The following is a 53,765-nucleotide window of genomic DNA, read 5'->3' as shown; positions in this document are numbered from 1 at the left end:
ATTCGTAGTGCTGCGGCACCCCGACCCTGGTCGTGCCGAACACTTCGACGCCGCAGCCGAGTTCGAACGTCGACTGCACCGGCTGGACGAGAGCCACCACGCGATGCATGGCAAGAAAGTACCCTATGACGTCTTTCCTGACACTGTCCCGCGTTCGCCAGTGCGGTCAAGCTGGAACCCATGCACCCCGAAATCCTTGCCCAGCCGGGCTACACGTCGGTCCCGGTCGACGAAGCCCCGGTGAAGGACCTGTTCCCCGGCATCCGCCTCCGTCCGCTGTGGACCGGCGAAAACGGCGCGCACGCCAACGTGGTCGAATTCGACCCCGGCAGCACGTGGCCCGAACGCGACGTGCACGAGCCCGGGTCCGAAGAAGTCTTCGTCGTGTCCGGCGTCTTCAACGACGGCGCCCGCGACTACCCAGCCGGCACGTTCATCCACGCCCCGGCTGGCTCCTGGCACGTGCCCGCGACCGAGACTGGCTGCACCTTGTTCGTCTTCTATCCCGAGGGTTAGTCGTGAGCGCCTATCCCGGTTCTAACCGGGATTGCCACTCACGAGGCCCCTACGCACCCCGGTAACTCCCGACCGTCCAGGCGTTCCCCTCCGGATCGCGGACGGTGAACGTGTGCGAGCCGTAGTCGGTGTCGTGCAGCTCCATGCTGATTTCGGCACCGGCTTCGCGCACGCGGGCGTAGATCTCGTCTACGCGATCCGAGACCACGTACACGGCGCTGGTACCAGGTTTCATCTCGTCGTGCACGCCGTCGGCAGGGCCGCCGCAGCTGCCCAGCATCACGGCACCGCCTTCGGGCCAACGGAGTTCGGCATGCGCGACACCGTTCTCGCCGGGTACCACGAGGGTCTCTTCGAAGCCGAGAACGTCCGTGAGGAAACGGATCGCGCCGCGGGCGTCGTTGTAACGGAAGGCTGGCCAGACGGTCGGTTGTGGAGTCATACCACCGATTCTGCGGCGGCGGACTTCGTCTCGTCTTGGAGAAACGGGAGCTGGAGCGTTGAGAACGCGAGCCGCAGCGGTTCAGATGCGGATGCCTGCCCACCGGGCGAACCCGGCAAGCGATTCGGTGGCGCGGCGCTCGGACGCGACGAGCATCCGCACGGTCTCCGCGACTGAGGGATGGTGCCGGGTCGCGTTCGGTGCTGCCTCTTTCGCCGCGTTCAATTCGGTGAGGGTCCGCTCGCGGTCACCGTGAAGCATCCACGCGCGAGCCATGTCGATGTGGTGGTGCCCGACCCGCTCCGGACGATGCGGGTCGACCACCTCGACAGTGGAAGCGCGCCGGACAGCTTCGGTGCCGTTGTAGTTCTCGACCGGTGTCGCGCACCAGTGAACGACTATGTTCGTCGTGCTGGCATCCACTCCGTAGTAAGGAGCAGCCGGTGGCCGGAACTCGCTGGCATAAGAGCGCGCCTCGCCGACGTAGTCGTCAGCCTCGGTCGCGTCTCCGGCACGGGCAGCGAGGATCGCCGAGCGCAAGTCCAGCTGGATCGCCACAGCACGACCGTTCGTGCTGGTGCCGATGTGTTCGCGAGCGCGGTCGAGCAGGCGGAGACCGTTGCGGTAGTCGCCATGCTGCAGATAGCGCGTGCTGCGGTGGTACGCGCTGATGGCGATCCGCAGCGGGTCTCCGGTACGCGGGGCGAGCTGAACGTGCAGCTCGGACGCGATCGCGGCGAGATCGGCTTGCCGGAAGCGTCCGGCGACGGTCGCCGACATCCGATAGGCGTCGTGCAGCACGGCGCGGCCCAGCTCTCCGGCACGACCGGGCTCGTCGGCGAGAACGTATAGGTGGTGCAGGAGGTTCGGCAGCTCCGACAGCACGTCGGCGTGGTGAAGCGCCACTAGCTTGTCCGAAGCAGCGACAAGCCGGGCGGTGACGTCGTCGAGGGCGAGCGCGTCGCCTTCAGGACGTGGCTCGTCGTAAGCGTCGAGCGCGCTGCGCAGATCGGCGATGCCCGAGGATTGCTGACTCGGCTCGTCCAGCACCTCGTTCTCGCTCGTTCCGTAGAGCGTGGAGACCTTGATGCCGAGCGCACGTGCCGCGCCCGCGACAAAAGCGGCGCTAGGCGGTTTCACGCCCTGCTCCACCTTTTTGACCAGTGAGTACGAGAAGCTCATGCGCTGCGCCAGCTGACGCTGGTCGAGTCCCTTGAGCTTGCGGGCACGTTTGAGCCTCTCGGCAACACTGTCTCCGGGCTGCTCGGGGCCGTCCATGCGAGGCGCTCCTGCCGTGAGCCTGCGGTGTCCCTTTGGTGCTCCTCCAGCGTAGCAATCGCTCTTAGCCTCACGGTGGTGACTGTCAGCTACGAAGCCTGTCGGAAAGAGCACGGATGCCAGCGTTGATCTACGTCAGCCTTGACCACCTCCACCCGGTGATCGACGGGGTGTGGCACCGGGCCTGCTTTGTCACTTTCCCGGTGCCGGGTGAAGCAATCACCACCTTGTGCGGCGAAACCGCCGCGGTGTTATTCGAGCCGTCGAGCGAACGCCGCCAGTTCGGACCACCGGCTCAGTGCCCGTTCTGCGACGTGAACTACCGGCGGTCGCGCCAGATGACCATTCCGAAAGGACACCCTGGCTTGATTCCGCGCTAGCAGCTGCGCGCCACGCTCAAACGGAAACGTCATCGTCGGTCTGCTCACTCAGCGCCGGGAGTTCCTCCGCCATCCACGTCCGCGGCGAGCAACCCGCCAGCGCGCGCCACTCGTTCGAGAAGTGCGCCTGGTCGTAATACCCAGCGGCATAAGCAATCCCAGCCAGATCACGGTGCCCAGTACGCAGCAACCGAACCGCGCGCTCGAACCGCAGCACGCGCGCCGCCTGCTTCGGGGCCAGCCCCAGTTCGGCGCGGAACCGCTCCCCCAGGTGTCGACGACTCCAGCCGACCTCGTTCGCCAGATCGCCGACCCGCAGCTGCCCGCCGCTGCGGCGCAGCTCGTGCCAAGCGCGGTCCAGCTCCGGCGGCTGCTCGGCAGGCTCGACCGCCCGCGCGGCCAGTACCTCGTCGAGGATCGCGAACCGGGTGCGCCAATCCTCCGCCGAGGCCAGCCGGTCCGGCAGGCGGGCGAGGTCGCTGCCGAAGTCGGCCAGGTCGGTTACCCGGCCGGTCAGCTCGGCGGCGGTGACGCCCAGCAACGTCCGCGCCCCCAGCGGATCCAGCTCCAGCTGCACTCCTCGCTGCACCCGGTCCTGCGTGATCAGCGCGGGTTCGGTGTGCAGGCCGCCGACCACACTCTGCAGCGCTCCCGCGCCAGACAGCCCCGCGTACCGGATCGGCTCTTCAAGGCTGATCACGAGCGTGATGTGCCGCGAGGGCAGCCCGCGGTGCACTTCGAGGGTGACGTTCTCCTGCGCGTACCCGACATAGCGCGTGACCAGGCCCCGCAGCACCGGATGCGGCGGACGGGCGGCCCAGCTGTGACTCACGGGACCAGGCTAGCCCCGGGCACCGACGAATTCTGCTACCACGGGAGAGCGGTCCCCACGATGAGGAGAAGCCCGATGACGATCCAGGAACAGGCGCAGCAGCTCGAACTGCTGGCCGACCAGGTGCCGACCGGCATCGCCCTCGCCACCAAAGGCGAGTTGGAAGATCTGCAGGCGCAGGTGCTCGGCCTGCTCGGCGAAACCGGCACCGCGACCGCGGTCCAGGGTTCGGTGCAGATCGCGATCCGGCAGATCGACGAGGTCGCGGCCTCGCTGGAGAACGTGCGGATCCAGATCCGCGAAGCCGCGCAACACCACCTGCGCGGCTGACATGACCGCACTGCTGGCCGCACACGCCGGTGAGTTCGCGGAGATCGCGCTGACGAACATCGTGCGCGAGTATCCGCACTACGAGAGTCACTGGCGCACCGACGACACTCCCGTCCCGCCGATCCGCGAGCTGCACCCGTGCTTCTACGGCAGCTTCGACTGGCATTCGTGCGTGGAAATGTTCTGGGTGCTGGCACATCTCCTGCGCCGCTACCCGTCCCTCGTCCCCGCCGACGAGATCCGTGCCGTATTGAACGCGCACCTGACCGAACCCGCGTTGGCCACCGAAGCCGCGTACTTCGCGCCGGAGCACCACCGGACGACGCAGCGACCGTACGGCTGGTCGATCCTGCTGGCGTTGACGATGGAAACCGCCACCTGGGACGGCCCGGACGCCGCGCGCTGGTCCACGGCACTCCAGCCGTTGAGCAGGCTTTTCGTGACCCGCTTCCTCGACTGGCTGCCAAAGGTCACCTACCCGATCCGCTACGGGCTGCACGAGAACGGCGCTTTCGGGCTCGCTCGCGCACTGCCGTACGCCGACTACCTGGCGTCCCGCGGTGAACCGCAACTGCGGGAGGTGCTCACCGAAACGGCCTGGCGCTGGTTCGGCTCAGACCGCGATTACCCCGGTGCCTGGGAACCGTCCGGGGCCGACTTCCTCACCCCCGCACTGGCCGAGGCCGAGCTGATGAGCCGTCTGATGACCGCCGCCGATTTCGGTGCCTGGCTGGAGGCTTTCCTGCCCGGAATCGCCGACCGGAACCCGGCGGCGTTGTTCACTCCGGCGGTGGTGACCGATGCTTCCGACGGGTTGATCGCCCATCTGCACGGGCTCAACCTGCACCGCGCTTGGTGCTGGCGGCGGATCGCTGGGGCTTTGCCGAGTGGGGACGGCCGGGTTGCCGTGATCGACGCGAGTTCTCTGGAGCATGCGGAGGCCTCGCTGCCGCAGGTGACCGAGGGGCCGTATGCGGTGGAGCATTTCCTGGCCTACTACGCGCTTCTCCTGCTCAGCGACGCCGAATAGAGGCACAGTGTCGGACCCCTGGCTGCTCATCGAAGTGCTCGACGGAGAAGCCCCGGCGAGCGACTGGCGCCGCGCCTACTCCGACGCGTTGCTCAAAGCCGCGATCGCCGACCGCGCCGTGCGATGGTCGTGGCGGACGCACGAACGCGGCATCGCCTTCGAGATCGCCTTCAGGACCGAGGCCATCCGCGACGAATTCTGCGCCCAGCCTTCAGTGAAAGCGGCGCTCGAAGACGTGCCGGATCCGCGACACGGGCTCACCGTCACTCCCGGCGGTGGCGATTAGCTTTCCGGCAACGGCTCCCGATGCTCAGCCCGCAACCCGTCCAGCGAAACCAGCAGCAACCGGTTCCACATGTGCGGACGGCACTCGTCCGTGAACTGCGCCGCATACCCCAGAGAAATCAGCAGCAGCACCAAATCATCCGTAGTCACCCCAGGACGCAGCAACTCCGCCGCCCGAGCCCGCAGCTCCTCCAGAACCGCGCGCAGCTGCGGAATCCCCGTCGGATCGGGGTCCGTCCACGTCAGCGCGAAGCTCTCCATGATCGCCCGATGCCGAGCGCAGCCGGACAACGCCTGCCGATAGAAATCGGTCAGCGCCGCCCACGGGTCCTCCGCCTCGATGGCGGCCTGGCGCGCGGCTTCGGCCCACCGGGAGAAATCCTGGTCCAGGACCGTCCGGACTAGGTCTTCCTTCTTCGGAAAATGCCGGTACAGCGTGCCCATGCCGACCCCGCTGCGCCGGGCGATCTCCCGGACGTCGACGGCGGCTCCCTGCTCCGCCATCACCTCGGCGGCGGCTTCGACGATCGCCTCCCGGTTGCGGATGGCGTCCGCGCGCAGGGCGCGCCGGCGAGTGGGGGTGTGCGGTTCAGCCACGGCCATGCGCCGAGCATACTCGCTTACCCGGAGCACGTGCTCCACCTAGTGTGCTAGCTTGCGGAGCAAGTGCTCCGCCTAGTGAAGGAGATGTCGTGTCCACCCTCGATGACTGGAATGTCCGGATCCGCGCCGAATTCCGGGAGAACGCCGGATATGTCGCGTGGAGCAGTCCGGAAGAACTCGCGCAAGGCCGCCCGGTACCGCCGTATATGCCGGGATTTCCGGAAAAGGGGATGCCGCTGATTCTCGTGCACCACGTCGGAGCCAAGACCGGGAAAGCGCGGATCAGCCCGCTGTTCTACCAGCCGGTCGGCGACAACTGGGCCGTCTTCGGGACGCACGGCGGCAGTCCGCACGACCCCGCGTGGTACCGCAATCTCCGGGCCAATCCGCGGACCGTCGTCGAGGCGGGCGCGGGAGAAATCCCGGTCGAAGCACGGCTCGCCGCCGGGGAGGAACGCGCCAGGATCTGGGCGGCGCAGATCGCGCTGGTCCCGAAATTCGCCGAGTTCGAGGCCGCCTCCGGTCGGCAGATCCCCGTCGTTCTCCTGGAGCGAGTCTGACCCCGGAAAGCCGTGAAGGGCTCCTTGAGGGAATCTGATTCCCTCAAGGAGCCCTTCACGGACCGAAAACTCAGCCGACGGTGACGCTCGGCGCGCCCTCGCCGATCGACTCGCCGGATTCCTCGGCGATCCGCATGGCCTCTTCGATCAGGGTCTCCACGATCGCGTGCTCCGGCACGGTCTTGATGACCTCGCCCTTCACGAAGATCTGGCCCTTGCCGTTGCCGGACGCGACGCCGAGGTCGGCTTCGCGCGCCTCGCCCGGACCGTTCACGACGCAGCCCATCACCGCGACGCGCAGCGGGATCTCCATTCCCTCCAGCCCGGCGGTGACCTGGTCGGCGAGGGTGTAGACGTCCACCTGCGCCCGCCCGCACGACGGGCACGACACGATCTCCAGCTTCCGCTGCTTGAGGTTCAGCGACTGGAGGATCTGGATGCCGACCTTGACCTCCTCCACCGGCGGCGCGGACAGCGACACCCGGATGGTGTCGCCGATGCCCTGGCGCAGCAGCGCGCCGAACGCGACGGCGGACTTGATCGTGCCCTGGAACGCGGGCCCGGCCTCGGTGACGCCGAGGTGCAGCGGGTAGTCGCACTGCTCGGCGAGCAGTTCGTAAGCGCGCACCATCACGACCGGGTCGTTGTGCTTGACCGAGATCTTGATGTCGTGGAAATCGTGCTCGGCGAACAGCGACGCCTCCCACATCGCCGATTCGGCGAGCGCTTCCGGAGTGGCCTTGCCGTGCTTCTCGAGCAGCCGCTTGTCGAGCGACCCGGCGTTGACGCCGATCCGGATCGGCGTGCCGTGGTCCTTCGCGGCCTGCGCGATTTCCTTGACCTGGTCGTCGAACTTGCGGATGTTGCCCGGGTTCACCCGCACCGCGGCACAGCCTGCCTCGATCGCGGCGAACACGTACTTGGGCTGGAAATGGATGTCGGCGATCACCGGGATCTGCGACTTCTTCGCGATCGCGGGCAGCGCCTCGGCGTCGTCGGCCGACGGGCACGCCACGCGCACGATGTCGCAGCCGGCCGCGGTCAGTTCGGCGATCTGCTGCAGGGTGGCGTTGACGTCGGAGGTCAGCGTCGTGGTCATCGACTGCACCGAGATCGGGTGGTCGCTGCCGACACCCACCGACCCCACCATCAGCTGGCGGGTCTTGCGACGCTCGGCGAGGACGGGCGGGGGCAGAGCGGGCATACCTAACGCGACGGTCACGCTTCCAGCGTACCCACCCCACCCGGGCGCGTTTCAACGAAGTCAGCCGACGCGGTGAGCAGCGTTACCCCCGGTCGGGCGGCCGGGGACGCATGCGTGACCCGGCCGGTGCGCGCGGTTACTGCAGGCGGATCGGATTGACGATGTCGGCCGTCACCGTGAGCAGCGTGACGCCGCCGCCGATCACCACCAGCACCATCGTGATCGCGGACAGCTTCGTGTAGTCGACCGGGCCGCCCGCGGGTTTGCCGCGCAGTCCGCGCAGCCAGTCGCGGACGCGTTCGTACCAGACGATCGCGATGTGCCCGCCGTCCATCGGCAGCAGCGGCAGCAGGTTGAACACGCCGATGAAGAAGTTCAGGCTGGCCAGCAGCAGCAGGAAGACCTGCCACAGCCCGGCCTCGACCGCCTCGCCGCCGAGCCTGCTCGCGCCGACGACGCTGACCGGGGTGTCCGGGTCGCGCTCGCCGCCGAAGATCGAGTTGAAGACCGCCGGGATGCGCTTCGGGAAGGCCATCAGCCCGTCCTACGTGCGGGCGAACATGTCGCCGGTGAACGACGCCGCGCCGCCGAACGCGCCGAGCGGGCTGTACTGGATGCTCCGCGCGACGCCGACGCCGACCGCGCCCACCGATTCGGTGCCGCCGTTCGCCGCGGGCCGGGTCACCTTCGGCACGTCGACGACGAACGTCTCCTGCTTCCCGCCGCGCTCCACGACCACCGGGACCGGCCCGGAGACCGCCTTGACCTGGGTCACCATCTCGGTCCAGGTCGGGGTCGCCTTGCCCGCCACCGAGACCACGACGTCGCCGGGCAGCAGGCCCGCCTTCTTCGCCGGGGCCGGGTCGCCGGGCTGGCAGACCGGGTTGTTCACCTGGTCGACCGTGGTGCCGCCGCGCACGCAGTCGGAGATGGTCGAGACGATCGGCTTCTGGTCCACGTTCGGCAGGCCCATGGTCGCGGCCATGACGAACAGCACGATGAAGCCGAGCAGGAAGTGCGTGATGGAACCGGCCGACATCACGACGGTCCGCTTCCACGTCTTGAACCGCCACATCGCGCGCGGCGCCTCTTCCGGGGTGACCTCGTCGAGCGCGGTCATGCCGGCGATGTCGCAGAAGCCGCCGAGCGGGATCGCCTTGAGGCCGTACTCGGTCTCGCCGCGCCGGAAGGAGAACACCGTCGGCCCGAAGCCGACGAAGTACCGGCGGACCCGCATGCCGAACATCCGGGCGGTGACCATGTGGCCCGCTTCGTGCAAGGCGACCGAAACACAGATCGCGAGCGCGAAGAGCACCACGCCGATCACATAGGCAAGCACGGGCCCTGCACCTCACCCCTCAGCCGCGACCCGCGATGCGGTGGCGGCAGGTTTCGTCGTCTTCCACGGCTTCAGCTCAAGCGGTGAGACCACCCGACAAGTTACGGGTTCAAGTATCCGCCGCCAGCGTGAAACCAGTGTTGCATCGACCGAGGCGGCTTCGCGCACCGCGGTCCCGGCTCTTCAGGTCCGTGAGGGAAGGCGCTCACCCCAGCAGCTCGGCGGCCCGGACGCGGGCCCACTGCTCGGCGGCCAGCACGTCCGCGACGTCGCGGGGTTCGCGCCGCCAGTCGTCCGCGTCGGAGACCACCTGCGAGACGGTGTCCACAATCGACAGGAACCCGGCCTTGCCAGCCAGGAACGCGGCCACCGATTCCTCGTTCGCCGCGTTGAAAACCGCGGGCAGGCAGCCGCCCGCGGTACCCGCTTCGCGAGCCAGCTCGACGGCCGGGAACGCCTCGTTGTCGACCGGCTCGAAGGTCCAGCTCGCCGCGGTGTCCCAGGAGCACGCGGCGGCTGCGCCGGGCACGCGGTGCGGCCAGTTCAGCGCCAGCGCGATCGGCAGCCGCATGTCCGGCGGGCTCGCCTGGGCGATGGTGGAGCCGTCGGCGAAGGTGACCATCGAGTGCACGATCGACTGCGGGTGCACCGTCACGTCGATCCGCGCGGGTTCGATGCCGAACAGCAGAGACGCCTCGATCAGCTCCAGGCCCTTGTTCACGAGCGTGGCCGAGTTGATGGTGATCAGCCGCCCCATCGACCAGGTCGGATGCGCCATCGCCTGCTCGACGGTGACCTCGCCGAGGTCCGCGCGCTTCTTTCCCCGGAACGGGCCGCCGGACGCGGTGAGCACGAGCCGCGCGACTTCGTTGTCCTCGCCGGACCGCAGCGCCTGCGCCATCGCTGAATGCTCGGAGTCGACCGGCACCAGCTGTCCCGGCTTCGCCGCGGCGAGCACTAGCGGCCCGCCCGCGATGAGGGATTCCTTGTTGGCCAGCGCGAGCGTCGCGCCGGTGGCCAACGCGCGCAGCGTCGGGTCAAGGCCCTGCGAACCGGGCACCGCGTTGAGCACGACGTCGACCGGCACCGAATCGATCAGCTCGCCGACCGCGTCGGCGCCGGCGAGGATGCGCGGCAGGCGGAACTCGCCCTTGGCGTACCCCCTGCGCTGCGCCTCGGCGTACAGCGCGAGCTGCACGTCTTCGACCGCCGTGGGCTTCGTCACGGCGATGGCCGCTACTTCGTGCGCGATCGCTTGCTCGGCGAGCATCGCCGGATCGGAACCGCCGGCGGCGAGGCCGGCGATCGTGAACAAATGCGGGTTACGTGCGGCGACGTCGAGCGCCTGGGTCCCGACCGACCCGGTGGAGCCCAGCACGAGGACGCTTCGCGAAGTAGTCATCAGCAAGCATTATGGCCCGGGTCGTGTCCGCGCGGCGGCCAGCGGTGTGGGATCATGCGAGCGCACAATGTCAGGCGGTTTGAAGGAGTGGTCGTGGCAGGCAAGGCGGTCGAGAAGCGCCCCGAGGTCGACCCGCGCGACGAGCCGTCGGCGGAGTGGGGCTGGCACGGCTCGTTCCCGAAGGCCACCCGCATCGCGGGCTGGCTGTCCGCGGTCATCCTGCTGCTGATGATCAAGGGCAACCACGAGAACAACACCGAGAACGTGTGGCTCGTCGGACTGGCCGCGTTCATCGTCCTGCTCCTGCTGCTCGACCTGCGCAAGAGCCGCACCGCCTGGCGCAAGTAAGTCCTCGCGGGCCTGGCGCCGGAGACGTCGGATTCGCTAGTTTCCGGGCCCATGAAGCCACGCTGGGCCGCGCTCGCGGCCGCCGTCATCGCCGGTCTTTCCCTGTGCACCGCGGCCCCCGCCAGCGCTGCCCCCGCGGTGAAGCCGCCGGTAGTGAAATGCACCTTCACGCCGACGCCGGAGAACCCGGCGGCGCGTCCCGTGCTGCGCCCGCTGCCGTTCGCGCTCACCCGCGGGACGATCGACGTCACCTTCCACTACAACTACGGCCCGGTCACCGTCCGCCTCAACGCCGGCGGAGCGGCCCCGTGCGCCGTCGCGAACATGGCGAGCCTGGTGCTGCAGCACTTCTACGACCGCTCGCAGTGCTGGCGGCTGACGAACTCCGCGCGCCTCGGCGTCCTGCAGTGCGGCGACCTCTACGAGGTCGAAAAGGGCGGCCCCGGCTACAAGTTCCCGGACGAGGTCACCGGGGCGGAGACCTACGAGCGCGGCACCGTCGCGATGGGCAACCAGGGTCCGGGGACGAACGGGTCGGAGTTCTTCATCGTGCACTCGTTCGCGCACATCCCGGCGAACTACTCGGTGCTGGGGCACGTCGTGCGCGGCATGGACGTACTGGACCGGATCGTGGCGGCTGGGATCATCCCTAGCGAACGCGGCCCCCTCGACGGTCTCCCGGCCAAGCCGGTCAAGATCGAACGAGTCACGTTCGGGGTTTGAGCGTTCTTTGGCGGACTTTGTTCGCCGAGTAGCCGGAACGACGGTACGGATGATTTCTGCGTACCGCCGTTCCGCTGTTTCGCTGTTTCGACGCCGGTCAGCCGTTCGCGCGCCTCGCCAGAACCCGCCTCGCGATCTCGCGGACACGCTCCCTGTCGTCGTCCCGCACCGACTCGATCACCCGCCACGCCGCGTCGTCATCGATCGCCAGAAGCACGTCGAGCGCCTTGAACGCAAGGTCATGAAATTCGTCCCAGTCCTGCCGCCAGTGCAACGCCCGTTCGACCGCGGGCACCGACGAAGGATCCTTGATGTCACGCAGGTACTCGAGCACGTCCTCCGGATGGACACCCCCGTCACGCAGATCCAACGCCTCGGCGAACACCGGCACATACTGGGTCGAGGGGCATTGTCCGGCCAGGAAAAGATAGGTCTGGAACCACCACCAGTCGGAGCGGGCCAGATTTTCCCGCAACCCGCGAGTGATCAGCTCCTCGACGCGGGGAGTTTCCGCCAGGAAACTGAGGTCGCTCCGGCGTCCGGGATCAGTCGCGCGCACGAATTCGTCGAACTTCGTGAAATCCTGGTTCATGGCAATGCGTCCCCCTCGTTCCGCGGTCTGTCTATCGGTGAAGATCCGCTCGGTCAGCTTCGGCTGGTGACCCCGGGCGCGTAAGCGCGCAGGAACACGCCGACGCCGGACCGGATCACGGTTTCCCAGTCCTCCCCCGGTTCGGCCGCGGCGGCGCTGCCCGCGGTGAGCTGCACGAGGTGCACCGCGGCCAGCGAAGGGTCTTCCAGCTCGAAGTGGCCCTCCGCGGCGAGCCTGCGCAGATGCCCGGCCAGTGCCTGCCGCACGCGCGTCGGGCCGCGGTCCTTCCACGCCGCGACCGTTTCCGGGTCGATGTGGTCCAGGTCGGCCTGGATCTGCCGCACCAGCGCCCAGTGCGGTTCGGTCTCCGGGTCGCGTTTCGCCCACTGGAGGCCGAACTCGACGAGGTCGGCCTCCAGGTCGGCGATCCGGCCGAGCAGCTTGTCGGCGACCGCGATCTGGCGTTCGGCCACACGGTCTGAGCTGTCCAGGATCACCGCGCGGAAGAGTCCCGCCTTGTCGCCGTAGTGGTTGTAGATCGTCCGCGACGAGACTCCGGCCTCCGCCGCGAGCACGTCGATGCTGGCGCGCGAGTAGCCGTCCCGGGCGAAAACCCGCAGGGCGCCGTCGAGCAGAGCACGTTGTTTGTCCGTCCGCACCGGTTCAGTATGCCGAAGTACAACGGTCGTTGCAAAAACTACAACGACCGTTGTACCTTCGGGGCATGACTTCTTCGCTTCGCATCGCCGTCATCTCCGGCAGCACCCGCCCCGGCCGCCGGGCGACCCAGGTCGCCGAATGGACCCGCGCCCGCGCCGCCGCCTTCCTTGGCGACCGGGCCGAGGTGCGGGTGCTCGACCTCGCCGAGATCGACCTGCCGTTCCTGGACGAGCCGATGCCCGCCGCGATCGGCGGCTACCGCAACGACCACACCCAGCGCTGGGCCGAGCTGATCGACGGCTTCGACGGCTTCGTTTTCGTGACCCCCGAGTACAACCACTCCATGCCCGCGGCGCTCAAGAACGCCATCGACTTCCTGTTTTCCGAGTGGACCGACAAAGCCGCCGGTTTCGTCAGCTACGGAACCAACGGCGGCACGCGCGCGGTGGAACACCTGCGGCTCACGCTCGCCGAGGTGAAAATCGCCTGCGTGCGCTCGCAGGTCGCACTGGGATTGTTCACCGACTTCGTCATCCCGGACATGGCCGAGCCCGGCACTTTCGCCCCCGCCGACCATCACGAAGGCATCCTGACGCGGATGCTGGGCGAGCTTGTCGACTGGTCGACCGCGCTGCGCACGCTGCGGGTGTCGCAATGACCACCGTCGCCGCTCCCCTCGACCGCGCGACGTGGCGGATCTGCTGGATCATCGTGTTCGGCGCGTTCGCGAGCGGACTCGACGCGTCCGTCGTGACGATCGGCCTCGACTCGATCAGCAGTGACCTCGGCGCGGATCTCTCGGTGACGCAATGGGTCGCGAGCGGCTACTTGCTCGCGCTCGCGCTGTCGCTCCCCTTGACCGGATGGCTGGCACGACGCTTCGGCGCGGGCCGGGTGTGGCTTGTCGCACTGGCGGCCTTCACTGTGGCGTCCGGCTTGTGCGCGGTCGCGCCGGACGTCGTGCTGCTCATCGCTTTCCGGTTCCTGCAAGGACTGGCGGGCGGCATTCTCATCCCGGCCGGGCAAACCGTTCTGGGCCAACAGGTCGGCGCGGCGCGGCTGGGCCGGGTGATGGCGACGCTCGGGATCGCGGTGAGCGTCGCGCCCGCACTCGGCCCGCTCGCCGGCGGGCTGATCCTGCATGGGCTTTCGTGGCCGTGGCTGTTCGCGATCAACCTGCCGATCGGGGCGGTCGGCCTGTTCCTCGGTCTTCGATACGTTCCCCGCGGGACTCCGACGACCGCACATGGCATCGATTTCGTCGGCCTGGCCCTGATCGCCGCTGGGCTGCCCTTGGTCCTCTACACCGTCACGACCTGGGGCGACACCGGACGGCTTGAGTGGCCGATTCTGTTGCCTGGTCTGGCTTTGCTGGCGTGGTTCGTGATGCGGTGTCGTCGGCATCCGCATCCGCTGCTGGACTTTTCCTTGTACCGCAACCGGCTTTACCGGGCGGCGAGCCTGGCCGCCGCGTTCAACGGTGCGCTGATCTTCGGCAGCGGCATCGTGGTCACGCTGTATTTCCAGCTGGGCCGGCATCTGGATTTCATCGGCACCGGGCTGAGTTTGCTCGGCTTCGCTGGTGCCACAGCGGCGATCGCGCCGGTGACGGGGCGGGCGGTGGATCGGTATGGCGCCGCGCCGGTCGCGCTGGTGGGTGCGGTGCTGGCGGTGGTGAGCACGCTGCCGTTCGCGTTTCTGCCGGTGGACGCGCCTGGTGTGGTGGTGCAGGTTTTGCTTGCCGGGTATGGGGCTTCGGTGGCGCTGGTGAGCATGCCGATGGGGATCGCGGCGTACAAAACCGTTGAACCGTCACGGCTTCCCGATGCGGCCGCGCAGGTGACGATCCTGCTGCGAGTCGGCGGATCGCTCGGGGGTGCGGTGTTCGCGGTGCTGATTGCCGGACGGCTGCCGGATGCTGATGCGGCGTTCCGGCTGGGGTTTTCGGCGATCAGCGTGGGTGCGGTGGGGGCGTTGGGGACAGCTTGGCTGGTGGCCCGCGCTTCCCGTGAGAAGCCGCTACGCTGACGCGGCTAGGGAAGTCGTTCTTCCGTCAGGTGGAGATGCAGCTGCCGACGGATCCTCCGCTGGGCAAGTTCGACGTGTGGGACGCCCCTCGACGATTCCCTCTGGGAAGGTCTGCGCTGTCTCCCCAAGCACAAGCTGCTTCTGGTCTGGCCCGACAGCAAGGAGTTCGCCGTCGCCCTGGAGGTCCTGGAGCACATCGCCGACCTCCCGATGCCTCTGGAGAATTCGCCGGAGCAACGGAAATCCGTAGCGATCTTCGTAGCCACCACAGCGGCCAACCTGAAATCATGACCGCCATGAGCCAACCCCCAGACGGACTGCCCGCCTACCGAGTCCTCACCGGTCCCGACGACGCTGCGTTCTGCCGCCGGGTCAGCGAAGCCCTCGCGCTCGGCTATCGCCTGCATGAGGGGCCCGCGCTGACCTGCAACGGCGAGAACGTCATCGTTGCCCAAGCCGTGCTCTGGCCAGAGACCTCGTGAGTGGCAATCCCGGTTAGAACCGGGATTGCCACTCACGACTACCGGTCGCTCCGGGGAGAAACCAGCTCGCTGGGCCCACCGCCGGATTCCCCGGCCACCGCGGCCAGTTCCTCGCCCACCGACTCCGACGACTTCTTCGTGTCCTTCGTCAGCAGCGACGCCACGGCGCCGATCAGGCACACCACGATCGCGAAGCCGAACGCCACCGCGAGGCCGTCCTGGAACGGGCCCGAGATCAGGTTCGGGAAGAAGCTGCGTCCGGTCAGGAAGCTCGCCTGGTCCGCGGGCAGACTGCCCAGCTGGCCGCCCAGCAGCTGCTGGATCGGGTTGTACCCGAGGAAAGCCGCGAACAGCACCGCGACCGCCGGCAGGTGCGCGACCTGTTGTGCGGCCGCCTCGGGGACGCCGTGCTGGGTCAGGCCCTGCGACATCGCGATCGGCAGGTGGTCCGACAGACCGGCGATGATCAGGCTGAAGAAGAAGCCGATCGACAGCACCATCGCCGCGTTCTGGAAGGTCGTCATCATGCCCGCGCCGGAACCTCGCGCGTCGGCGGGCAGGCTGTTCATCACCTCGGCGCGGTTGGGCGAGGAGAACATGCCCATCCCGATGCCGTTGAGCAGCAGGATCCCGGCGAACGCCCAGTAGTTGAAGTTCACCGGGAGCAGGGTCAGCAGCAGGAAGGTGAGCGCGGTGATGACCAGGCCGCTGGAGGCGAGCAGGCGGCTGCCGATCCGGTCGGACAGGATGCCGGACGTCGGCGCGGCCACCAGGAAGCCGATGGTCAGCGGGAGCATGTAGATCCCGGCCCACAGCGGCGTCTGCTCGAAGGTGAAACCGTGCTGCGGCAACCAGATTCCCTGCAGCCAGATGATCAGCACGAACTGCAGCCCGCCGCGGCCGAGCGACGCGGTCAGGTTCGCCAGGTTGCCCCAGCTGAACGAGCGGATCCGGAACAGCGACAGCCGGAACAGCGGGTTGGGCACCTTCGTCTCGATCACGACGAACGCGAGCAGCACCGCGACGCCGCCGATCAGGCAGGACAGCACCATCGGGCTGCCCCAGCCGGTCTGCGAAGTCCCGTACGGCTGGATTCCGTAGGTGATGCCCACCAGCACCGCGATGAGGCCGACGGCGAAGGTGATGTTGCCCCACCAGTCCATTTTCGCGTGCTGGCGGACGCCGGTGTCGTGCAGTTTGAGGTACGCCCAGACGGTGCCGATGACGCCGAACGGCACCGACACCAGGAAGATCAGGTTCCAGTTCACCGGCGCGAGCACGCCGCCGACCACGAGGCCGAGGAACGAGCCCGCGATGGCCGCGACGCCGTTCATGCCGAGCGCGAGCCCGCGCTGGTTGGCCGGGAAAGCGTCGGTGAGGATGGCCGACGAGTTCGCCATCCGGAGCGCGCCGCCGACGCCCTGCACGATCCGCCAGCCGATCAGCCACAGCGCGGCCGCGTCGCCGTCGAACCAGGTGATCGCCAGCATGATCGAGGAAACGGTGAACACGGCGAAGCCGAGGTTGTACATCCTCGCCCGGCCGTACATGTCGCCGAGCCTGCCGAACGCCACCACCAGCACCGCGGTGACCACGAGGAAGCCCATGATCATCCACAGCAGATAGCTCGTGTTCGACGGCTCCAGCGGGTTGATGCCGATGCCCTTGAAGATGTCGGGCAGCGCGATCAGCACGATCGACGAGTTGATCGTCGCGATCAGCATCCCGAGCGTCGTGTTGGACAGCGCGATCCACTTGTACCGCGGACCGAGTTCCGCGATCGAATACGTCCTGCGCTCCGCCACTGTCGAAAACCCCTCTCCCAGCCGTTCCCTTAGCTAGGCTAAGCAAGTTGCTTGCGGTAGGCAACCAACAAAAGAAAACGACTGGGAGACAAGGGTCACAAACGGATGACTATCCTTTGTGGACTGTTTACTTTCACTCGGTCGAGTTACCGCTGTGCGGCACCTCCGACGACCTTTCCGGGATTGAGGATCCCGTGCGGGTCGAGGGCGTTCTTGACCGCGTGGTGCAGGTCGAGAACCGCTGGTCCCAGCTCTTTCTCCAGCCCGGGCCGCTTCAGCAGGCCTACGCCGTGCTCGCCGGTCACCGTGCCGCCGAGTTCGAGTGCGTCGGCGACGATGTCGTCGAACGCGGCCTGCGCGCGGCGCTGCGCGTCGTCGTCCCCGGTCGGCGTGATCAGCAGCGGATGCAGATTTCCGTCGCCGATATGCGCGATATTGGCGATTCGCGTGTCGTGCCGTTGCGCGGCCGAATCGATCCGGGCGAGCATTTCCGGCACCAGATGCGTCGGCACGCAGACGTCCTCGGTGAGCACCGGGCCGAGCCGTTCGAGCGCCGGGTACGCAAGCCGTCGCGCGGCGAACAACGCGTCCGCCTCGGCCTCGTCGGTCGACTGCGCGGCCCAGGTCGCGCCCGCCTTTTCGAAGCACTCCACCATCACCGCGGCCTCGTGCCCGCCCGGCACGTCGCTGCGGCCGAGCAGCACCACGTTCGCGTCGGCGGACAGGCCCATGTTCTTCCAGGCATCTACCGCGGCCAGGCAATGCCGGTCCACCAGTTCCAGCGCCGAGGGCACGATCCCGGCCGCGCGAATCGCCGCAGCCGCCTCCCCCGCCGCGACCGTCGAGTCGAAATACCCGGCGACGGTCGCCTCCGGCGCGCGCTTCGCCCGCAACCGCACGGTGATTTCGGTGATGACGCCGAGCGTTCCCTCCGACCCGACCATCAGCCCGGCGAGGTCGTACCCGGCCACGCCCTTCGCGGTACGGCGGCCGAGCCGGACGAGTTCGCCGGTGCCGGTGACGACCTGCAGCCCGAGCACGTAGTCGCGAGTGACGCCGTACTTCACGCAGCACACGCCGCCCGCGTTGGTCGCGACGTTGCCGCCGATCGTCGACCACGGCGAACTGGCCGGGTCCGGCGGATACCACAGCCCTTGTTCCGCACAGGCCGCGCGGAGATCGTCGTTGACCACGCCCGGTTCGACCACGGCGAGCCGTTCCACCGGGTCGACTTCCTTGATCGTGGTCATCCGGTCGGTCGCCAGGACAACGCATCCGGACAGCGCGTTCGCCCCGCCGGACAGCCCGGTTCCGGCGCCGCGCGGCACCACCGGCGTGCCGTGCTTGATGCACTGCCGCACGATCGCCTGCACCTCGTCCGCGGTGCGCGGGCGGACCAGGACCGCTGGCTCGCCATACGGGGCCCACTCCGCCTCGTCGTGCGCGAAGCTGCGCAGCACATCGGGGTCCTGCACGATCCGGTCGTCCGGCAGGACGGTGTGCAGGTCGTCGATCAGCATGGGGGCTCCCGCGTTGTTCCGGTCTGCTTTCCCTCGTCAGGTTAGGTCGAAATCCGGGCTGCTCGTTCGACGTATGGGCGAGAGCTTCGAGGAGGCAGCCATGAACACCACCGTCACCCGCCGCGGAATCTCGATGCTGCGTGCCGTCGCCGCCGGGCGCGGACGGCTGACCTGCAGCTGCGAACCGGATTTGTTCGTCGACGGCCTGCCCTGCAGCGACCAGTTCACCGCGCACGCGCTGGCGCACGCCGGGCTGCTGCGCGCGACGGAACCGGGGCGGGCCGGGCAACCGGTGCCCGCCGTGCTGACCCCGGCCGGGGAAGCGCTGCTCGCCGCCGCCTGACCCGGCTACGCTGACCAGCGGGAAAAGGGGAAGGCGGAGCAGATGGCTTCCGGAGCATCCGGGACGGACACGGCGCGGCGCAGGCGGCGCACCACGGTGGCCCTCAAGGAGTCGCTGCGCGAACTGCGCAATCAGCTGTCGCTGCTGAACCACCAGGTCGGCGGACGGCTGAAGCTCAAGGACGTCGACCTTGACTGCCTCGAACTGATCTCGTCCGCCGGACCGCTGAGCCCGAGCGCGCTCGCCCGCCGCGCGGGCCTGCACCCGGCGACCGTGACCGGCATCCTCGACCGTTTGCAGCGGGGCGGATGGGTGGTGCGCGAACGGGATCCCGACGCGGCCGACCGGCGCGCGGTCACCGTCCGGGCGGTGCCGGGGCGCACTCAAGAACTGTTCCGCGTGTACGGCGGCATGAACTCAGCCATGGACGACCTGTGCGCGGGCTACACCGAAGACGAACTCATGCTGATCGCCGGGTTCCTCCGCCGCACCGCCGAAGCGGGCCGGGCCGCGACCGAGGAACTCTCCGGGGAATGACAAAGGGCCCCGCCGCTTCGCCCGAGCGCGAAACGACGAGGCCCCGGTATCAGTCGCTCAGCTGTCGAGCGTGCCGTACACGATGATGTTGTCGAGATAGCTCTTCTTCTCGGCGTCGAACGCACCGCCGCAGGTGATCAAGCGGATCTGCGAGTCGGTGGTGTTGCCGTACACGGCTTCGGTGGGGAACGTCTTCTTCGCGATCTGGTCCACCTTGGTCACCGTGAACGAGGCCTTCGAGCCGTCCTTGCGCCCGATGAGGACCTTGTCGCCCTGCTTCATCTCGTGCAGCCGCCAGAAAATGCCCTTCTGGTGGTTGCCGTCGATGTGGCCGAGGACGACCGCCGGTCCGACCTGGCCCGGCTTGGGGCCGAAGTGGTACCAGCCCGCCTGCAGCGGCTGGTCGACCGGCGGCACCTGGACGGTCTTGTCGTCGTTGAGGCCGAGCGGCACCAGCGACGAATGCGCGTCGATGCTGGGAACGTCGAGCGAGACCGGGTCCGCGATCTGCTGCGCGGCCGCCGCGGAACTCGCCGGGGCCGCGGCGGGCGGGGTATCCGCCGAACCGCAGCCCAGCAGGGCGAAGTTCGCGACGAACGCCAGCAGGAGCGCGAAAAGCCCGAACCGGGAACGCGTCACTTGACGATCGCCGAGGCCAGCGAACCGTCACCGGTCTCCGGCGCGCCGACCGGCACGACGGTCACCTGGCCGGGGCCTTCGGCGGGCGGGGTGCCCGGCTTGCTCGGCTGGGTGCTCGGCGGCGTGGTGGGCGGGGTGGTCGGGTTGCCCGCGACCTTGGCGCAGGTGGCCGAGGCGAGCACGATGTCGCCCTTGCCGAGCGCGCCGGTGAGGTCGCCGCCGAGGAGCTTGATGTGCAGCGCGTTGACGGTGAGGCTGCCGTCGGAGTGCTTGATCTGCTCGTTGACGATCACCTGCACCACGCCGTCGATGCCGAGCTTCTGGTTCGGCTTGGTCGACACCGGGATCTTGCCGATCTTGCCGAGGTCGAGGCCGGCCAGCTCGGACGAGGCGGTGATGCCGTCCGGAGTGGACTTGCACTCGGAGCTGATCACGCGGGCCTTCGGGGTGGAACCGGCGAGCGGGGCGAGCACCGGGAGCGCGGCGTCGACGATCGAGGCCTTCGAGTCGACCGGGCCGTTGCTGCCGTCCTGCTTCGCCGAACTGCTGATGACCTTCGCCGTGACCAGGCCCTTCAGCGGCACGTTCACCACCTGCGCGGACTCCGGGCCCTCTGTCGAGGACGGGGCGATCTTGCCGGTGTCGACCGTGATCCCCTTGTCGCCGAGCACGCCGGGCAGCAGCGAGACCGAGGCGGACGCGCCGTAAGCCGAGCCGGCGGGCGACCCGGCGGCGAGCGCCGGCGGGGCGACGGCGGCGGCGAGCAGAGCCAGCGCGGGCACGGCGACCGCAACGGTCCGTCCGCGCAGCAGGGCAGAACGCATGAATTGTCCTTCCGAACATCAAGAATGAAGCCGCCGCACGGATCCCCGAATCCACGCGTGACCGAGCACAACTGTCGGTCCCTGGCAGAGCGCGACATTATCAAGACGCCCCGGAAACGCAAAGCAAGATCCGTCGCGCAGCGCGCCCGCCCGCCGGTTCCAGTGACCACAATTATCGCAATTTAACCACTAAAGAGTGATGTAACGCGGCCTCGCCGAAGCGGTTTTCTCACGCTGAGCTACCGGAACCGAGGCCCCGATGGCGGATTGCCCCTCGCTCCACCCGGAGGGGTGATCCTGCGAAGGGTTCGATTCGAACACCCGCCGTAATGTGACCGCTACCGCTTCCCGGCGGCCATTCCCCGTTCGCCAATTCGTCCCGCGACCGGAGCGGGCATCGGCGGAAAATGTCCACAATGGAATCAGCCGGAACGGAACGAGCGAACGGGAAAAAGGGTACGATTTTCTTGCCCGGGGCGGTGACCAGCGGCAACGCGCGATTGTGGACAGTCCGAAATGGACTCCGGACGCGTTCTCCGGCTACTCCACCGTGACAGTTACCTGGTAGAAAATCCCGGTCCGGTCCGGAAACACCAGCGCGCCGCGTTCGTCGACCATCTTCCACAGGACGTGGCAGACGCCGGTGCCGGTCGGCGTCACCGGGACGCTCACCTCGACCAGTTGCCCCGGCTCGGCGTCCGGGACCGGGACGCGCGGCGGGGACGGGCACAGCACGGTGGTGCCGCCCGCGATCTGGAGATAGCGGCTGCGCCACGGCACCGAGCCGGTGTTCTTCAGCCGCCAGATCTTCGTGAATGTCCGGCCGTAGCGGGCTTTCGCGCCGTCCGGGAAGGTCACGTCGCCGGAGAGGCCGTCGCCGCCGAAGCCGGACGAGTCGCCGGTGTAGCGGGTAGTGCGGGGCGGCGGCTTCCTTGTCGCGGGAGGACGGTGTGGCCAGGACTACGACCGCGGCGACGAGTCCGAGGACGACCAGCACGGTTGCCGCTACGACGATCGAACCCCAGCGGCGGGTCTTGGCCTGGGCGGGCTCTGCAGCCGGAGCGGCGAATGGCTGGGCGGGTTGACCCTCAACTGGAGCAGGGTCATCAACTGCGCTCCAGTCCCCTGCGCCGGGCGGATCGGCGTGCGCCGAGGTATCGAATTCCGGGTCCGGTGAATCAGTCGCCCCGTCCGCCGCAGGCTCGGCCCAATCCGGGTCCGACTGCCCTTCGACCGCCTCTTCCCAGCGCGCCAGCCACTCGCGCCGGACCGTCTCCTCGTCGCGGCCGAGGCCGGTCACCGCGAGGCTCCGGACGAACTCCCAGGTCGTCGGCCAGGACGGTGCACTGCGGCCGCGCGTGGCGGCCGACAGAGCTGATTTCGACGCCGCCGCGCCGAGTTCCGTGCGCATGCGGTCGTAGGACGGGTCGCCCGCTTCCCGCTTCAAGTCCAGCAGTTCGCAGGCGAAACGGGAAACGGGACCCGCGCCGGCGTCGGGCACGATGTGCTTGCGACCTCGGCGGGCCTGGGGCCGCCCGGCCGCGGGCTCGCTCATGACACCTCCAATGATCGACATCGACCCTTGGAGGTTGCCAGGCGGCCCGGGGCGGCGCAGCCCCGGGCCCGCCCGGCTGGTCAGCGACCTGGGCTCAGAGCTTGCAGCCCTTCTGAATCCGCGCGACCGAGTGGTCTGCGCCGATGTGGAACTTCTTCTTGCCGCTGGTGCCGCCGTTGGTGGTCATGCACTGGACGCTCAGCGCGCCGTCCATGTCCTTCAGCACGATGCCCGCGGACACCTTGTGCGAGCAGTGGTTGTTGAAGTACACGGTGACGTTCGTGACGCCGTCGCCCCAGGAGTAGTTGGACTTCGCTCCGGACGGCTTCGAGCACTTGATGCTCGCGGTGTGCTTGCCCTGCGCGCTCGCCGGAGCCGCGGTGTCCGCCGACGCGGCGGGCGCGGCGATCCCGGCGAGTGCGATCCCCAGCGCGGAGGCGGCCATCAGCGTCTTGCCGATCTTCATGGGTGTCCCCTCGGACGAAATGGAATGGAGTACAGCCGGGAAATCCCGGTGCACTCATCCCAGCGCGCCGCCCGTTTTGTCCTCAACCGCTGGCTGTCCACGGTCAATGCGGGGTGTTGTCCACGCAGGTCAGCGAATTGTCCACGGCTCAGTCAGCCGGGCCGCGCAGCGTCAGGACAACGCGTAAGACGTGTTCGACGGCCGACTCGAACATCGCGCCGCGGAGTTCGCCTCGCGTCTCGAGGTTGCGCGCGGCGAGGTCGAGCATCCGGTCCGGTCCGACGCGGCGGACAAGGAGCGCCGCGACCTCCTCGAGGTCGAGGCTCGGGTTGTCGAGCCGGGCGAGGGCGAACTCGATGATGAGCTCTTCGTCGGTCACCCTTCCCAGGGTAATCACGAAACGGCTTCAGTCGTGGTTCTGATAGCGCCCGTACGGATAGGCCTCGACCAGCGTGACGCGCACGACCGCCCCGCTGGGCACCTCGTACTCCCGCTGCTCCCCCGGCTTGGCGCCGTCCAGCGCACGCCCGAGCGGCGAGTCCGGCGAGTAGACCTCGAGGTCGGTGCCGACCTCGTCGCGAGCCGCGAGCAGGAACGTTTCGACCCCGCCGTCGTCGTAGCGGACGGTCAGGACCATGCCGGGTTCGGCGATCCCGTCGTCGGGCGGGTCCTCGCCGACGACGGCGTTCTGCAGCAGGTCCTGGAGCTGCCGGATCCGCGCCTGCCGGTGCTGCCTGCGGTCGAGCCGGTCGTGTTCGCCCGCGCCCTCGCCGAGTTCGGGTTCGCGCTGAAGGTCGGCGAGTTCCGCGGCAAGGCGGGCGTGTGCGTCGGCGGTCAGCCAGGGACGCGAAGAAGTAGTCGACATGAGGAGGTGCCTTTCGGAGGTCGTCCGTGGGGGCCGGGCAAGCAGGAGGCGTCCAGCCCCCACGGACTTTCGAGGAGTCCCGCGGCGGTCAGCGGGACTCGGGCCCGGTGCGGCGGTCGAGCACGCCGGCGTCGGCGGCGAACCAGCCGGCGGCTTTCACCAGGATGTCTCTTTCGGTGCGCAGCAAGGCATTCTCCGCGCGGAGGAACATCAGCTCGGCGTGCTCGTCGCCGGTCAGCGGCGGCGGACCGGCGGGTTCGGCGGACACTCCCGCGTCACCGCAGCGGGTCGAACGGGCGCAGCGCTTCCGGTTGCCTGCCGGTGGCGATCTGCTCGGCGAGCAGCTTTCCGGTGATCGCGCCGTGGGACAGGCCCCACATGCCGTGCCCGCCCGCGACGTACATCCCCGGGGCGCCGGTCTGGCCGATCACCGGCCGCCCGTCGGCGCTGACCGGGCGCGAGCCGACCCAGACGTCGGTGCGCTGGTCCCAGCGCAGGCCCTGGAGCAGCGGCCGGGCCGAGGCGATGATCGCGTCGACGCGGGCCGGGTACAGCGGGTCGTCCGGCTTGCGGAACTCCATCGTCCCGGCCACTCGCAGCCCGCCCTGGTACGGCGTGCACGCGACCCGGATGTCCGGCAGGTACATCGGGCTCGGCACCGGAACGTCGGTCGGGACGGTGAAGGAATACCCGCGTCCGGCGCGCACCGGGACGCGCACGCCCCACTTGCGCGCCAGGTCGCCCAGCCACGCGCCGGTGGCGAGCACGACCGCGTTGGCGTTGACGGTCCGCCCGTTCGCCGAGCGCACGGTGTACGCGTGGTCGTGCCGGTGGATCGCGGCGACCTCGAACCGGTGCCGGATCGTGCCGCCGCGGCTGACCACCGCGCGGGCGAGCGATTCGACGAACCGGCCGGGGTCGACGTACCGCTGGCCGTCGATCCGGATGCCGGCCCCGATCCGGTCAGTGACCTGCGGGAAGTGCTCGCGCAGTTCCGGTCCGGCGAGCTGGGTCCAGGACACCTTCTGCCCGGCGTCGCCGAGCCGGTCCAGTTCCTTGACCAGCGTTTGGGCCTTCGCGGACGTCTCGAACAGGGCGGTGATGGGCGCGTCGATGGTCGGCGCGTCCACACCGCTCGCGGTCAGGATGTCAAAGGCTTCAAGGCATTCCTCGTTGAACGGCAGGTTCGCGCGGACTGCCCGGTTCCAGGACCGGTGGGTGCAGTTCGCTGCGAAGCGGGCGAGGAACTGCCACAGGCGCGGGTCCGGGGTGGCCGGGACGTGCAGCGGCGCCTGCCGGTCAAGCAGGGTGCGCAGGCCGTAGCGGAGGACGGCGGGTTCGTTGAGCGGGATCGACAACCCGGGCGAGAGCCAGCCGGCGTTGCCCCAGGACGAGCCCGCCGCGATGCCCTCGCGGTCGACGACGGTCACCCGCACGCCGCGTTCCTGCAGGAACCAGGCGGTCGACAGTCCGACGATGCCCGCGCCGACCACGATCGCCGAACGCGGCCCGCCGTCCCTCCGGTCGAGATCGCCCATGTGTTCCTCCGCCAAAGCCGTGCCGCTGTTTGTGCTGGTGCGGCCAGGATGACCCGGATTCGGCGGGCGGTCTTTGTCGAGTTCGGCCAAACGGGGCGAGGCGGTTTGTCCGGAACGGTCAATCCTGCGGATCGGCCACGGCCAGCTCGATGATCATCGCCAGCCGTTTCGCGGGCAGGTCGAGCCGCAGCGGCGTCACGTCGGCCATCTTCCGCAGCCGGTAGCGGATGGTGTTGGGGTGCACGCCGAGCCGTTCGGCGGCTTCGGTGAGGTCGCCTTGGGTTTCGAGCCACGCGCGCAGGGTCGCGACGTAGCTGGTCGAATTGGCCGCGTCGTGCCTGGCCAGATCCGCGATCGGACCGCGCGCCGGGGCTCGTCCCGCTGCCGCGGCGGCGCGCAGGCGGAGGATCAGGATGTCGTCCCAGGACTCGTCGTACGCGACGGTCGCGCCGGGGTCCGGGCGGACGTCGTGCAGGGCGAGGCATTCGTCGGATTCCCGCCTGCTGGCTGGAAGTTCCGCGGTGGACGCGGGCGCGCCGATCCCCGCAGCGACCGTGACCTGCGCGGGCAACGCGTCGCGGATCCCGTCGATCCAGGCGCGGGCGGTCGCGACGTCTTCGCCGGGCAGAACGGTGTAGACGGTGTTGCTGAACAGCGTGCTCCGGCCCGGCCGCGACCAGCCGAAGCCGGTGGTCGCGCGCTCGAAGGCGAGCAGCAGCGCGGCGTGCCGTTCGTCGGCGATGTGCGCCTGGAGCGCGACCACGCGGAACCGGCCGGGCGGCAACCCGAGCCGGCTCAGCACGGCCGCCGCGTCCGGGGTGCCTTCCAGCAGCCGGATCACCAGGTCCGATTCGACTTGCCGTTCGAGGTCGGCGCTTGCTCGCGACCGCAGCAAATGCAGCCCGACTGTGCGGGAACTGTCGTGCAGGACGGTGCGCCGAACGTCCGACAGCGGCTCCTCGCACTCCACCCAGATCGACCCGAGCGACTCGCGCCCGGCCCGGACCGCGACCACCATGCGCCCGGTCAGCCCGTGCTCGGGATCGGCCTCGACGAACAACGGCTCGTCCGACTGGGCGAGGTGCGCGAAGACGCCGCGTCGCTCGAACAACTCGCGCACCTGGTCCGGCACTCGCCGCCCGAGGATCGTCTCCAGCCGCACCCGGTCCGCCCCCTGCTGGCGGCTGGAGTACGCGAGCACACGCGACAGTTGGTCCTCGATGGTGACCGCGCTGCCGAGCGCGTCGGCGAGGCTGTCGGCCAGCGCGAACAAGTCGGTCGGGCCGCGGCCGGATTCCGTCTCGCGGCCTTCGAGCACCAGGCCGTAGACGACGCCCGCGAGCTGTCCCCACGACACCTCCGGGTCGACGAGCAGCACCGCGACCCGGCCAGCGATCTCGTCCGGCCCCGGCGGTGTAGCTCCGCGCACCAGCACGACGGACGCGCGCGCCGCGGTCGCCCGTTCGACGGCTTCCCGCACCGATTCGACGCCCACCGCGAGGTAAACGTCGCCACGCAACCCGCGCGGGTCGGCGGGGTCGTCCATCACCACGTCCCGCAGCGCCACCTCGCGCGCGACGGGGCAGCAGCACAACCGCGCGCCGTACCCACCGAGGACGTTGACGAGCCGATCCAGCGTGACCATGCCCTGTTCATACCTGACGCCGTGCGGTTCGAGTCGTATCCTGCAGGTCATGCGGGCGCGGGTCGAGGACGTGCACGAACTGGCGCTGGGGATGCCCCACGTCACGGTGGTGCGCGGCTCGCGGGAGAACCCCGTCTACCAGGTCGGCGGCAAATCGTTCGTGTTCTTCCGGACGCCGCGGCCGGACGCCTTCGACCCGGAGACCGGCGAACGCTATCCGGACGTGATCGTGTTCTGGGTGCCGTCCGAATCGGACAAGCAGGCGCTGGTCCAAGACCCGGACAGCCCGTTCTTCACCACCCCGCACTTCGACGGCCACCTGTCGGTGCTGATCCGCGCCGCCCACCTCGGCTCGCTGACGCGGCAGGAGCTGACCGAGGTCGTCGAAGACGCCTGGCTGTCCCGAGCCTCACCGCGCCGGCGCGAAGCGTGGCTGGCCGGAGCGCGGGCCCGGTAAGCGATCAGGAATCAAGAAGCGTCGGGGCTGGTGCCGGACTTAGCGTTTACGGCATGACCTCCTTCGACTTTGTCACCCTGGACGTTCCCGATGTCGCCGCCGCCGAGCGCTTCTACACCGCCGCGTTCGATCTGGGCGACCGTCTCCGCTTCCGGCAGGCCGCCGCGCCGAGCACCGGTTTCCGCGGATTTACCTTGTCGCTCACCGTTTCCCAGCCCGCCAACGCGGTCGCTTACCTGGACGCCGCCCTCGCCGCGGGTGCCACTTCGCTGAAGCCGGCGGCCAAATCGCTGTGGGGTTTCGGCGGGGTGGTGCAGGCACCGGATGGTGCGATCTGGAAGGTCGCGACCTCCACGAAGAAGGACTCCGGCACCGGGGTTCGGGAATACGATCAGATGGTGCTGCTGCTGGGCGCGTCGGATGTGGCGGCGACCAAACAGTTCTACGTCTCGCACGGGCTCGCGGTGGGCAAGAGCTACGGGCGCAAGTACGTGGAATTCGAGACGAGCCCGATCAAGCTGGCGCTTTACGGCCGGAAGGCTTTGGCCAAAGACGCCGGAGTGCCGGAGGAGGGTTCGGGTTCGCACCTGCTGACCATCGGCGGGAACGCCGGGAAGATCACGGACCCGGACGGATTCGCTTGGGAGACTTCGGTTCTGGCCGGATGACGGGCCGGGTGGATCCGTCGAGACCCGCTCGACGGATCCGGCCCGCTAACCCGCTGGCTGGCGAAGTTCTTGAGCTGGACGAGGACTAGTTCGAACGCCGGGGCGCGGACTCCGTGGAACTTTTCGCCGTCCGACCAGCATTGCGCCCCCCTCGAAAACGTATCGCTCCATGAGACGCCCGGCGAAACCGGCGTCTTACAGGTCGACTTCGAGCGACCAGCCCGACGCCAAGTTTGCCGCCGACTCCGGCCTGGAGACCTCCGGGTTATCGAGCGTTCGACGAGCACCATGTCGGATTTGCGCCAGCGCAGGGCATCCCGGGCGCGAAAGACTGGCGCACATGATCAATGCCCTCGGCCGATTCCTTGCCGCCAGCACCGAATTCGACCAGCGCCTGCCGTCCGTCCGCCCCGACCAGTGGACGGCCGCGACCCCCTGCGCGGAATGGAACGTGCGCCAGCTCGTCAACCACATGGTCCGGGGAAATCTCAACTACGTCGACCTCTTGGCTGGCAGCACCCGTGCGGACTTCCTGCGCATGCGCGACGCCGACGCCCTGGGCAACGACCCACTCGCCGCATACACCGCGTCAGTGCAGCTAGTCGCAGATGCCTTCAGCCGTCCCGGCGCGCTAGACCAGGTGCTCGACTACCCGTTGGGCCAGGTAACCGGACATCAAGCGCTTGCCGTGCGCGCTACGGATTCCGCCATTCACGCCTGGGATCTCGCCCGTGCCCTTGGCGTCGACGACCGCCTCGACCCTGATCTGGTCGCGTGGATCAGCGACGACCTCGAAACGATCTATGCCGGACTGGCGGAATCCCCTGTCGCTGCCGACACTACGCACCGGTTCTTCGCCGCGCCGGGGACGACGATCAGCGACTCAATGTCCCGCCAGGACCGCTTGCTGCACCTGATGGGCCGAAACCCGCGGCAATTCAGCGAGCGGTGAGCCAGGGAGCGAGAAGCTTTCTCGATCGCGTCGTCGGACAGCGCCGCGGCTCCGCCGTGGAATTCGCGCCACCGGGACGCGTGGTAGTCGACTCCGAACCCGCTCAGCCGCCGGAGTCAGACGGATTCGCGATAGACCCGTCGGGCAATCTGCTCGACCTGTTCGACCGTCAGCACCGGCGCGTCCGATCGCTGCACCGCTTGGGTGAGGATCCGCCGTACCAGGGCAGAGGTGGGAATCTGCTCAGCCGCGGCGCGAGCCTTGAGCGCGGCCGCGAGCGACGCGGGTACCCGCAAGGACAGCGCGGACTGCTCATTCTCGGCGATGTCAGCAGCGACCGCGTCCGCTTCCTCCTCGGCGTAGTCCTGCCGAGACCGTGCGTGCCGCAGCATGCGCTCGCGCTTCGCCGGATCGGGCTCACGCCGCGCGGCAGCTTCCTGCTGGGCGATCTCTTCCCGGATGCCGTCCAGCACCTGCTCGGAACTCATGGGTTCAGTCATGATGCATCGTCCTCTCCGCCAAGAGCTGCCCGGTACGCACGAAGGTCGGCACCGCTGGTCTTCCAAGCGTTGATGCCCGAATGATCCACGTGATCGACGATCACCGTGATCACGAATCCCGCTGTGGCCGAGTAGCCGATGACGCGGATGTCTCCCCAATGGCTCTTCGGGTCAGGATCACGGGTGATCCGATGAGGATCGGCCGCCGCCTCCAAGGTCCATGCCGGTTCGATGTCACTGGCACCGGGATATCGAGACGATCGCGTGCGGATGTACTCACCGCACGCCTCCTCCCACCATAGCCCGATCGCCATAGCCAAGTGTAACACGCTTACACACATCTACACACAAGCGAGCCAAGTCACCGCGCGCAGCTCGATCTCCCGCGGCTTCACCGACGGTTGCGATAGCCGCGAAGAGCGATGGCGAAACGCTCCTTGAGATCATGTTCCGCCTTACGCCTCCATGGCCGTCGTCGACATCGCCACACTGATGGGCATCGAAAACCTCCAGCCCCCGGCAGATCTGGCACCGCCACCGCAGCCGCGTCTGCCTTAGCAAGGCCGAAGCCGACGAGTACCTCGCCGCCGCTCATTAACAATCACGTGGAGGCCGCATCATCCTCCACCGGTCTCATCCTGAAATATTCAGCCGCGGTCAATCACCGACCCTGCGACTTCATTCCCCGCTTTCGTATTGGCGATCACAGGCGAGACTGCCTAGTCTGGGTTCCCAGGAAAGGCGATCGAGGTCATCAATTAACAACCGACAACTTCATCAGCCTCCCCTTCCGCGGCAAGAACCCCTCGGCAGCAAGTTCACCAATTTGGATCAGGACTATTGCGAGCAAGAAAAGCAGCAACTCGGCAAAGAACGCCTCCCATGGCGACCTTTGCTCCCTTTTCACGCCGCCCATATAAGCTGATCGATTAGAACCCAATCGTCCAGCCCTTCGATTAATATGTCAGCGAAAATACCTCTGCCGATCGTGGCAAGTGAACCTTCAATGCTTGCCCCGTCACCCGGGGTGATATCCGTGGTCACTCCTGACGGAGTGCCGATCCCGAGTTCCCGAAAGGCGCGCTTTCCGAGCAGTCCGGAGGACTTCTCCTCCGGCCAAGGGGGTGCGTTAGCCAGAGGATTACGCCGCAAAAGCCCCAGGGCCATCTGCGCGGTCGAGATTGCGGAACTGCAAGGTAAACCTCGCCTTCGGCCGCACGTTGCCCAAGGGACTGCCGCGCAGTTGATGCCGACTCTTTTCCAACTCGAAAATTCGCTGCACTGTCGCTATTTGTCTAAACTCTTTCTTTTTAAGTAAATACTGGAAAAAGCCCCGGTCAAAGCAGCGAATGCGATGGCACTGAACCTAAAGGACGCTTGTTCAGGAAAGAACGCTGCGAGAGCGATCGAAGCCAGAAACAAAAACGCCATGATCATCGATGCGATCTTATACATATTCCGCGTCACCGGTTCTCCTTTCAGTCGGCGACGGTGGGCCGCACCGGGTGCAGCCCACCGTCGCTTGACTTTATCCGCTATTTAGACCCCTTGAACATGTCTGATAGTCCTGGAATGAGCTTGCCGACGGAACTTCCCGCACACCCTTCCAGTTTGTTCGATTTGTCAACGGCTGCGGCAGTGGCCCCGCCAGCGCAAGCGCCTATCACGCTTCCAACCACTGGCCCGACCGGGCTCACCGAGAGGACGGCACCGACGAAGAGTCCCATGAACGCGCCCAGAACAGTTCCTTTGAAGCTCGCAAGTCACCGCCAGTCTGCGAACGAGCCGCGGCGCGCATCACTGCATCGTCATCAAACGAGACGATGGCGTTTCTCGTCCAACCATACGACCCGGATAATCCGCGACTTCTTCTCGCGTCAGACTTCTGGCGGGCGCTGATCGACGCGGACCGGAAGACTGTGCCTGCCGAGGTGCTGTCCTCATCCGGGAGGTGGGCGTTCGTGACCGGTCTAGACGATGAGGTCTGGTCGACGCAGACCCTGCAAGTGCTCGACGTAACTGCCGGCCGTATCGACCTCGTCACCGAGGTCGCCGATCGCTGAGGGAGCGCAGCCGCGACCCCGCTAGCGGATAATGCTCCTGCTTCTCGACCAAGGAGAGCCATGGGACCAGCACTACGTGGCCCAAGCAGCGATCAAAGCTCTGCCGGTTCTCATCGCCTACGACCGGAATGCGCAGCGGAGAATGTCCCTGCCACCCGCCGACGGCAACAAGTCCAGCGACTAGTTCTTCCAAAGCTCTATACCGGGCAGGGCGAACCCGCTACGCGCTCGTGTCGAGAGCTTCTTCGCTTGTTTGCAGGCGGCAAGCTAGACAACTCGCTGGTCACGCGGGCTGGCCCTGCTCTCCGACCGGTTGATCGAAGTCGTCAGCGGGCAAGCCACGGAGCGAGCAGCTTTTCCAGATCAGCATCCGACAACGCCCGCGGACCGCCGTGGAACTCGTGCCACCGCGAAGCATCCCGCGCCGCCGTGTACTCCACCTCGAACGCGCGCATCAGCACGTACATGAACGTCACCGAGCTGAACCGCTCGCCCAACAGGATCCGCGCCTCGCGTGCCACCTCGGTCGCGCCGCGACCAACGACATCCGCGAGCCGAAGCTCCTCCGCAGCCGGTTCCAGCAGGCTGGGGGCATACATCACGACAGACACTCCATCATCGAAATCAACGAACTCAGCCTTCAGCAGCCAACTGGCCACACGCCGCCGCGATGTCCTGACCGCGCGTGTCCCGGACCGTGCACGCGACCCCACCGGCATTCACCAAGCGGACGAATTCCCGCTCCACGGGCTTCGGCGACGCATCCCACTTCGAACCCGGCGTCGGGTTCAACGGAATCACATTCACGTGCACCAACTGGCCCAAGTGCTTGCGCAGCCGCTTCGCCAACAGTTCCGCGCGCCACGGCTGGTCGTTGATGTCCCGGATCAACGCGTACTCGATCGAGACACGACGCCCAGAGGTATCCGCGTAATACCGGGCAGCAGACAAAACCTCATCCACCGACCACCGGTTGTTCACCGGCACCAACGTATCCCGCAGCTCATCGTCCGGCGTATGCAACGACACCGCCAACCGAACCTGCATCTTCTCGTCCGCCAGCTTCCGAATAGCCGGAGCCAAACCCACCGTCGACACCGTCACCGAACGCTGGCCAATGCCCAGACCACCCGGAGCAGGATCAGTGATCCGGCGCACCGCAGCCACCACGCGTTTGTAGTTCGCCAGCGGTTCGCCCATGCCCATGAAGACAATGTTCGACAGCCGACCCGGGCCGCCGGGCATGGAGCCGTCTCGCATTACCGCGGCGGCGTCGCGGACCTGGTCCACGATTTCCGCGGTCGAGAGGTTGCGGTCGAGACCGCCCTGGCCGGTCGCGCAGAACGGGCATGCCATGCCGCAGCCGGCCTGGCTCGAGATGCACAGCGTCGCGCGGTCCGGGTAGCGCATGAGCACGCTCTCCAGCAGCGTCCCGTCGTGCGCGCGCCACAGGGTCTTGCGCGTCGCGCCGCCGTCCGCGGCCAGCGCTCGCACCTCGGTGAGCAGCGGCGGCATCAGGTCGGCCACGAGCTTGTCGCGCGAGGCGGCCGGGATGTCGGTCATCTCCGCCGGGTCGACGGTGAGCCGCGAGAAGTAGTGGTTCGACAACTGCTTGGCGCGGAACGCCTTCTCCCCCAGTTCGACGACGGCCTCGGCTCGCTCGGCCACCGTGAGGTCGGCGAGATGGCGCGGCGGCAGGCCGCGCTTGGGCGCGTCGAAAACAAGAGGGAGGGCAGTCATGACCGATCAAGTGTCTCATACGCGCGAAACCCGCGCCCCTCCCCCTCAGGCACGGCGGGCGAAGCGGGTCAGCGGAGGGCCCTGGCGCGGTACGGCCCGCGGAATGGCGACCGACGAACGACGGGCCCGGATCAACGGAAAAACACCCGACGAAGGTCGGATTGCCTAATGCTTTCCGGGATGAATTCCTCTACAATCGACGTCAGGCGCCATTGGCGGGGCCCAAATAAATCGACCGGCGTAGAAATATCCGCGGCCCATCGGCAACGGAATACCGCCGTTAGTCGGTAGTCGCCGCAAACCTCGCGCGCGTACCGTTCTGTGCGCCTCACCCTTCCCCACCGGTCCGGGAATTCCCCGGTCCGGCAGGTCTTCCCCTTTGGAGGATCCCCGTGAAAGTGCCTTCTTCGATTCTGCGCGGAATCGCGGTGGCGGCGACCGTCGCGTCGGCCGCGCTCGCCGTTCCCGCCGCGGCGGACGCCGGCGAAACGAACATCTCGATGCAGGCTCAGCAGAAAGACCAGTGGTGCTGGGACGCCAGCGGCAACACGATCGCCTCGTTCTGGGGCCATTCCCTGACCCAGACCCGGTTCTGCCAGATCGCGCACAACGAGTCCGGCAGCGACTGCGCCAACAACCAGGGCTACCTCAGCGACCAGCAAAGAGTTTTCCGCTACCTCGGGTTCCGCAGCGTCGGCTCCTACAATTCCAACGGCTACCGGCTCTCCTTCTCCGGCATCAAGAACCAGATCGACGCGGGACAGCCCATCGGCACCCGGATCGGCTGGACCTCCGGCGGCGGCCACATGCACGTCCTCTACGGCTACGACGACTCGAACGGCAGCCGCATCGTCGAATACGGCGACCCGTGGCCGTCGAACAACCGCTACAACTCGATGAACTACAGCTCCTACGTCTCCAACAACCAATTCGACTGGACCCACACCGTCTACGGAATGGTGGGCTGACCCATGCTGCGAACCATCCTCCGCACCACAGTCCTCTCCGGAGCCATCGCCGCCGCCGTCTTCGCCGCGAACCCCGCGTTCGCCGCGGAGTCGCCCACCGGTCCGTCCCCTTCGGACACCACCGCGATCTCCGGGCTGCTCACCAGCCCCGGCACCGCTGCCCGCCTCGCGAAGACCAAGTTCCCCGGCGCGGCACCGGCGGCCGCGCACGCCACGCGCGCCGCCGCCGCGGACGCCCGCACCCAGATCCCCGTCTACGAACCGACTGCCGCCTTCATCAACGGCGAATCCGACGTCCCGGCCGCCCTCGCCTATGTCGCCTCCCCGGCCCACCTTGCCGACGGCCGGGACGCGACGGTCTGGGCGCAGCCCAGCAGTTCCGGCTGGCAGGTCATCAACGTCGCCTCCGGCAACGACGAACAGGTCCACGCGGCAGCCGCACGCGGCGGTTATCTGCTGCACGAACCCCAGGTCAACGCCTGGTACTCGGTGTCCGGCGACACCGTGACCGTCCTCGACGGCGCGGTCTCCGGCGTCCCCGCGGGCACCCGGGTCACCTTGGCGGCCTACCGAGCCGAGCTGCAGAAGCGCTACGGCGACAAGCTGCCCGGTTCGACCTACGATAAGACCGGCGCTGGCGGCGGCTACGCCGTCCCCGCCCCGAACACCGGCACGGACGGCAACCCGGCCACCGCACTCGCCATCGGCGGAGCGGCCGCGGCAGCCGCGGGCGGCGCGTTCTTCCTGCGCCGCCGTTCCCAGCACGGCAAGTGATCACCTCGGCAGGGGCGCGCCAGCCGCGTCCCTGCCGCCGGTCACTCGTCTCCGTCGAGAGACGCAGCCCACCGGTTCGCCCACGACACGAGCGGCCGCAGCGAGTCGAACGCCTCCCGGCCCAGCGTCGTCAACGCGTAGTGCGATTCGTCGTTCTGCCGCACCAAACCGGCCTCGGCGAGTTCGACCAGGCGTTGCCGCAGCACGCTTGAAGACATGCCGTCGCACCGTTGCTGCAGTGCGCGAAACCCCAGAGCGTCGACCTGCAGTTCCCACACGATCCGCAGGCACCATCGCCGGCCGAAGAGGTCGAGCGCGGCCATCAGCGGACGGCCGGTCGTGGAGCCCCGGACCGGCTGCCCCGGCTTCGGCGTAGCCATCCGCATCTCCTTGCGCTTCGATTCCCGAAACACTAACATCGGCCGCCATGATTCGGTTTCCGAAGCAGATCTGCGACACGCTCGGCATCGACGTACCGATCGCGCAGGCCCCGATCGGCTCGGCAGCGACGCCGGAACTCGCCGCAGCGGTCTCGAACGCGGGCGGCCTCGGGACCCTCGCCCTCACCTGGACCGACCCCGACGAGGCAGTCCGCCGGATCCGCGAGGTGCGCCGCCGCACGGACCGCCCCTTCGCGGTCAACCTCGTCCTCGACTTCCCGATCGACGACGTGCTCGACGCCTGCCTCGCCGAGGAAGTCCCGATTATCTCGACGTTCTGGGGCGACCCGGCCAAGATCGCTGCGCGGGTCAAGGACGCACAGCTGATCCACACCGCGGGTTCAGTCGCCGAAGCGCGACAAGCGGCGGAAGCAGGCGTCGACGTCGTTGTCGCGCAAGGATCGGAAGCAGGCGGACACGTGCGCGGCCAAGCCTCGACGCTCGTGCTGGTACCCGCCATCGTAGACGCGGTCAGCCCGATTCCCGTGCTCGCAGCAGGCGGAATCGCCGACAGCCGCGGGCTCGCCGCAGTGCTCGCTCTCGGCGCGCAAGGCGGTTGGCTGGGCACCCGATTCCTGACCGCGACCGAAGCGGCGACCCATGATTCCTACCGCGAAGCCGTGCTCGCCGCGGAACTCGAGGACGCCGTCCACACCCGTTGCTTCGACGGCGGCTGGCCGGACGCTCCGCACCGCGCCTTGCGCAATTCGACGCTCACGCAATGGGAAGCCGCGGGCGAACCGCGCACGGAACGGCCCGGCGAAGGCGACATTGTGGCGACGGATGCGGCTGGAAACCCTTGGCATCGCTACGACGACATGATTCCCGTACCGGGCATGACCGGAGACCTCGAAGCTCTGGCGCACTACGCCGGTCAAGCTGCGGGTTTGGTCCGAAACGTAGTCCCGGCAGCGCAAATCATGGCGGATCTGGTCGGCTAGCGTTCAGGCCGGGGTGCAGCCGCCGTCGGCGAAAGCTCGGCACGAACGACGACGCGTCCGACGCCAGGAAGAGAACCGCACTGGCAGTCCTGCCCAAGGGCCGGGCCTAAGCCTGCTCCACCGCCGCCGGAAGCTCGACCGGCTGCTGCAGTGCGTCCAGCACCGCATTCACCGCTGCCCGTCGCGGCGAACCTCGCCGGGTGACCGCGACGATCGTGCGCGTCACCGGAGTCGCCAACGCCTTCGTCGCCACCCGATACCGCGGATCCACCGCCAGTCCCGGCAGCAACGCGATCGACAGCCCGGCCTCGACGTGCTGCAGCGTCATCAGGTAATTGCTGAACCGGCACACCACGCGCGGCTCGAACCCCGATTCGCGACAGAGCCGCAGCGTCAGGTTCGCCATGTAGGACGGGGGAATGTCGAGCGCCCACGGTTCGGCGGCGTAGTCCGCGAGCACGGCGGGCCCGGGCGGCTCCGGCCGGTCGAGCGCGGTGACCAGCACGATCGGGTCGGTCGCCAGCCGGATGATCTCCAGGTCCGGGCCGAGCGGCAGGTCGGCGAAGTCGGTGGTGGTGATGATGACGTCGCTGTCTCCGGCCCGGAGCGCGGGCACGCTCTCGTGCGGTTCCCGTTCTGCCAGTTCGGTTTCCAGCCGCGGATAGGTCTGCGCGAGACGGGTCGCGGCAGGCACGGCGAAGGTGTGGATCGCGCTTTGGAACGCACCGATCCGCACCAGCCCGGCCGGTTCGTCGCCGCGCAGTTCGGCCTCGACCGCGTCGAGATGGTCGAGGATCGCGCGCGCCTGCCGGGCCAGTTTCTCCCCGGCGGGCGTCAGCCGGACGCGACGGCCAGTGCGTTCCAACAGCCGGGTGCGCGTTTCGGTTTCCAGCAACGCGAGCTGGTGCGACACCGTCGAGGCGCTGAGATTCACGTCCTGCGCGACCGCACGCACGGTGCCCAGCACAGCGAGCCGACTCAACAGCCGCAGCCGCCACGGGTTCAACATCGCCTCATCGTTGTTCGATGTCATCGCACAGGCAAGCGGAAACTGTGAGATGGACGCGGCGCTCAGCACGGCTCTACCGTCGAAGCCATGGCCACCGACACCTTCTGGTCCGACGTCGACCGACACCTCGTCCGCTACGCCGGCCCCGGCTCGTTCACCGGCGAGATCATCGACCGCGCCGAGGGCAGCTTCGTCTTCACCGAGGACGGGCGGCGGATCCTCGACTTCACGTCCGGGCAGATGAGCGCGATCCTCGGACACGCGCATCCGGAGATCGTCGAGACCGTCCGGAAGCAGGCCGCGAAGCTCGACCACCTGTTCAGCGGGATGCTGAGCCGCCCCGTGGTCGACCTCGCGCGGCGGCTCGCCGAGACGCTGCCGGACCCGCTGGAGAAGGCGCTTCTGCTCACCACCGGCGCCGAGTCCAACGAGGCCGCGCTGCGGATGGCCAAACTGGTGACCGGCAAGCACGAGGTCGTCTCGTTCGCCCGTTCCTGGCACGGGATGACGCAGGCCGCGGCGAGCGCCACCTACAGCGCAGGACGCAAGGGTTACGGCCCGGGCGCACCCGGCAACTTCGCCATCCCGGTGCCTGGCGCGGACTGGGAGCACCAGCTGGACCTCGCGTTCGACCTGATCGACGCGCAGTCGGTCGGCAGCCTCGCCGCGTGCCTGGTGGAGCCGATCCTCAGCTCCGGCGGGATCCTCGTGCCGCCGCCGGGCTATTTCCAGGCGCTGCAACGGAAATGCCGGGAACGCGGCATGCTGCTGATCCTCGACGAAGCACAGACCGGGTTGTGCCGCACCGGAACCTGGTACGCCTTCGAACACGACGGCGTGGTCCCGGACATCCTCACGGTGTCCAAAACGCTAGGCGCCGGTCTGCCGCTCGCCGCGGTGCTGACGAGCGCGGAAATCGAGCAGGAAGCCCACGAACGCGGGTACCTGTTCTTCACCACGCACGTCTCGGACCCGCTTCCCGCGGCGGTCGGGAACACCGTGCTGGACGTGCTGATCCGCGACCGCCTCGACGAACGCGCCCGCGACCTGGGCACCCGGCTCCGCACCGGCCTGGACGAAATCGCGGCGCGGCACGAGTCGGTCGGCGAGATCCGCGGCAGGGGACTCCTCGCCGGGCTGGAACTGAGCGGCGGCGGCCCGGACGCGGACAAGCTCGGCGCGCGCGTGACGCAGCGGTGCCTCGAACTCGGGTTGCACATGAACATCGTGCAGCTTCCCGGGATGGGCGGGGTGTTCCGGATCGCGCCGCCGCTGACTGCCTCCGACGACGAGATCGACCTCGGACTGTCCATCCTGGACGAGGCGATCGGGGACGTCTCGTAGCTCAGCGGGGAATGCGGCCCGCGATGGCGGTCGCCGCTTTCTTGGCGATATCGCAGTTCTTGGACGGGTCTTGCTTGTTGCTGACGGCGACGTACACCAGCTGGTTGGTGGTCACAGCGAGGATGACGGCGCAGCTGCTGGACCAGGAGCCGGTGGTCTCCGTCGTGCCCGCCTTGTACCCGGCGATGTCGGGGATCGGCTTGACTATCGAGCCCTCGAACTGGACGGCGTAGCCCTCCGCGTCGACCTCGGAGAGGGTGACGGAGTAGCCGGGACCCTCGCACCGGCGTCCGTCGGCCTTGGGCGCGGTGCTGCTGTCCTGCTCGAGTTCGGGCACGTCAGAGGGCTTCAGCAAGCTGCACGGGTCCGTGTTCGCGAGCGGCGTGCCGGTCTTGGCGCCGCCCTTGCTGTCCGGCGCGGCACTGCCGTCCGGCGCGGCACTGCTGTCAGCGGTCACGACGTTCTTGTCACCGCCCTCGGTGCTGCTGCCGCAGGCCGCCAGTCCCAGCACACAGGCCAGGATCGCGGCAGCCGTCGCCACCACACGTCGCATCGCATCCCCCACGGGTTCGGTCTGAGCCGGGACAGTACTGAAGAAGCTCCCCAGCGGCACCTTGGACGACAGCGCCCGACGTCCGGTTCCCCCTACTCGTCCCGGTTCAGGGGTGGGTGCCGCCGCCGTCCGCGATTAGCGTGCGCCTGGTCGTCGCCGATGCCCGGGGGTGGGGGAAATGCGGTCCAAAGCTACCGTCCTGATACTCGTTCTGACGCTGCTCGGCACCACCCCAGCCACAGCCACCACCAGCACCGTCGCTCTCGACGGTCTTTCCCGCCCGGTCGACCTGCTCGTCGACAAGTGGGGCGTCCCGCACATCTACGCGGCCAACACCGCGGACCTGTTCTACGCACAGGGATTCACCGTCGCGCGCGACCGCCTCTTCCAGCTCGACACCTGGCGCCGCCGGGGTCTCGGGTTGCTCAGCGAGGTCCTCGGCGAGTCCTATGTGGACCAGGACCGCGCGGCCCGGCTGTTCCTCTACCGCGGCGACATGCGGAAGGAATGGGCCTCCTACGGTCCCGAAGCCAAACTCGCCGCCACCCGGTTCGCCGAGGGGATCAACTCCTACGTCGACTGGCTCGCCAAGCATCCCGAAGCGGCACCGCCGGAGTTCGGCAAGCTCGGCTACCAGCCGTCGCATTGGCAGCCTGAGGACGTCGTCCGCATCCGGACGCACGCGATCGGCGAGAACCTCATGTGGGAGGTCGCCCGCGCGCAGATGGTGTGCCAGGCCGGACCGAACGCGAGCAAGTACCTCCGCAGCCTGCACCCCGACCACGAGGCCGCGGTGCCCGAAGGCCTCGATCCGTGTTCAGTCCCCGGCGACGTGCTTTCCGTGTACAACAAGGCAACCGCGGCGGTCACGTTCCCGAAGGGCGTCGCCGGTCCGAAGGACATCGCCGACGCCACCAGCGGCAGCAACTCGTGGGCGATCGGCCCGAACCGCACCGCCACCGGACGGCCGATCCTCGCCAACGATCCGCACCGCGGCGCCGACGCGTTGCCGTCCGGTCGTTATGTCGCCCAGCTTTCCGCGCCCGGCCTGAACCTCACCGGGGCGGGCGAGCCGTGGAATCCGGGCATTGCCATCGGCCACAACGATTCCGTCGCGTTCGGGCTGACGAACCTGCCGGTCGACCAAACCGACCTCTACGTCTACGAACTCGACCCCGCCGACCACAGCCGGTACCGCTACCGCGGCGGCTGGGAGCCGATCACCAAGGTCACCGAGACCATCCCAGTCCTCGGCGGCCAGCCGGTCACCCGAGAACTGTCCTTCACTCGGCACGGCCCGATCGTGAAGGTCGACGAAGCAGCGAACCGGGCCTTCGCCGTCCGCACCGCGTGGACCGAACCGGGCAGCGCGGCCTACCTCGGCAGCCTGAACTACCAGCGTGCCCGCGACTTCACTGAATTCACCGCCGGAATGCGCAAGTGGGGCGCACCCGGGTCGAACCTCGTCTACGCCGACGTCCACGGCGACATCGGCTACGTCCCCGGCGCGCTGACCCCGCGCCGCACCGGAGCCGGATACGACGGCCTGCTGCCTGTCCCCGGCGACGGCCGCTACGAGTGGAACGGCTTCTACGCCAACTCCGAACTCCCGTGGCAGCACAACCCGCCGGCCGGTTTCTTCGCCTCCGCCAACGACTACAACCTTCCGCCGGGCTTCCCGGTGGTGTCCAACTACGAATGGCAGCTCCCGTACCGCAAGGAGCGGATCGACCAGCTGATCAAGTCCACGCCACGCGCCCGCGTCGCCGATTCGCTCGCCATCCAGCGCGACGAAAAGTCCTTGCTGGCCACTCGTCTCACACCCTTCCTGCGGAACCTTTCCTCCACCGATCCGGACACCGCGAAAGCGCTCGACCTGCTGCGCGGTTTCGACGGCGTCGCCTCGGTGGATTCCGCCCCTGCCGCGCTGTACGAAACGTGGCTGCTGAAGTACCTCCACGGCGGCTGGGCGCACACGATGCTTCCGCAAGCCGCCGCGGATGTCCTGTCCCGCACCATCAATCCGGACTTCAGCCTCGTGCTCGCGTCCTTCGCCGACCCGGACGCGTGGTTCGGCCCGGGCGGCGCGGCCAAGCGCGACAAGCTGATCCTCGACACTCTCCCGCTCGCTTTCCGCGACGTCGCCGGAAAACTCGGCGGCGACCCGGCGAAATGGCGCTGGGGTTCGCTGCAGTACCAGGAATTCGTGCATCCGGCAGGCGGCCCGAACGTCGGCCCGACCCCGGTCGGCGGCGACTACCAGACCGTCCACCCGTCGTTCTTCCACCCGCTCACCTACCAGCAGATCATCGGCGCGACCTTCAAGATGGCGCTCGACGTCGGCGACTGGGACGCGTCGCGGGCGATCAACGCGCCCGGCCAGTCCGGCGACCCGCGCAGCCCGCACTACCGAGACCTGAACGACCTGTGGGCGTCCGGCGGCTCGTTCCCCCTGCTGTCGAGCCGCGCGGCGGTCGAACGGAACCTCGATGTCCGGATCCGGCTGGTCCCGAAGTTCACTTCTGGAACGTAGCCCGCAGCCGGAAGAGCGGGACCGCGGCGGCGGCCAGCAGCACGGCACAAGCGGTCTGCAGCAGCAGGAACCAGAACGGGCACGCACCCGGGATCAGGTCGACGCCGACGAGCGCGATCGGCGCGACCACCGAGATGAGCCGGGCCCGCTGATAAGCCCTGGTCGACCCCCGAGCCGCGAGCGACACCAGCCAGTACATGATCACCGCGCTCACCGGCACCAGCGCGGACCGCGTCCACATGAAGCCGGTCGCCGTCCCGTCGGCGACGGCCAGCGCGACGATCGTGCCGAAGACGGCCACGCCCATCGCTCCGTAAGCCGCGACGAACCCCTTAGCGAGGCCGAGCGGGCGCTGGACGGCGGCGGGGCGTTCGATGGTCTGCATCTCTGTTCTCCCTTGTGGTTTCCCGTTGTGCCAGCAACGCTAGAAAGCCGCGGCCCGGCCCGGTATGGGTCTGGCCGCACAAGGGGGTGGGTCTGGACCCACTCCTGTCCCGCGGCGGCGGGAAACCGGCGTTTCGTGGTGCACAGTGGACCGCGGAACACCGGACGGACAGGGGGAAGAACGATGCGACTACTAGGGTCCTGGTTACGCAGTTGCCGGGTGGGTTTTGTCCGCGCCGCCCAAGCGGCGGGCGTGGCCCTGCTGATCCCGGTGGTGTGGGCGGCCGCGGCAGGCCTGTGGCAGTTGTGGGGCGGCAGCGCGTGGTCGTGGATCGCGCCGTTCGTCTGGGCGGGGATCGGGACGCTGCTGCTGGCGCGGCCGGTGTGTCGGATGACCCGCGTCATGGTCGCGAACTGGACCGGCATCGTGCTCCCGCCCGGGTACCGCGAACTGCCGCCGATCACCCAGCTGTCGACCGGATATTGGTGGAACGGCCATTCCTACGCACGCACCCGGGAAGAAGCCCGGCGCGAGCAGCGGCTGAAGAACTGGCGCTACGACCCGGCGACCTGGCGGGACCTGCGGTTCGCCCTCCTCGCGCCGTTCTCGTTCGGCCTGGTCACGCTCGTGCCGCTGCTCGGCGTCGTCGCGGCGGTCCTGGCGCTGACAGTCTTCCCCGCCGGATACCTGGCCGGTCTGCTGGTCACGGTCGCGACCGCGCCGTACGCGTGGCGAAGCGTCATCCCGGTGGCCACGCGCTTCCTGGGCGCGTCCGCCACGATGGAGCTGGCGGACCGGGTCGACACGCTGACCGCCCTGCGCGCGGACACGACCATCGCGCAGGCCGCGGAAATCCGCCGCATCGAACGGGATTTGCACGACGGCGCGCAAGCCCGCCTGGTCGCACTCGGTCTCGCGCTGGCGACCGCGGAGAAGCTGATGGAGACCAATCCCGAGCAGGCCAAGGAACTACTGCGCGACGCCCGGGCCGGCGCGGCCACCTCGCTCACCGAACTACGCGAACTCGTCCGCGGCATCAGCCCGCCGGTGCTGAACGAACGCGGCCTCGCCGACGCGGTTCGCGCGATGGCGATGGACCTGCCGCTCGACGTGACGGTCGAAGCCGACCTGCCGCAGCCGCTCGATCCGCCGATCGAATCCGCGCTGTACTTCGGGATCGCCGAACTGCTCGCCAACGCGGTGAAGCACTCGCACGCGTCGCACGTGCGGATTTCCCTGCGGCAAGAAGGGAATCAACTGTGCGCTGAGGTCGAGGACGACGGCCGCGGCGGGGCCGAAATCGACCCGGACGGCGGGCTCGGCGGACTGCGCCGCCGCCTCGCGGTCTTCGACGGCGCCCTGGAGGTCACCAGCCCGGAAGGCGGGCCGACCCGAGCGTGGATGATGGTGCCATGCGCATCGTCGTAGCCGAGGACCTCTACCTGCTGCGGGACGGACTGATCCGGCTCCTGCAGGCCTACGGCCACGAGGTGGTGGCGACCGCGACGACCGGTCCGGAAACCGTCGCCGTGCTGCGGGAACACCGGCCGGACGTGGCCGTGGTCGACGTCCGGATGCCGCCGACGCAAACCGACGAGGGCCTGCGCGCGGTGCTCGCCGCGCGACGCGAGACGCCCGGGCTGCCGGTGCTGATCCTGTCGCAGCACGTCGAACAGCTCTACGCCCGCGAACTCCTGGTCGGCGGGGCGAGCGGCGTCGGATACCTGTTGAAGGACAGCGTTTTCGAGGCCGAACAGTTCATCGACGCCCTCGAACGCGTCGCGGCCGGCGGCACGGCGATGGACCCGGCAGTGATCTCGAAACTGCTTACGAGCGGGTCGCCGGATCAGCGGCTCGGCACGCTGACCGACCGCGAACGGTCGGTGCTGGAGCTGATGGCGGAAGGCCTGTCGAATACCGCGATCGCCGGACGGCTGTTCCTGAGCGAAAGCGCGATCAGCAAGTACACGACGTCGCTGTTCGGCAAGCTCGGCATCACCGACGACGAAACCGGCAACCGGCGCGTCCTGGCGGTGCTGACCTACCTCAACTCGTGAGTGCTGATCACGGTTCTAACCGTGATCAGCACTCACGACGGGCTCAGCCGACCAGATTCCCGAAGCGCCGCAAGGTTTCCTCCGCGCCCAGCGCCTGCGTGATCGAGTGCAGGTCCGGACTCCGAGTCGACCCAGTAATCGCGATCCGGATAATCTGCGACGCCTCGCGGATCGAACCCGGGTACGCGTCCGGGTCCTTCTTGAACTCCTTGGCGTTCTTGGCAAAGCCGTGCTTAGCCGCGACGTCGCGGATCTGCTGGAACCACTCCTGGCCGTCGTCGAGCTGCTGGTACGCCGACACGAAGTCCGACGCCACCGCGCGCACGACGTCCGCCGGAACGCCGAGCGCAGCGATCCGCTCGTCGTCGGGACCGGTCACCGCCTGGTGCAGCTGCGGGAAGAAGAACCCGTAGACGGCGCGGAATTCGCTCCACTTCTTCAAGTCCTTGCGCGGGTTCTCGACACCTTCGCGCTCCACCGCCAACGCGCGCAGCGCCAGCTCCCGCGAGGACTCCAGGACCGTCTTCAGCTCCGGGTCGAACCGCTCGGCCCACTCCAGCACCGACGCGAGGATCTCCTCGCCGGACAGCGTCGCGACGTAGTCAGCCGCGAGGTCGTCCAGCTTCACCAGGTCCACGAGCGGACCGGCGACGCCGCACTCGTCGAGGTTGATCGGCGCGTCGAGCGCTTCGGCGAGCGGCATCTCCGCGAGCCGTCCGTTCGCCAGGCCGCGCAGGTAATACAGCACCGCCGGGACCGGGTAACCGGCTTCGAGATAGAAGTCGACGGAGGCTTCCGGGTCCTTGCGCTTGGACAGCTTCCGCTTGCTGCCGCCCTCCTGCTTCATCAGCGGCGCGATGTGCGCGTACTGGATCGGCTCGAACCCGAGCGCTTCGAAGAGCTGCTGGTGCGTCGGCACCGACGAGATCCACTCGTCGCCGCGGATCACCAGGTTCACCCGCATCAGGTGGTCGTCGACCGCGTGCGCGAAATGGTAGGTCGGCAGCCGCGGGCTCTGGTCGGAGCTCTTGAGGATCACCACGTCGTTGCGGTTGGCCTCGGCCTCGATGGTGCCGCGGATCGCGTCGGTGAAGCGCACGCGCTGCCCGGTGTCGTCGGGCGCGCGGAAGCGGACCACCCACGGCTCGCCAGCGTCGAGCTTCGCCTGCACGTCGGCCGCGTCGGCGTCACGCCAGATCGCCCAGGAGCCGTAGTAGCCCGTCGGGAGCTTCGTGGCCTGCTGCCGCGCGGTGATGGACGCCAGTTCGTCCTTCGTCGCGAAGTCGATGTACGCGCGGCCTTCGCGCAGAAGGTGCCGTACGTAGGTGAGGTAGATCTGTTCGCGGTCGGACTGCCGGTACGGGCCGTACTCGCCGCCGCGCACCACGTCCTCGTCGGCCTGCAGCCCGAAGTACGCGAAGCCGCGTTCGAACTGCTCCAGCGCGCCCTCGACCTCGCGCGACTGGTCGGTGTCCTCGACGCGCACCAGGTAGCTGCCCTCGGAACGGCGCGCGACGTCCTGGTCGATCGTCGCGACGTAGATGCCGCCGATGTGCACGAAGCCGGTCGGCGACGGGCCGAACCGGGTCACCTTCGCGCCGTCGGGCAGCTGCCGGGCCGGATAGCGCTGTTCCCAGTGCTCAGGCTCGGGCAGATCCGCGGGGAACAGGGCGTCGATGACCGCACGGTCCAGCATCGGAGGTCGGGTCTCCCAGGTCGTTCGGGTGTTTTCGCTAGTGCTTCGAGTATCGCCGACCGCCGTCTCCGCCGGTCGCTCAGGTCCCCGGGTTGCCGGTGCGACGGTCGTTACGGTTGTCAATCGACCGGTTCCGATATATCGTGAACGTGTCGCAACAGTTCGAGAAAGGACAACCAAGACCATGAACCGACGACGACACCCGTTCCCCGGCGGACGCTCCTTCCCCGGCGGACATCACGAACACGGAGAACACGAACAGCACGGACGGTCCTCGTTCGGCCCTTGGGGCCGGGAATTCGGCGAGTTCGGCTTCGGGCCCGGCGGTCGCGGACGACGCGGCCACGGTCCGGGCGGCGGACGCCGGGGCTCGCGGCGCGGCCGGCGCGGCGACGTGCGGGCGGCGATCCTCACCCTGCTCGCGGAACAGCCGCGGCACGGGTACGAGATCATCCGCGAGATCGGCGAGCGCAGCGGCGGGCTCTGGAAGCCCAGCCCCGGCTCGATCTACCCGACCCTGCAGATGCTGGCCGACGAGGGCCTGGTCGTGAGCCGCGACGAGAGCGGGAAGAAGCTCTTCGAACTCACCGACGAGGGCCGCACCACCGCCGAGCAGCAGACCGGCACGCCGCCGTGGGAGCACTTCACCGACGACGTCGAACCGGTCGAGCACGACCTGCGCAAGGCAGGCGCCACGCTCGCCGCGGCGGTCGTGCAGGTGATGCGCGCCGGCAGCGAGAACCAGCAGGCCCGCGCGGTGGACGTGCTCAACGAGGCACGCCGGTCGATCTACTCGATCCTCGGCGAGGTCGAGGACTCGGAGGACTCTGCCGAGTCCGGAGAGGCAGCCGAGTGACCGGGCAGGACGAGGCCGGTGGGTTTGACGCGGCAATGCACGCGATAACCCACCGGCAGCGTCACCTCGCCCGATCCTGGGTTCAGCCGGTGCGTGTCGGCGATCGCCCGCTCCGCGACCTTCGCACTGAACTCGATCCTCAACACTGATTCCGCCGCGGCGAAGTCCGCGAAGCGCCAACGCGTGCGTACGCGCCGACAGTTGAAGCCGTGCGCGGCGAAGAAGCGTTCCACCGCAGGCGGGTCGTAGCGCGGCAAATCTGCCCGCATCCACCCGCCGTACGGCTCACTGGTCACGTCGAGGTCGACGATCACGATCGATCCTCCGGGCCGCAGCACCCGTTCCGCTTCGCGCAATCCGGGTTCGCAGCCAGGGCCGAAGAAGTACGCGGTGCGCGCGTGCACGATGTCCACACTGGCGTCGTTCACCGGCAACCGCTGCGCTCGCCCCGTGCGAACCCGCACGTTCTCCAGATCCCGCACCCGTCGCTCCGCGTCCCGCGCGAGCGGCGGGTGCGGTTCGATTCCGAGCACCGAACGCGCGTCGGCGGCGAAGACCGGCAGGTGGTATCCGTCGCCGCAGCCGAGATCGAGGAAGTCGCGACCGGTCCAATCGCTCTCTTCGCGCAGTACGCGCCAGATCTCGCCGTCTGCGTCCTGCGCCCGGTTCTCCACGTCGTAGACGTGCTGGTGATACCAGATGTTCGGGCTGGGAACCACTTCTTCGGACGCCGCGGGGCCGCGGAACAACCAGCGCACAGCACTCCTCTCCGGCCGGGGGGACGCCGGCGGCTTTCCCGCTCAGAGCGTAGAACGCCGCTCCGCCGAATACACTTCTCCCTCATCGGGGAGGAGACACGCAATGTCGATCGGCTGGCCAGGCGCCCGCACGATCCCGGCAGGTTTGCCCTGCTGGGTCGAGGTGGCGTGCCACGACGAAGCTCGAACGCAAGACTTCTACTCCCGCCTTTTCGGCTGGGAATACGAAACCCGGCGCGATCCCGCGTCGCCGACCGGCCGGTACTCCATCGCTTCGTGCGACGGGGTGGCCGCCGGTGGTCTATACCAAGCCGGAGCCCGCAGCGCTCCCGGCTGGACACTGCAGCTCGCGGTGCCGCACACGGCGAGCGCGGCGGAATGGGTGGAGCACCTGGGCGGGCAGGTGACGCTCGGACCGATCGCGATTCCCGACCGCGGCAGCATCGTGCACGCGATCGACGCGTGCGGCGCCCCGGTGGTGTTCTGGGAGGCGCCGCCGGACTGGCAGTTCGCGAGCGGCGTGCCCAACGCGTTCAGCGGCGCGGACCTCAACACGCACGACGGCGTGGCCGCGGACCACTTCTACACCAAGCTGTTCAACTACTCGAGCCGTCAGGTCGGCGACGGTGAAAGCGTCGACTATGCCGAATATTCCATTGAGCACACGGCGGTGCTGTACCGCTACGTCATGGGTCCCGAATATCGCCGGGACACTCCCCCGCACTGGCTCGTGTACTTCGAGATCGATCCCGCGCGCGGAGCGGACGCGGCGGCGGGCGAGGCCCTGATGCTGGGCGGTTCGGTGGTGATCGAGCCGTACGACACCCCGTTCGGCCGCACCGCGATCCTCGCCGATCCGGACGGAGCGGTGTTCGCGGCGATCGACCACTCGCGGGTGCTGGAAGACGTGGGCCGCGCCGAGGTCGACGACCCGTACGACGACTGAAACTCTGCTATTTCCACCCCGGCTGACTCAGCTGAGCGAGCCGGTCACTGAAGAGTTCTCTCGCCGCCCGCCAAAGACATAGTCAGGCAGGAACGAAGGCCGACAACAGCAGCCACGACACGACGGCCGAGGGCAGCAGCGAGTCGAGGCGGTCCATGATGCCGCCGTGGCCGGGCAGCAGCGTGCCCATGTCCTTGATGCCGAGGTCGCGTTTGATGAGCGACTCGACGAGGTCGCCGAGCGTCGCGGTGAGCACGATCGCCGCACCGAAGATGACGCCCTGCCAGGCGTGGCCGTCCAGCATCAGGCTGATCGTGAGCACACCCGCGGCGATGCCCGCGATCATCGATCCGGCGAAGCCCTCCCAGGACTTCTTCGGGCTGATCGTGGGCGCCATCGGGTGCTTGCCGCCGAGCACGCCGGCGATGTAGCCGCCGGTGTCGGAGGCGACCACGGCGATCAGGAACGTGAGCACGCGCCCGACGCCGTCGTGCGGCGGCACGAGCATGGCCGCGAACGCGCCGAACAACGGCAGGTACGCAGCGGCGAAAACAGAGGCGCTGACGTCGCGCACGTAGCCCTTCGCGCCGCCGGGCAAGCGCCACAGCAGGCAGGCCAGCACGGTGAGCACGAACGCGGTGAGCGCGCCTTCCCGGCCGAACGGCCAGGCCAGCCAGATCATCGCCTGCCCGCCGACGAGCACCGGGATCAGCGCGATCTTGGTGTCCGCGACCCGGCGCAGCACGCCGGAGAACTCGAACGTGCCGACCGCGATCGCGGCGGCGATGACGCCGATGAAGAGGAACCGGACGGTGACCAGGGAAACGATGATCGCGGCCCCGAGCAGCAGCCCGACGCCGATCGCCGCGGGGAGGTTGCGCCCGGCCCGGGAGGCCTTCTTCTCCGGTTCGGCTTGCCCGCCGTCCGCCGGATCGCCCTCGGCTTTCGCACTCTTCCCGGCCGCTCCGCTCGCGGGAACGCCTTTCGCGCCCTTCGCCAGCTCGTCCGTGGTTTCCGCCTGCTTCCCCGACGCAGCAACGGATTCCGCGCGCGCAGCCGCCGCGGAGTCCGCTTTCCGCCGCACGGCAGGGTTTTCCGTAGCCGGTTCCGGCCGCGACACCGGGTCCGGCTCGGCGGCCGGGTCCGGTGGCGGGATGTCGCTCACCCGCTCGTCGCGTTCCTCGCTCACCTGGCTCATCAGACCTCGAGCAGCTCAGCTTCCTTGTGTTTCACCAGCTCGTCGACCTGGTGCACGTAGGTGTCGGTGAGGTTCTGCAGCTCCTTCTCGGCGCGCGCGACCTCGTCCTCGCCCGCTTCGCCGTCCTTGGCGATGCGGTCGAGTTCTTCCTTGGCCTTGCGGCGGACGCTGCGGATCGAGACGCGGGCGTCCTCGCCCTTGCTCTTCGCGACCTTCACCATCTCCTTGCGCCGCTCCTCGGTGAGCTGCGGGATGACGATGCGGATGACGTTGCCGTCGTTGCTCGGGTTGACGCCGAGGTCGGACTCGCGGATCGCCTTCTCGATGGCGTTCAGCTGCGTCTGGTCGTAAGGCTTGATCAACGCCATCCGGGCTTCCGGCACGTTGACGCTCGCCAGCTGGTTCAGCGGGGTCGGCGCACCGTAGTACTCGACGACGATACGGGAGAACATCGACGGGTTGGCCCGCCCGGTGCGCACCGACGTGAGGTCTTCCTTCGCGACGGACACCGCTTTTTCCATCTTCTCCTCGGCGTCGAGGAGGGTCTCGTCGATCACGGCTACTCCCGGTGTTGTGTTGTCGGACCTGAGCTTGATCCCAGCAGGTCTAGGCGGACGTCTCGTCGGCGGGGGTGGAGACCAGCGTGCCGATCTTCTCACCGCCCACCGCGCGGGCGATGTTGCCCTCGGTGAGCAGGTTGAACACGATGATCGGCATCTTGTTGTCCATGCAGAGGCTGAACGCGGTGGCGTCGGCGACCTTGAGGCCGCGCTCGAGCACCTCGCGGTGGGTGATGTCGGTGAACATCTTCGCGTCCGGGTCGGTCTTCGGATCCGCGGTGTAGACGCCGTCCACGGCCTTCGCCATCAGCACGGCTTCGCAGCCGAGTTCGAGCGCGCGCTGCGCGGCGGCGGTGTCGGTGGAGAAGTACGGCATGCCGACGCCGGCGCCGAAGATGACGACGCGGCCCTTCTCGAGGTGCCGTTCCGCGCGGCGCGGGATGTAGGGCTCGGCGACCTGGCCCATCGTGATCGCGGTCTGCACGCGGGTCGGCAGGCCTTCTTTTTCCAGGAAGTCCTGCAGCGCCAGGCAGTTCATCACGGTGCCGAGCATCGCCATGTAGTCGGCGCGGTCGCGGTCCATGCCGCGCTGGGAGAGTTCCGCGCCGCGGAAATAGTTGCCGCCGCCGATCACCACCGCGATCTGCACCCCGGTGCGCGCGACGTCGGCGATCTGCTGGGCGACGGAGTGCACGACGTCGGGGTCGACGCCCACCGCGCCGCCGCCGAACATCTCGCCGCCCAGTTTCAGCAGCACCCGGCGGTACCCGCCCTCGACCCGGTCCTCACCCATGTCTGTCGCCTCCTGCCCCTCGGTAGACCCGACTGTGCCCCGTCCCCGATGCGCGGAGACGGGGCACAGTGCCAGAACCTAGTCCCAGTGCCTCGCTCAGGCCTGGCCGACCTCGAACCGGGCGAACCGGGTCAGGGTCACGCCGGCCTCGTCGAGCAGGGCCTTGACGGTCTTCTTGTTGTCCTTGACCGACGGCTGCTCGAGCAGCACGTTGTCCTTGTAGTACGCGTTGACCTTGCCCTCGATGATCTTCGGCAGCGCCTGCTCGGGCTTGCCTTCCTCGCGGGCGGTCTGCTCGGCGATGCGGCGCTCGTTCTCGATGATCTCGGCCGGCACCTCCTCGCGGGTCAGGTACTTCGCGCGCAGCGCGGCGACCTGCATCGCGGCGCCGCGGGCGGCGTCGGTGTCGTCGCCGGTGAACTCGACCAGCACGCCGACGGCCGGCGGGAGGTCGGAGCCGCGGCGGTGCAGGTAGGTCGCGGTCTTGCCCTCGAACGACACCACGCGGCGCAGCTCGAGCTTCTCGCCGATGCGGGCCGAAAGCTCCTGCACGACCTCGTTGACCGGCTTGCCGTCCAGGTCGGCGGCCTTGAGGGCCTCGACGTCGCTGGACTTCAGCGTCTTCGCGGCCTCGACGATCTTCGCCGCGAGCTGCTGGAACTCGTCGTTCTTGGCGACGAAGTCGGTCTCCGAGTCGAGTTCGATCATGACGCCGCCGTCGCCGGCGACCAGGCCCTCGGCGGTGGCGCGCTCGGCGCGCTTGCCGACGTCCTTGGCGCCCTTGATGCGCAGGAACTCGACAGCCTTCTCGAAGTCGCCGTCGTTCTCCTCGAGGGCCTTCTTGCAGTCCATCATGCCCGCGCCGGTCATCTCGCGCAGGCGCTTCACGTCAGCGGCGGTGTAGTTCGCCATCGTGTTGAATCCGTCCGTTTCAGGTACGTGTGCGGTGAGCGCCGTCCGGGCGGCCCTGCGCGGACCGCCCGGACGGGGTGGATCAGGAGTTGGCCGGAGCCTGCTCGCCGTTCGCTTCCGCGGTCTCGGCGGCCGCGGGGGCCTCCGCCTCGGTCGCGGCAGCCGTCTCGGTCTCGGTCGCGGCAGCGGTCTCCGTCGCGGCGGCGGTCTCGGTCGCCGCAGCGGCCTCGGTCGCGTCGGCGGCGGCGGTCTCCGAGCCCGCGAGGAGCTCCTTCTCCCACTCGGCCAGCGGCTCGTCCGAAGCGCCGGTCTCCGGCTTCGCGTCGGCCGAGGAGCCGTTGCGGCCGGAGCGGGCCATCAGCCCGGCGGCGGCGGCCTCGGCGACGACCTTCGTCAGCAGCGCGGCGGAACGGATCGCGTCGTCGTTGCCCGGGATCGGGTAGTCGACCTCGTCCGGGTCGCAGTTGGTGTCGAGGATCGCGACGACCGGGATGTTGAGCTTGCGAGCCTCGCCGACGGCGATGTGCTCCTTCTTGGTGTCGACGATCCACACCGCGGACGGCACCTTGGCCATGTCCCGGATGCCGCCCAGGGTCTTCTCGAGCTTGTCCTTCTCACGGGTCAGCGTGAGGATCTCGCGCTTGGTCAGGCCGGTGAAGCCGCCGGTCTGCTCCTGGGCCTCGAGCTCCTTCAGGCGGAGAAGGCGCTTGTGCACGGTCTGGAAGTTGGTCAGCATGCCGCCGAGCCAGCGCTGGTTCACGTAGGGCATGCCCACGCGCGCGGCCTCGTTGGCGATCGCTTCCTGCGCCTGCTTCTTCGTGCCGACGAACATGATGGTGCCGCCGTGCGCGACGGTTTCCTTGATGAACTCGAACGCACGGTCGATGTACGTCAGCGTCTGCTGCAGGTCGATGATGTAGATGCCATTGCGCTCGGTGAAGATGTAGCGCTTCATCTTCGGGTTCCACCGACGAGTCTGGTGCCCGAAGTGCACGCCGCTGTCGAGCAGCTGCTTCATGGTGACGACGGCCATTGCCGGAATCACACCTTCTCTGTAGTCGCGCGCTCCCGCTGTCGGGTTTTCGATCCGCCCGCGGAGGCGCTGTTCCGGTTAGTCGCCCGCGACCGGGAGGTCGTGAGCCCTAGTGCAGTAGCCGATGCCCGGACCCGCGGGTTCGGTAGTGCGAAACCCCAGGGACCGCCGGACACCGTGCGCCCCTCCGTCCGGGTTCCCGCCGAAGCGGCCCGTCCGGGGACGCGCGCACGTGCACGCGAAGTCAGCCCAGCGAGTGGACTGCGGGATTGATTCTACCCCCTGCCACCAGCCCCGCCCCTGCGGGCAGCATTCGCCCGGCCCGGGGTTGTCCACAACTGCGTCCGCCTGTGGACAACTGCCGCTGAAGAGCCGGTTCCCGTCGGCGGGTGGATGACGATGGGGACATGACCACTACGCGCTCTTTTTCCGCTGTCGCCGCTTCTGCCCGACCTGCTGATTCCCTTGCCGCTCGGAGTCTTTCCAGCTCAGCGCCTTCGCCTGTTCCTCTCCCGGACAGAGAGGCGAGCAGTCAGTCCGTTCCGCAGCCAAATCCATTCCCGTCCGATCCGCCGCCGGTACCGCCGCCGATGTCGCCAGCGGTGCCCGCCTCGTCGCCGGTGTCGGCAGCGGTGCCCGCGTCGTCGCCGGTGTCGGCGGCAGCGGTGTCGGCGGCGGTGTCGGTGTCGCGGCCCGCATCGTCGTCGGCGCCCGCGGCGTCGTCGGTGCCTGCGGTGTCGGTGGTGCCGGGGGTCTCGGCGCCGCCAGCGGTGCCCGGGTCGTCGGCGGCGGTGTCGGTGTCGGAGCCAGCGGTGTCGAAGACGCCTCACCCGGTAGTCCTGGCAACCACCGCCCTGC

62 protein-coding genes and 1 pseudogene (1 of these 63 running past the window's edge) are annotated in these 53,765 nt (G+C 68.4%); 27 read left to right on the top strand and 36 right to left on the bottom strand.

Going from position 1 to position 53,765, the window contains the following annotated elements; all coding sequences use genetic code 11:
* Positions 1–109: the 5' end (the start) of a GlxA family transcriptional regulator gene (locus D0D37_RS09005; RefSeq protein WP_116200080.1), read on the bottom strand. The gene continues 827 nt to the left of window position 1, outside the view; the window shows 109 of its 936 coding nt (coding positions 1–109); it begins with the start codon at positions 107–109; its stop codon lies beyond the left edge, outside the window.
* Between the two features lie 71 nt (positions 110–180).
* On the opposite strand from D0D37_RS09005, the gene D0D37_RS09000 reads away from it, so the two are divergent.
* Positions 181–516, top strand: a complete 336-nt coding sequence (locus tag D0D37_RS09000) for a cupin domain-containing protein (protein ID WP_116200079.1) — start codon at positions 181–183, stop codon at positions 514–516.
* A 49-nt stretch (positions 517–565) separates the two neighbouring features.
* Here the strand turns inward: D0D37_RS09000 and D0D37_RS08995 are convergent, their stop codons facing one another.
* Together D0D37_RS08995 and D0D37_RS08990 are read right to left on the bottom strand one after the other, a co-directional pair.
* Positions 566–958: a VOC family protein gene (locus D0D37_RS08995; RefSeq protein ID WP_116200078.1), complete on the bottom strand. Its 393-nt coding sequence runs from the start codon at positions 956–958 to the stop codon at positions 566–568.
* An 81-nt stretch (positions 959–1,039) separates the two neighbouring features.
* Positions 1,040–2,236 (bottom strand): helix-turn-helix domain-containing protein, encoded by a 1,197-nt coding sequence (locus D0D37_RS08990; RefSeq protein ID WP_116200077.1) that lies wholly within the window; start codon positions 2,234–2,236, stop codon positions 1,040–1,042.
* A 116-nt stretch (positions 2,237–2,352) separates the two neighbouring features.
* Between D0D37_RS08990 and D0D37_RS08985 the strand changes: the two genes are divergently transcribed.
* Positions 2,353–2,616: a hypothetical protein gene (locus tag D0D37_RS08985; protein ID WP_167493512.1), complete on the top strand. Its 264-nt coding sequence runs from the start codon at positions 2,353–2,355 to the stop codon at positions 2,614–2,616.
* Positions 2,617–2,632: 16 nt separating this feature from the next.
* On the opposite strand, the gene D0D37_RS08980 is transcribed toward D0D37_RS08985, so the two are convergent.
* A complete protein-coding gene (locus D0D37_RS08980) occupies positions 2,633–3,448 on the bottom strand; it encodes a helix-turn-helix domain-containing protein (RefSeq protein WP_116200076.1) in 816 nt (271 codons plus the stop codon).
* Positions 3,449–3,523: 75 nt separating this feature from the next.
* Between D0D37_RS08980 and D0D37_RS08975 the strand changes: the two genes are divergently transcribed.
* The 3 genes from D0D37_RS08975 to D0D37_RS08965 are packed head-to-tail and all read left to right on the top strand — an operon-like array spanning position 3,524 to position 5,094.
* Positions 3,524–3,778 carry a hypothetical protein gene (locus D0D37_RS08975; RefSeq protein WP_116200075.1) on the top strand — a complete coding sequence of 85 codons (255 nt, stop codon included), beginning with the start codon at positions 3,524–3,526 and terminating at the stop codon, positions 3,776–3,778.
* A gap of 1 nt (position 3,779) precedes the next feature.
* Complete coding sequence (locus tag D0D37_RS08970) at positions 3,780–4,808, top strand: DUF2891 domain-containing protein (protein WP_116200074.1); 1,029 nt, start codon at positions 3,780–3,782, stop codon at positions 4,806–4,808.
* Positions 4,809–4,815: 7 nt separating this feature from the next.
* Positions 4,816–5,094: a hypothetical protein gene (locus D0D37_RS08965; protein ID WP_116200073.1), complete on the top strand. Its 279-nt coding sequence runs from the start codon at positions 4,816–4,818 to the stop codon at positions 5,092–5,094.
* On the opposite strand, the gene D0D37_RS08960 is transcribed toward D0D37_RS08965, so the two are convergent.
* Complete coding sequence (locus D0D37_RS08960; protein ID WP_116200072.1) at positions 5,091–5,696, bottom strand: TetR/AcrR family transcriptional regulator; 606 nt, start codon at positions 5,694–5,696, stop codon at positions 5,091–5,093. The two genes, D0D37_RS08965 and D0D37_RS08960, sit on opposite strands and share 4 nt — an antisense overlap.
* A gap of 89 nt (positions 5,697–5,785) precedes the next feature.
* Here D0D37_RS08960 and D0D37_RS08955 point away from each other — a divergent pair, with 89 nt between their 5' ends.
* Positions 5,786–6,256 (top strand): nitroreductase/quinone reductase family protein, encoded by a 471-nt coding sequence (locus D0D37_RS08955; RefSeq protein ID WP_116200071.1) that lies wholly within the window; start codon positions 5,786–5,788, stop codon positions 6,254–6,256.
* Positions 6,257–6,326: 70 nt separating this feature from the next.
* Here D0D37_RS08955 and ispG read toward each other — a convergent pair whose 3' ends face one another.
* From ispG to dxr, 3 genes and pseudogenes are all read right to left on the bottom strand, one after another.
* Entirely contained in the window at positions 6,327–7,478 is a 1,152-nt protein-coding gene (gene ispG / locus D0D37_RS08950) for a flavodoxin-dependent (E)-4-hydroxy-3-methylbut-2-enyl-diphosphate synthase (protein ID WP_162834129.1), read from the bottom strand.
* A 118-nt stretch (positions 7,479–7,596) separates the two neighbouring features.
* Positions 7,597–8,799, bottom strand: a pseudogene (locus D0D37_RS08945) (M50 family metallopeptidase).
* 205 nt (positions 8,800–9,004) lie between these two features.
* On the bottom strand, positions 9,005–10,201 hold the full coding sequence (gene dxr, locus D0D37_RS08940; protein WP_116200069.1) for a 1-deoxy-D-xylulose-5-phosphate reductoisomerase: 1,197 nt from the start codon (positions 10,199–10,201) through the stop codon (positions 9,005–9,007).
* Positions 10,202–10,294: 93 nt separating this feature from the next.
* Here dxr and D0D37_RS08935 point away from each other — a divergent pair, with 93 nt between their 5' ends.
* The gene (locus D0D37_RS08935; RefSeq protein WP_067591018.1) at positions 10,295–10,549 is read left to right on the top strand and encodes a DUF2631 domain-containing protein; all 255 of its coding nucleotides are present in this window, start codon (positions 10,295–10,297) and stop codon (positions 10,547–10,549) included.
* Between the two features lie 51 nt (positions 10,550–10,600).
* A complete protein-coding gene (locus D0D37_RS08930; RefSeq protein ID WP_116200068.1) occupies positions 10,601–11,272 on the top strand; it encodes a peptidylprolyl isomerase in 672 nt (223 codons plus the stop codon).
* Between the two features lie 97 nt (positions 11,273–11,369).
* Here the strand turns inward: D0D37_RS08930 and D0D37_RS08925 are convergent, their stop codons facing one another.
* Positions 11,370–11,864, bottom strand: coding sequence for a HEAT repeat domain-containing protein (locus tag D0D37_RS08925; protein WP_116200067.1), 495 nt, complete (start codon positions 11,862–11,864; stop codon positions 11,370–11,372).
* Positions 11,865–11,917: 53 nt separating this feature from the next.
* Positions 11,918–12,523 carry a TetR/AcrR family transcriptional regulator gene (locus D0D37_RS08920; RefSeq protein WP_116200066.1) on the bottom strand — a complete coding sequence of 202 codons (606 nt, stop codon included), beginning with the start codon at positions 12,521–12,523 and terminating at the stop codon, positions 11,918–11,920.
* A gap of 65 nt (positions 12,524–12,588) precedes the next feature.
* Here D0D37_RS08920 and D0D37_RS08915 point away from each other — a divergent pair, with 65 nt between their 5' ends.
* From D0D37_RS08915 to D0D37_RS08905, 3 genes are all read left to right on the top strand, one after another.
* Positions 12,589–13,182 carry an NADPH-dependent FMN reductase gene (locus tag D0D37_RS08915; protein ID WP_116200065.1) on the top strand — a complete coding sequence of 198 codons (594 nt, stop codon included), beginning with the start codon at positions 12,589–12,591 and terminating at the stop codon, positions 13,180–13,182.
* Positions 13,179–14,552 carry a DHA2 family efflux MFS transporter permease subunit gene (locus D0D37_RS08910; RefSeq protein WP_116200064.1) on the top strand — a complete coding sequence of 458 codons (1,374 nt, stop codon included), beginning with the start codon at positions 13,179–13,181 and terminating at the stop codon, positions 14,550–14,552. The genes D0D37_RS08915 and D0D37_RS08910 overlap by 4 nt, the downstream gene beginning before the upstream one ends.
* 296 nt (positions 14,553–14,848) lie before the next feature.
* Positions 14,849–15,034: a DUF1737 domain-containing protein gene (locus D0D37_RS08905; RefSeq protein ID WP_116200110.1), complete on the top strand. Its 186-nt coding sequence runs from the start codon at positions 14,849–14,851 to the stop codon at positions 15,032–15,034.
* Positions 15,035–15,072: 38 nt separating this feature from the next.
* Here D0D37_RS08905 and D0D37_RS08900 read toward each other — a convergent pair whose 3' ends face one another.
* Positions 15,073–16,839 carry an MFS transporter gene (locus D0D37_RS08900; RefSeq protein ID WP_116200063.1) on the bottom strand — a complete coding sequence of 589 codons (1,767 nt, stop codon included), beginning with the start codon at positions 16,837–16,839 and terminating at the stop codon, positions 15,073–15,075.
* Between the two features lie 146 nt (positions 16,840–16,985).
* The gene (locus D0D37_RS08895) at positions 16,986–18,359 is read right to left on the bottom strand and encodes an FAD-binding oxidoreductase (protein WP_116200062.1); all 1,374 of its coding nucleotides are present in this window, start codon (positions 18,357–18,359) and stop codon (positions 16,986–16,988) included.
* A gap of 100 nt (positions 18,360–18,459) precedes the next feature.
* Between D0D37_RS08895 and D0D37_RS08890 the strand changes: the two genes are divergently transcribed.
* Positions 18,460–18,702 carry a hypothetical protein gene (locus tag D0D37_RS08890; protein ID WP_116200061.1) on the top strand — a complete coding sequence of 81 codons (243 nt, stop codon included), beginning with the start codon at positions 18,460–18,462 and terminating at the stop codon, positions 18,700–18,702.
* A gap of 42 nt (positions 18,703–18,744) precedes the next feature.
* Positions 18,745–19,239 carry a MarR family transcriptional regulator gene (locus D0D37_RS08885; protein WP_116200060.1) on the top strand — a complete coding sequence of 165 codons (495 nt, stop codon included), beginning with the start codon at positions 18,745–18,747 and terminating at the stop codon, positions 19,237–19,239.
* A gap of 57 nt (positions 19,240–19,296) precedes the next feature.
* On the opposite strand, the gene D0D37_RS08880 is transcribed toward D0D37_RS08885, so the two are convergent.
* From D0D37_RS08880 to D0D37_RS08840, 9 genes are all read right to left on the bottom strand, one after another.
* Positions 19,297–19,878 carry a class F sortase gene (locus D0D37_RS08880; RefSeq protein ID WP_116200059.1) on the bottom strand — a complete coding sequence of 194 codons (582 nt, stop codon included), beginning with the start codon at positions 19,876–19,878 and terminating at the stop codon, positions 19,297–19,299.
* Complete coding sequence (locus tag D0D37_RS08875; RefSeq protein ID WP_116200058.1) at positions 19,875–20,702, bottom strand: choice-of-anchor P family protein; 828 nt, start codon at positions 20,700–20,702, stop codon at positions 19,875–19,877. The genes D0D37_RS08880 and D0D37_RS08875 overlap by 4 nt, the downstream gene beginning before the upstream one ends.
* Positions 20,703–21,242: 540 nt before the next feature.
* Positions 21,243–21,560 (bottom strand): NBR1-Ig-like domain-containing protein, encoded by a 318-nt coding sequence (locus tag D0D37_RS08870; protein ID WP_116200057.1) that lies wholly within the window; start codon positions 21,558–21,560, stop codon positions 21,243–21,245.
* Positions 21,561–22,351: 791 nt separating this feature from the next.
* Complete coding sequence (locus tag D0D37_RS08865) at positions 22,352–22,723, bottom strand: hypothetical protein (RefSeq protein ID WP_116200056.1); 372 nt, start codon at positions 22,721–22,723, stop codon at positions 22,352–22,354.
* A 148-nt stretch (positions 22,724–22,871) separates the two neighbouring features.
* Complete coding sequence (locus D0D37_RS08860; RefSeq protein ID WP_116200055.1) at positions 22,872–23,102, bottom strand: hypothetical protein; 231 nt, start codon at positions 23,100–23,102, stop codon at positions 22,872–22,874.
* A gap of 27 nt (positions 23,103–23,129) precedes the next feature.
* On the bottom strand, positions 23,130–23,588 hold the full coding sequence (locus D0D37_RS08855; RefSeq protein ID WP_116200054.1) for a GreA/GreB family elongation factor: 459 nt from the start codon (positions 23,586–23,588) through the stop codon (positions 23,130–23,132).
* Between the two features lie 88 nt (positions 23,589–23,676).
* Complete coding sequence (locus D0D37_RS08850) at positions 23,677–23,856, bottom strand: hypothetical protein (protein ID WP_116200053.1); 180 nt, start codon at positions 23,854–23,856, stop codon at positions 23,677–23,679.
* Between the two features lie 7 nt (positions 23,857–23,863).
* Positions 23,864–25,126, bottom strand: coding sequence for an NAD(P)/FAD-dependent oxidoreductase (locus tag D0D37_RS08845; RefSeq protein WP_116200052.1), 1,263 nt, complete (start codon positions 25,124–25,126; stop codon positions 23,864–23,866).
* Positions 25,127–25,244: 118 nt separating this feature from the next.
* Entirely contained in the window at positions 25,245–26,771 is a 1,527-nt protein-coding gene (locus D0D37_RS08840) for a PucR family transcriptional regulator (protein ID WP_116200051.1), read from the bottom strand.
* A gap of 49 nt (positions 26,772–26,820) precedes the next feature.
* Between D0D37_RS08840 and D0D37_RS08835 the strand changes: the two genes are divergently transcribed.
* The 3 genes from D0D37_RS08835 to D0D37_RS08825 all read left to right on the top strand — a co-directional run bounded on the left by D0D37_RS08835 (position 26,821) and on the right by D0D37_RS08825 (position 28,848).
* Positions 26,821–27,228 carry an MmcQ/YjbR family DNA-binding protein gene (locus D0D37_RS08835; protein WP_116200050.1) on the top strand — a complete coding sequence of 136 codons (408 nt, stop codon included), beginning with the start codon at positions 26,821–26,823 and terminating at the stop codon, positions 27,226–27,228.
* A 53-nt stretch (positions 27,229–27,281) separates the two neighbouring features.
* Positions 27,282–27,896, top strand: a complete 615-nt coding sequence (locus D0D37_RS08830; RefSeq protein ID WP_116200049.1) for a VOC family protein — start codon at positions 27,282–27,284, stop codon at positions 27,894–27,896.
* Between the two features lie 340 nt (positions 27,897–28,236).
* Entirely contained in the window at positions 28,237–28,848 is a 612-nt protein-coding gene (locus tag D0D37_RS08825) for a TIGR03086 family metal-binding protein (protein WP_116200048.1), read from the top strand.
* 116 nt (positions 28,849–28,964) lie between these two features.
* On the opposite strand, the gene D0D37_RS08820 is transcribed toward D0D37_RS08825, so the two are convergent.
* Positions 28,965–29,348, bottom strand: coding sequence for a ribbon-helix-helix protein, CopG family (locus tag D0D37_RS08820; protein ID WP_208719871.1), 384 nt, complete (start codon positions 29,346–29,348; stop codon positions 28,965–28,967).
* Complete coding sequence (locus D0D37_RS08815; RefSeq protein ID WP_116200047.1) at positions 29,345–29,662, bottom strand: hypothetical protein; 318 nt, start codon at positions 29,660–29,662, stop codon at positions 29,345–29,347. The genes D0D37_RS08820 and D0D37_RS08815 overlap by 4 nt, the downstream gene beginning before the upstream one ends.
* A 1,509-nt stretch (positions 29,663–31,171) precedes the next feature.
* On the opposite strand from D0D37_RS08815, the gene D0D37_RS08805 reads away from it, so the two are divergent.
* Entirely contained in the window at positions 31,172–31,411 is a 240-nt protein-coding gene (locus D0D37_RS08805) for a hypothetical protein (protein ID WP_116200045.1), read from the top strand.
* A 326-nt stretch (positions 31,412–31,737) separates the two neighbouring features.
* Here D0D37_RS08805 and D0D37_RS08800 read toward each other — a convergent pair whose 3' ends face one another.
* Positions 31,738–32,010: a hypothetical protein gene (locus D0D37_RS08800; RefSeq protein ID WP_208719870.1), complete on the bottom strand. Its 273-nt coding sequence runs from the start codon at positions 32,008–32,010 to the stop codon at positions 31,738–31,740.
* A 34-nt stretch (positions 32,011–32,044) separates the two neighbouring features.
* A complete protein-coding gene (gene rlmN, locus D0D37_RS08795; RefSeq protein ID WP_116200044.1) occupies positions 32,045–33,151 on the bottom strand; it encodes a dual-specificity RNA methyltransferase RlmN in 1,107 nt (368 codons plus the stop codon).
* Positions 33,152–33,549: 398 nt separating this feature from the next.
* Here rlmN and D0D37_RS08790 point away from each other — a divergent pair, with 398 nt between their 5' ends.
* Positions 33,550–34,119: a papain-like cysteine protease family protein gene (locus tag D0D37_RS08790; protein ID WP_425266910.1), complete on the top strand. Its 570-nt coding sequence runs from the start codon at positions 33,550–33,552 to the stop codon at positions 34,117–34,119.
* A gap of 3 nt (positions 34,120–34,122) precedes the next feature.
* Complete coding sequence (locus D0D37_RS08785; RefSeq protein WP_116200043.1) at positions 34,123–34,893, top strand: LPXTG cell wall anchor domain-containing protein; 771 nt, start codon at positions 34,123–34,125, stop codon at positions 34,891–34,893.
* Positions 34,894–34,934: 41 nt separating this feature from the next.
* On the opposite strand, the gene D0D37_RS08780 is transcribed toward D0D37_RS08785, so the two are convergent.
* Positions 34,935–35,273 (bottom strand): winged helix-turn-helix transcriptional regulator, encoded by a 339-nt coding sequence (locus tag D0D37_RS08780; protein ID WP_208719869.1) that lies wholly within the window; start codon positions 35,271–35,273, stop codon positions 34,935–34,937.
* 47 nt (positions 35,274–35,320) lie between these two features.
* On the opposite strand from D0D37_RS08780, the gene D0D37_RS08775 reads away from it, so the two are divergent.
* Positions 35,321–36,274, top strand: a complete 954-nt coding sequence (locus D0D37_RS08775; RefSeq protein ID WP_116200042.1) for an NAD(P)H-dependent flavin oxidoreductase — start codon at positions 35,321–35,323, stop codon at positions 36,272–36,274.
* 106 nt (positions 36,275–36,380) lie between these two features.
* On the opposite strand, the gene D0D37_RS08770 is transcribed toward D0D37_RS08775, so the two are convergent.
* The gene (locus D0D37_RS08770; RefSeq protein WP_116200041.1) at positions 36,381–37,283 is read right to left on the bottom strand and encodes a LysR family transcriptional regulator; all 903 of its coding nucleotides are present in this window, start codon (positions 37,281–37,283) and stop codon (positions 36,381–36,383) included.
* Between the two features lie 87 nt (positions 37,284–37,370).
* On the opposite strand from D0D37_RS08770, the gene D0D37_RS08765 reads away from it, so the two are divergent.
* Positions 37,371–38,627, top strand: a complete 1,257-nt coding sequence (locus D0D37_RS08765; protein WP_116200040.1) for an aspartate aminotransferase family protein — start codon at positions 37,371–37,373, stop codon at positions 38,625–38,627.
* 1 nt (position 38,628) lies between these two features.
* On the opposite strand, the gene D0D37_RS08760 is transcribed toward D0D37_RS08765, so the two are convergent.
* Positions 38,629–39,180, bottom strand: a complete 552-nt coding sequence (locus tag D0D37_RS08760) for a DUF3558 family protein (protein WP_244223444.1) — start codon at positions 39,178–39,180, stop codon at positions 38,629–38,631.
* A gap of 178 nt (positions 39,181–39,358) precedes the next feature.
* Between D0D37_RS08760 and D0D37_RS08755 the strand changes: the two genes are divergently transcribed.
* Positions 39,359–41,713 (top strand): penicillin acylase family protein, encoded by a 2,355-nt coding sequence (locus D0D37_RS08755; protein WP_116200038.1) that lies wholly within the window; start codon positions 39,359–39,361, stop codon positions 41,711–41,713.
* On the opposite strand, the gene D0D37_RS08750 is transcribed toward D0D37_RS08755, so the two are convergent.
* The gene (locus D0D37_RS08750; protein WP_116200037.1) at positions 41,697–42,098 is read right to left on the bottom strand and encodes a hypothetical protein; all 402 of its coding nucleotides are present in this window, start codon (positions 42,096–42,098) and stop codon (positions 41,697–41,699) included. The two genes, D0D37_RS08755 and D0D37_RS08750, sit on opposite strands and share 17 nt — an antisense overlap.
* Before the next feature lie 219 nt (positions 42,099–42,317).
* Here D0D37_RS08750 and D0D37_RS08745 point away from each other — a divergent pair, with 219 nt between their 5' ends.
* Entirely contained in the window at positions 42,318–43,526 is a 1,209-nt protein-coding gene (locus D0D37_RS08745) for a sensor histidine kinase (RefSeq protein WP_244223443.1), read from the top strand.
* Entirely contained in the window at positions 43,511–44,155 is a 645-nt protein-coding gene (locus tag D0D37_RS08740) for a response regulator transcription factor (RefSeq protein ID WP_116200035.1), read from the top strand. The genes D0D37_RS08745 and D0D37_RS08740 overlap by 16 nt, the downstream gene beginning before the upstream one ends.
* Before the next feature lie 43 nt (positions 44,156–44,198).
* Here the strand turns inward: D0D37_RS08740 and D0D37_RS08735 are convergent, their stop codons facing one another.
* Entirely contained in the window at positions 44,199–45,851 is a 1,653-nt protein-coding gene (locus D0D37_RS08735) for a glutamate--tRNA ligase (RefSeq protein WP_116200034.1), read from the bottom strand.
* A 184-nt stretch (positions 45,852–46,035) separates the two neighbouring features.
* On the opposite strand from D0D37_RS08735, the gene D0D37_RS08725 reads away from it, so the two are divergent.
* On the top strand, positions 46,036–46,707 hold the full coding sequence (locus D0D37_RS08725; protein ID WP_244223442.1) for a PadR family transcriptional regulator: 672 nt from the start codon (positions 46,036–46,038) through the stop codon (positions 46,705–46,707).
* Here D0D37_RS08725 and D0D37_RS08720 read toward each other — a convergent pair.
* Positions 46,641–47,465, bottom strand: coding sequence for a class I SAM-dependent methyltransferase (locus D0D37_RS08720; RefSeq protein WP_208719868.1), 825 nt, complete (start codon positions 47,463–47,465; stop codon positions 46,641–46,643). The two genes, D0D37_RS08725 and D0D37_RS08720, sit on opposite strands and share 67 nt — an antisense overlap.
* 103 nt (positions 47,466–47,568) lie before the next feature.
* Between D0D37_RS08720 and D0D37_RS08715 the strand changes: the two genes are divergently transcribed.
* The gene (locus tag D0D37_RS08715) at positions 47,569–48,411 is read left to right on the top strand and encodes a VOC family protein (RefSeq protein ID WP_116200031.1); all 843 of its coding nucleotides are present in this window, start codon (positions 47,569–47,571) and stop codon (positions 48,409–48,411) included.
* An 82-nt stretch (positions 48,412–48,493) separates the two neighbouring features.
* Here the strand turns inward: D0D37_RS08715 and D0D37_RS08710 are convergent, their stop codons facing one another.
* The 5 genes from D0D37_RS08710 to rpsB form a co-directional block, all read right to left on the bottom strand.
* Positions 48,494–49,609 (bottom strand): phosphatidate cytidylyltransferase, encoded by a 1,116-nt coding sequence (locus D0D37_RS08710; protein WP_116200030.1) that lies wholly within the window; start codon positions 49,607–49,609, stop codon positions 48,494–48,496.
* Entirely contained in the window at positions 49,609–50,166 is a 558-nt protein-coding gene (gene frr, locus D0D37_RS08705; protein ID WP_116200029.1) for a ribosome recycling factor, read from the bottom strand. The genes D0D37_RS08710 and frr overlap by 1 nt, the downstream gene beginning before the upstream one ends.
* Positions 50,167–50,215: 49 nt before the next feature.
* Positions 50,216–50,962 (bottom strand): UMP kinase, encoded by a 747-nt coding sequence (gene pyrH / locus D0D37_RS08700; RefSeq protein WP_116200028.1) that lies wholly within the window; start codon positions 50,960–50,962, stop codon positions 50,216–50,218.
* A 96-nt stretch (positions 50,963–51,058) separates the two neighbouring features.
* Positions 51,059–51,874, bottom strand: a complete 816-nt coding sequence (tsf, locus tag D0D37_RS08695; protein ID WP_116200027.1) for a translation elongation factor Ts — start codon at positions 51,872–51,874, stop codon at positions 51,059–51,061.
* 82 nt (positions 51,875–51,956) lie between these two features.
* A complete protein-coding gene (rpsB, locus tag D0D37_RS08690; protein WP_116200026.1) occupies positions 51,957–52,907 on the bottom strand; it encodes a 30S ribosomal protein S2 in 951 nt (316 codons plus the stop codon).
* A gap of 590 nt (positions 52,908–53,497) precedes the next feature.
* Between rpsB and D0D37_RS47335 the strand changes: the two genes are divergently transcribed.
* Positions 53,498–53,765 (top strand): hypothetical protein (locus D0D37_RS47335; RefSeq protein WP_208719867.1); only part of this gene is annotated, 268 nt, incomplete at its 3' end.

The sequence above is a fragment of the Amycolatopsis circi genome, from assembly GCF_003385235.1.
Classification (GTDB): Bacteria; Actinomycetota; Actinomycetes; order Mycobacteriales; family Pseudonocardiaceae; genus Amycolatopsis; species Amycolatopsis circi.
Note: the sequence above shows the minus strand (reverse complement) of the source record. Positions and strands in the feature narration are given on the sequence as shown.

What these genes read in the sequence shown, in the direction of transcription:
- D0D37_RS09000 (WP_116200079.1), top strand. Translation starts at nt 181, where the DNA reads ATGCACCCCGAAATCCTTGCCCAGCCGGGCTACACGTCGGTCCCGGTC.
- D0D37_RS08995 (WP_116200078.1), bottom strand. Translation starts at nt 958, where the DNA reads ATGACTCCACAACCGACCGTCTGGCCAGCCTTCCGTTACAACGACGCC.
- D0D37_RS08990 (WP_116200077.1), bottom strand. Translation starts at nt 2,236, where the DNA reads ATGGACGGCCCCGAGCAGCCCGGAGACAGTGTTGCCGAGAGGCTCAAA.
- D0D37_RS08985 (WP_167493512.1), top strand. Translation starts at nt 2,353, where the DNA reads ATGCCAGCGTTGATCTACGTCAGCCTTGACCACCTCCACCCGGTGATC.
- D0D37_RS08975 (WP_116200075.1), top strand. Translation starts at nt 3,524, where the DNA reads ATGACGATCCAGGAACAGGCGCAGCAGCTCGAACTGCTGGCCGACCAG.
- D0D37_RS08970 (WP_116200074.1), top strand. Translation starts at nt 3,780, where the DNA reads ATGACCGCACTGCTGGCCGCACACGCCGGTGAGTTCGCGGAGATCGCG.
- D0D37_RS08960 (WP_116200072.1), bottom strand. Translation starts at nt 5,696, where the DNA reads ATGGCCGTGGCTGAACCGCACACCCCCACTCGCCGGCGCGCCCTGCGC.
- dxr (WP_116200069.1), bottom strand. Translation starts at nt 10,201, where the DNA reads ATGACTACTTCGCGAAGCGTCCTCGTGCTGGGCTCCACCGGGTCGGTC.
- D0D37_RS08930 (WP_116200068.1), top strand. Translation starts at nt 10,601, where the DNA reads ATGAAGCCACGCTGGGCCGCGCTCGCGGCCGCCGTCATCGCCGGTCTT.
- D0D37_RS08925 (WP_116200067.1), bottom strand. Translation starts at nt 11,864, where the DNA reads ATGAACCAGGATTTCACGAAGTTCGACGAATTCGTGCGCGCGACTGAT.
- D0D37_RS08915 (WP_116200065.1), top strand. Translation starts at nt 12,589, where the DNA reads ATGACTTCTTCGCTTCGCATCGCCGTCATCTCCGGCAGCACCCGCCCC.
- D0D37_RS08910 (WP_116200064.1), top strand. Translation starts at nt 13,179, where the DNA reads ATGACCACCGTCGCCGCTCCCCTCGACCGCGCGACGTGGCGGATCTGC.
- D0D37_RS08905 (WP_116200110.1), top strand. Translation starts at nt 14,849, where the DNA reads ATGAGCCAACCCCCAGACGGACTGCCCGCCTACCGAGTCCTCACCGGT.
- D0D37_RS08895 (WP_116200062.1), bottom strand. Translation starts at nt 18,359, where the DNA reads ATGCTGATCGACGACCTGCACACCGTCCTGCCGGACGACCGGATCGTG.
- D0D37_RS08890 (WP_116200061.1), top strand. Translation starts at nt 18,460, where the DNA reads ATGAACACCACCGTCACCCGCCGCGGAATCTCGATGCTGCGTGCCGTC.
- D0D37_RS08885 (WP_116200060.1), top strand. Translation starts at nt 18,745, where the DNA reads ATGGCTTCCGGAGCATCCGGGACGGACACGGCGCGGCGCAGGCGGCGC.
- D0D37_RS08875 (WP_116200058.1), bottom strand. Translation starts at nt 20,702, where the DNA reads ATGCGTTCTGCCCTGCTGCGCGGACGGACCGTTGCGGTCGCCGTGCCC.
- D0D37_RS08865 (WP_116200056.1), bottom strand. Translation starts at nt 22,723, where the DNA reads ATGAAGATCGGCAAGACGCTGATGGCCGCCTCCGCGCTGGGGATCGCA.
- D0D37_RS08855 (WP_116200054.1), bottom strand. Translation starts at nt 23,588, where the DNA reads ATGTCGACTACTTCTTCGCGTCCCTGGCTGACCGCCGACGCACACGCC.
- D0D37_RS08845 (WP_116200052.1), bottom strand. Translation starts at nt 25,126, where the DNA reads ATGGGCGATCTCGACCGGAGGGACGGCGGGCCGCGTTCGGCGATCGTG.
- D0D37_RS08840 (WP_116200051.1), bottom strand. Translation starts at nt 26,771, where the DNA reads ATGGTCACGCTGGATCGGCTCGTCAACGTCCTCGGTGGGTACGGCGCG.
- D0D37_RS08835 (WP_116200050.1), top strand. Translation starts at nt 26,821, where the DNA reads ATGCGGGCGCGGGTCGAGGACGTGCACGAACTGGCGCTGGGGATGCCC.
- D0D37_RS08830 (WP_116200049.1), top strand. Translation starts at nt 27,282, where the DNA reads ATGACCTCCTTCGACTTTGTCACCCTGGACGTTCCCGATGTCGCCGCC.
- D0D37_RS08825 (WP_116200048.1), top strand. Translation starts at nt 28,237, where the DNA reads ATGATCAATGCCCTCGGCCGATTCCTTGCCGCCAGCACCGAATTCGAC.
- D0D37_RS08820 (WP_208719871.1), bottom strand. Translation starts at nt 29,348, where the DNA reads ATGACTGAACCCATGAGTTCCGAGCAGGTGCTGGACGGCATCCGGGAA.
- D0D37_RS08815 (WP_116200047.1), bottom strand. Translation starts at nt 29,662, where the DNA reads ATGGCGATCGGGCTATGGTGGGAGGAGGCGTGCGGTGAGTACATCCGC.
- D0D37_RS08805 (WP_116200045.1), top strand. Translation starts at nt 31,172, where the DNA reads ATGGCGTTTCTCGTCCAACCATACGACCCGGATAATCCGCGACTTCTT.
- D0D37_RS08800 (WP_208719870.1), bottom strand. Translation starts at nt 32,010, where the DNA reads ATGTATGCCCCCAGCCTGCTGGAACCGGCTGCGGAGGAGCTTCGGCTC.
- rlmN (WP_116200044.1), bottom strand. Translation starts at nt 33,151, where the DNA reads ATGACTGCCCTCCCTCTTGTTTTCGACGCGCCCAAGCGCGGCCTGCCG.
- D0D37_RS08785 (WP_116200043.1), top strand. Translation starts at nt 34,123, where the DNA reads ATGCTGCGAACCATCCTCCGCACCACAGTCCTCTCCGGAGCCATCGCC.
- D0D37_RS08780 (WP_208719869.1), bottom strand. Translation starts at nt 35,273, where the DNA reads ATGGCTACGCCGAAGCCGGGGCAGCCGGTCCGGGGCTCCACGACCGGC.
- D0D37_RS08775 (WP_116200042.1), top strand. Translation starts at nt 35,321, where the DNA reads ATGATTCGGTTTCCGAAGCAGATCTGCGACACGCTCGGCATCGACGTA.
- D0D37_RS08770 (WP_116200041.1), bottom strand. Translation starts at nt 37,283, where the DNA reads ATGTTGAACCCGTGGCGGCTGCGGCTGTTGAGTCGGCTCGCTGTGCTG.
- D0D37_RS08765 (WP_116200040.1), top strand. Translation starts at nt 37,371, where the DNA reads ATGGCCACCGACACCTTCTGGTCCGACGTCGACCGACACCTCGTCCGC.
- D0D37_RS08760 (WP_244223444.1), bottom strand. Translation starts at nt 39,180, where the DNA reads ATGCGACGTGTGGTGGCGACGGCTGCCGCGATCCTGGCCTGTGTGCTG.
- D0D37_RS08755 (WP_116200038.1), top strand. Translation starts at nt 39,359, where the DNA reads ATGCGGTCCAAAGCTACCGTCCTGATACTCGTTCTGACGCTGCTCGGC.
- D0D37_RS08750 (WP_116200037.1), bottom strand. Translation starts at nt 42,098, where the DNA reads ATGCAGACCATCGAACGCCCCGCCGCCGTCCAGCGCCCGCTCGGCCTC.
- D0D37_RS08740 (WP_116200035.1), top strand. Translation starts at nt 43,511, where the DNA reads ATGCGCATCGTCGTAGCCGAGGACCTCTACCTGCTGCGGGACGGACTG.
- D0D37_RS08735 (WP_116200034.1), bottom strand. Translation starts at nt 45,851, where the DNA reads ATGCTGGACCGTGCGGTCATCGACGCCCTGTTCCCCGCGGATCTGCCC.
- D0D37_RS08725 (WP_244223442.1), top strand. Translation starts at nt 46,036, where the DNA reads ATGAACCGACGACGACACCCGTTCCCCGGCGGACGCTCCTTCCCCGGC.
- D0D37_RS08715 (WP_116200031.1), top strand. Translation starts at nt 47,569, where the DNA reads ATGTCGATCGGCTGGCCAGGCGCCCGCACGATCCCGGCAGGTTTGCCC.
- D0D37_RS08710 (WP_116200030.1), bottom strand. Translation starts at nt 49,609, where the DNA reads ATGAGCCAGGTGAGCGAGGAACGCGACGAGCGGGTGAGCGACATCCCG.
- pyrH (WP_116200028.1), bottom strand. Translation starts at nt 50,962, where the DNA reads ATGGGTGAGGACCGGGTCGAGGGCGGGTACCGCCGGGTGCTGCTGAAA.
- tsf (WP_116200027.1), bottom strand. Translation starts at nt 51,874, where the DNA reads ATGGCGAACTACACCGCCGCTGACGTGAAGCGCCTGCGCGAGATGACC.
- rpsB (WP_116200026.1), bottom strand. Translation starts at nt 52,907, where the DNA reads ATGGCCGTCGTCACCATGAAGCAGCTGCTCGACAGCGGCGTGCACTTC.